General features: G+C 30.8%; 48 protein-coding genes (1 of these 48 running past the window's edge). 42 read left to right on the forward strand and 6 right to left on the reverse strand.

Features of this window, described 5'->3' with window-relative positions; all coding sequences use genetic code 11:
• Positions 1–982 precede the first annotated feature (982 nt).
• The 8 genes from HMPREF9709_RS09405 (at position 983) to HMPREF9709_RS00145 (ending at position 6,233) form a co-directional block, all read left to right on the forward strand.
• Positions 983–1,492, forward strand: coding sequence for a hypothetical protein (locus HMPREF9709_RS09405; RefSeq protein WP_005396784.1), 510 nt, complete (start codon positions 983–985; stop codon positions 1,490–1,492).
• A gap of 30 nt (positions 1,493–1,522) precedes the next feature.
• Positions 1,523–1,891, forward strand: coding sequence for a Fic family protein (locus HMPREF9709_RS10380; RefSeq protein ID WP_425357310.1), 369 nt, complete (start codon positions 1,523–1,525; stop codon positions 1,889–1,891).
• Positions 1,892–2,035: 144 nt separating this feature from the next.
• A complete protein-coding gene (locus HMPREF9709_RS00120) occupies positions 2,036–2,920 on the forward strand; it encodes an undecaprenyl-diphosphate phosphatase (RefSeq protein ID WP_005396786.1) in 885 nt (294 codons plus the stop codon).
• A gap of 22 nt (positions 2,921–2,942) precedes the next feature.
• Positions 2,943–3,974, forward strand: coding sequence for a hypothetical protein (locus HMPREF9709_RS00125; protein WP_005396794.1), 1,032 nt, complete (start codon positions 2,943–2,945; stop codon positions 3,972–3,974).
• Positions 3,975–3,986: 12 nt separating this feature from the next.
• A complete protein-coding gene (locus tag HMPREF9709_RS00130; protein ID WP_005396795.1) occupies positions 3,987–4,787 on the forward strand; it encodes a mechanosensitive ion channel family protein in 801 nt (266 codons plus the stop codon).
• Between the two features lie 2 nt (positions 4,788–4,789).
• Positions 4,790–5,011: a DUF951 domain-containing protein gene (locus HMPREF9709_RS00135; protein ID WP_005396796.1), complete on the forward strand. Its 222-nt coding sequence runs from the start codon at positions 4,790–4,792 to the stop codon at positions 5,009–5,011.
• 223 nt (positions 5,012–5,234) lie between these two features.
• Positions 5,235–5,696, forward strand: coding sequence for a membrane lipoprotein lipid attachment site-containing protein (locus tag HMPREF9709_RS00140; protein WP_005396797.1), 462 nt, complete (start codon positions 5,235–5,237; stop codon positions 5,694–5,696).
• Positions 5,697–5,774: 78 nt separating this feature from the next.
• The gene (locus tag HMPREF9709_RS00145) at positions 5,775–6,233 is read left to right on the forward strand and encodes a membrane lipoprotein lipid attachment site-containing protein (protein ID WP_005396798.1); all 459 of its coding nucleotides are present in this window, start codon (positions 5,775–5,777) and stop codon (positions 6,231–6,233) included.
• A gap of 821 nt (positions 6,234–7,054) precedes the next feature.
• Here the strand turns inward: HMPREF9709_RS00145 and HMPREF9709_RS00150 are convergent.
• Positions 7,055–7,981: a 1-phosphofructokinase family hexose kinase gene (locus HMPREF9709_RS00150; RefSeq protein ID WP_005396802.1), complete on the reverse strand. Its 927-nt coding sequence runs from the start codon at positions 7,979–7,981 to the stop codon at positions 7,055–7,057.
• 9 nt (positions 7,982–7,990) lie between these two features.
• The gene (locus HMPREF9709_RS00155) at positions 7,991–9,442 is read right to left on the reverse strand and encodes a nicotinate phosphoribosyltransferase (RefSeq protein ID WP_005396803.1); all 1,452 of its coding nucleotides are present in this window, start codon (positions 9,440–9,442) and stop codon (positions 7,991–7,993) included.
• Positions 9,443–9,534: 92 nt separating this feature from the next.
• On the opposite strand from HMPREF9709_RS00155, the gene HMPREF9709_RS00160 reads away from it, so the two are divergent.
• The 15 genes from HMPREF9709_RS00160 (at position 9,535) to HMPREF9709_RS00230 (ending at position 29,783) form a co-directional block, all read left to right on the forward strand.
• Positions 9,535–10,263: a TrmH family RNA methyltransferase gene (locus HMPREF9709_RS00160; RefSeq protein WP_005396804.1), complete on the forward strand. Its 729-nt coding sequence runs from the start codon at positions 9,535–9,537 to the stop codon at positions 10,261–10,263.
• A complete protein-coding gene (locus HMPREF9709_RS00165) occupies positions 10,244–10,921 on the forward strand; it encodes an HAD family hydrolase (RefSeq protein ID WP_005396805.1) in 678 nt (225 codons plus the stop codon). Before HMPREF9709_RS00160 ends, HMPREF9709_RS00165 begins: the two co-directional genes overlap by 20 nt.
• Positions 10,921–11,901 carry a cation diffusion facilitator family transporter gene (locus HMPREF9709_RS00170; protein ID WP_005396806.1) on the forward strand — a complete coding sequence of 327 codons (981 nt, stop codon included), beginning with the start codon at positions 10,921–10,923 and terminating at the stop codon, positions 11,899–11,901. The genes HMPREF9709_RS00165 and HMPREF9709_RS00170 overlap by 1 nt, the downstream gene beginning before the upstream one ends.
• A gap of 20 nt (positions 11,902–11,921) precedes the next feature.
• A complete protein-coding gene (locus HMPREF9709_RS00175; RefSeq protein ID WP_005396807.1) occupies positions 11,922–12,956 on the forward strand; it encodes an L-threonylcarbamoyladenylate synthase in 1,035 nt (344 codons plus the stop codon).
• The gene (gene rpiB / locus HMPREF9709_RS00180) at positions 12,956–13,384 is read left to right on the forward strand and encodes a ribose 5-phosphate isomerase B (protein ID WP_005396808.1); all 429 of its coding nucleotides are present in this window, start codon (positions 12,956–12,958) and stop codon (positions 13,382–13,384) included. The genes HMPREF9709_RS00175 and rpiB overlap by 1 nt, the downstream gene beginning before the upstream one ends.
• Positions 13,385–13,403: 19 nt before the next feature.
• On the forward strand, positions 13,404–14,033 hold the full coding sequence (gene upp / locus HMPREF9709_RS00185) for a uracil phosphoribosyltransferase (protein ID WP_005396809.1): 630 nt from the start codon (positions 13,404–13,406) through the stop codon (positions 14,031–14,033).
• 374 nt (positions 14,034–14,407) lie between these two features.
• Positions 14,408–20,545, forward strand: a complete 6,138-nt coding sequence (locus HMPREF9709_RS00190; protein ID WP_005396810.1) for a SpaA isopeptide-forming pilin-related protein — start codon at positions 14,408–14,410, stop codon at positions 20,543–20,545.
• 93 nt (positions 20,546–20,638) lie between these two features.
• Positions 20,639–22,570: an isopeptide-forming domain-containing fimbrial protein gene (locus tag HMPREF9709_RS00195; protein WP_005396811.1), complete on the forward strand. Its 1,932-nt coding sequence runs from the start codon at positions 20,639–20,641 to the stop codon at positions 22,568–22,570.
• 71 nt (positions 22,571–22,641) lie between these two features.
• A complete protein-coding gene (locus HMPREF9709_RS00200) occupies positions 22,642–23,844 on the forward strand; it encodes an MSCRAMM family protein (protein ID WP_005396812.1) in 1,203 nt (400 codons plus the stop codon).
• Between the two features lie 226 nt (positions 23,845–24,070).
• The gene (locus HMPREF9709_RS00205) at positions 24,071–25,633 is read left to right on the forward strand and encodes an alpha-glucoside-specific PTS transporter subunit IIBC (protein WP_005396813.1); all 1,563 of its coding nucleotides are present in this window, start codon (positions 24,071–24,073) and stop codon (positions 25,631–25,633) included.
• Positions 25,634–25,648: 15 nt separating this feature from the next.
• Positions 25,649–26,983: a 6-phospho-alpha-glucosidase gene (locus HMPREF9709_RS00210; protein WP_005396814.1), complete on the forward strand. Its 1,335-nt coding sequence runs from the start codon at positions 25,649–25,651 to the stop codon at positions 26,981–26,983.
• Between the two features lie 8 nt (positions 26,984–26,991).
• Complete coding sequence (locus HMPREF9709_RS00215) at positions 26,992–27,450, forward strand: hypothetical protein (RefSeq protein WP_005396815.1); 459 nt, start codon at positions 26,992–26,994, stop codon at positions 27,448–27,450.
• Between the two features lie 53 nt (positions 27,451–27,503).
• Positions 27,504–28,232, forward strand: coding sequence for a MurR/RpiR family transcriptional regulator (locus HMPREF9709_RS09415; protein ID WP_005396816.1), 729 nt, complete (start codon positions 27,504–27,506; stop codon positions 28,230–28,232).
• Positions 28,229–28,978, forward strand: a complete 750-nt coding sequence (locus tag HMPREF9709_RS00225) for an SIS domain-containing protein (RefSeq protein ID WP_005396817.1) — start codon at positions 28,229–28,231, stop codon at positions 28,976–28,978. The genes HMPREF9709_RS09415 and HMPREF9709_RS00225 overlap by 4 nt, the downstream gene beginning before the upstream one ends.
• 55 nt (positions 28,979–29,033) lie before the next feature.
• The gene (locus tag HMPREF9709_RS00230) at positions 29,034–29,783 is read left to right on the forward strand and encodes a nitroreductase family protein (RefSeq protein ID WP_005396821.1); all 750 of its coding nucleotides are present in this window, start codon (positions 29,034–29,036) and stop codon (positions 29,781–29,783) included.
• A gap of 1,023 nt (positions 29,784–30,806) precedes the next feature.
• Here HMPREF9709_RS00230 and HMPREF9709_RS00235 read toward each other — a convergent pair.
• Entirely contained in the window at positions 30,807–32,765 is a 1,959-nt protein-coding gene (locus HMPREF9709_RS00235) for a flavocytochrome c (RefSeq protein WP_005396823.1), read from the reverse strand.
• A gap of 155 nt (positions 32,766–32,920) precedes the next feature.
• The gene (locus tag HMPREF9709_RS00240; protein WP_005396824.1) at positions 32,921–35,785 is read right to left on the reverse strand and encodes an insulinase family protein; all 2,865 of its coding nucleotides are present in this window, start codon (positions 35,783–35,785) and stop codon (positions 32,921–32,923) included.
• Positions 35,786–35,926: 141 nt separating this feature from the next.
• Here HMPREF9709_RS00240 and HMPREF9709_RS00245 point away from each other — a divergent pair, with 141 nt between their 5' ends.
• The 9 genes from HMPREF9709_RS00245 (at position 35,927) to HMPREF9709_RS00285 (ending at position 43,788) form a co-directional block, all read left to right on the forward strand.
• A complete protein-coding gene (locus tag HMPREF9709_RS00245; protein ID WP_005396825.1) occupies positions 35,927–36,757 on the forward strand; it encodes a hypothetical protein in 831 nt (276 codons plus the stop codon).
• Positions 36,758–36,852: 95 nt separating this feature from the next.
• On the forward strand, positions 36,853–37,137 hold the full coding sequence (gene rpsF, locus HMPREF9709_RS00250; RefSeq protein ID WP_005396826.1) for a 30S ribosomal protein S6: 285 nt from the start codon (positions 36,853–36,855) through the stop codon (positions 37,135–37,137).
• Positions 37,138–37,153: 16 nt separating this feature from the next.
• Positions 37,154–37,636, forward strand: a complete 483-nt coding sequence (locus tag HMPREF9709_RS00255; RefSeq protein WP_005396828.1) for a single-stranded DNA-binding protein — start codon at positions 37,154–37,156, stop codon at positions 37,634–37,636.
• A 54-nt stretch (positions 37,637–37,690) separates the two neighbouring features.
• A complete protein-coding gene (gene rpsR, locus HMPREF9709_RS00260; protein WP_005396830.1) occupies positions 37,691–37,909 on the forward strand; it encodes a 30S ribosomal protein S18 in 219 nt (72 codons plus the stop codon).
• 800 nt (positions 37,910–38,709) lie between these two features.
• Complete coding sequence (dnaX, locus tag HMPREF9709_RS00265; protein ID WP_005396832.1) at positions 38,710–40,371, forward strand: DNA polymerase III subunit gamma/tau; 1,662 nt, start codon at positions 38,710–38,712, stop codon at positions 40,369–40,371.
• 10 nt (positions 40,372–40,381) lie between these two features.
• Complete coding sequence (locus HMPREF9709_RS00270; RefSeq protein ID WP_005396834.1) at positions 40,382–40,720, forward strand: YbaB/EbfC family nucleoid-associated protein; 339 nt, start codon at positions 40,382–40,384, stop codon at positions 40,718–40,720.
• Between the two features lie 17 nt (positions 40,721–40,737).
• The gene (recR, locus tag HMPREF9709_RS00275) at positions 40,738–41,340 is read left to right on the forward strand and encodes a recombination mediator RecR (RefSeq protein ID WP_005396835.1); all 603 of its coding nucleotides are present in this window, start codon (positions 40,738–40,740) and stop codon (positions 41,338–41,340) included.
• 85 nt (positions 41,341–41,425) lie between these two features.
• On the forward strand, positions 41,426–42,616 hold the full coding sequence (locus HMPREF9709_RS00280; protein ID WP_005396836.1) for a hypothetical protein: 1,191 nt from the start codon (positions 41,426–41,428) through the stop codon (positions 42,614–42,616).
• 122 nt (positions 42,617–42,738) lie between these two features.
• Entirely contained in the window at positions 42,739–43,788 is a 1,050-nt protein-coding gene (locus HMPREF9709_RS00285) for an FAD:protein FMN transferase (protein WP_040463733.1), read from the forward strand.
• Between the two features lie 75 nt (positions 43,789–43,863).
• Here the strand turns inward: HMPREF9709_RS00285 and cbpB are convergent, their stop codons facing one another.
• Positions 43,864–44,316 carry a cyclic-di-AMP-binding protein CbpB gene (gene cbpB, locus HMPREF9709_RS00290; protein ID WP_005396840.1) on the reverse strand — a complete coding sequence of 151 codons (453 nt, stop codon included), beginning with the start codon at positions 44,314–44,316 and terminating at the stop codon, positions 43,864–43,866.
• A gap of 161 nt (positions 44,317–44,477) precedes the next feature.
• On the opposite strand from cbpB, the gene HMPREF9709_RS00295 reads away from it, so the two are divergent.
• A complete protein-coding gene (locus HMPREF9709_RS00295; protein ID WP_005396842.1) occupies positions 44,478–46,238 on the forward strand; it encodes an N-acetylmuramoyl-L-alanine amidase family protein in 1,761 nt (586 codons plus the stop codon).
• Between the two features lie 719 nt (positions 46,239–46,957).
• Positions 46,958–48,832 carry a molecular chaperone HtpG gene (gene htpG / locus HMPREF9709_RS00300; RefSeq protein ID WP_005396844.1) on the forward strand — a complete coding sequence of 625 codons (1,875 nt, stop codon included), beginning with the start codon at positions 46,958–46,960 and terminating at the stop codon, positions 48,830–48,832.
• 194 nt (positions 48,833–49,026) lie between these two features.
• Here htpG and HMPREF9709_RS00305 read toward each other — a convergent pair whose 3' ends face one another.
• Complete coding sequence (locus tag HMPREF9709_RS00305; RefSeq protein ID WP_005396845.1) at positions 49,027–51,042, reverse strand: alpha-amylase family glycosyl hydrolase; 2,016 nt, start codon at positions 51,040–51,042, stop codon at positions 49,027–49,029.
• 183 nt (positions 51,043–51,225) lie between these two features.
• Here HMPREF9709_RS00305 and tmk point away from each other — a divergent pair, with 183 nt between their 5' ends.
• The 8 genes from tmk to HMPREF9709_RS00340 form a co-directional block, all read left to right on the forward strand.
• Positions 51,226–51,849, forward strand: a complete 624-nt coding sequence (tmk, locus tag HMPREF9709_RS00310; RefSeq protein WP_005396846.1) for a dTMP kinase — start codon at positions 51,226–51,228, stop codon at positions 51,847–51,849.
• A complete protein-coding gene (locus HMPREF9709_RS00315) occupies positions 51,846–52,169 on the forward strand; it encodes a cyclic-di-AMP receptor (RefSeq protein WP_005396847.1) in 324 nt (107 codons plus the stop codon). The genes tmk and HMPREF9709_RS00315 overlap by 4 nt, the downstream gene beginning before the upstream one ends.
• A complete protein-coding gene (locus HMPREF9709_RS00320; RefSeq protein WP_005396854.1) occupies positions 52,169–52,966 on the forward strand; it encodes a hypothetical protein in 798 nt (265 codons plus the stop codon). Before HMPREF9709_RS00315 ends, HMPREF9709_RS00320 begins: the two co-directional genes overlap by 1 nt.
• Positions 52,947–54,320 (forward strand): hypothetical protein, encoded by a 1,374-nt coding sequence (locus tag HMPREF9709_RS00325; RefSeq protein WP_005396855.1) that lies wholly within the window; start codon positions 52,947–52,949, stop codon positions 54,318–54,320. Before HMPREF9709_RS00320 ends, HMPREF9709_RS00325 begins: the two co-directional genes overlap by 20 nt.
• A complete protein-coding gene (gene rsmI, locus HMPREF9709_RS00330) occupies positions 54,310–55,128 on the forward strand; it encodes a 16S rRNA (cytidine(1402)-2'-O)-methyltransferase (RefSeq protein WP_050855435.1) in 819 nt (272 codons plus the stop codon). The genes HMPREF9709_RS00325 and rsmI overlap by 11 nt, the downstream gene beginning before the upstream one ends.
• 315 nt (positions 55,129–55,443) lie before the next feature.
• Positions 55,444–55,629: a transposase gene (locus tag HMPREF9709_RS10385; protein ID WP_040463735.1), complete on the forward strand. Its 186-nt coding sequence runs from the start codon at positions 55,444–55,446 to the stop codon at positions 55,627–55,629.
• A 597-nt stretch (positions 55,630–56,226) separates the two neighbouring features.
• Positions 56,227–56,505, forward strand: a complete 279-nt coding sequence (locus HMPREF9709_RS10390; RefSeq protein WP_083831334.1) for a transposase — start codon at positions 56,227–56,229, stop codon at positions 56,503–56,505.
• Between the two features lie 301 nt (positions 56,506–56,806).
• Positions 56,807–57,671, forward strand: partial view of an ABC transporter permease gene (locus tag HMPREF9709_RS00340; protein ID WP_005396857.1) — the 5' portion only. Its footprint extends 410 nt past the window's final position; the window shows 865 of its 1,275 coding nt (coding positions 1–865); its start codon is at positions 56,807–56,809; its stop codon lies beyond the right edge, outside the window.

A 57,671-nucleotide genomic window follows, 5' to 3' on the forward strand; every position in this document is an offset into this window, starting at 1 on the left:
TTTCTGCTCCGGTTCGCGCTTCGCGCGAAATTCCTCGCGATGAAAGACTTTCAGAAAAATCGATAAGGGTGTGTGGGTTTGAGTTTGGTTTGCTCGGGCTTGTGCCCTCGAAAGGGGATGTGTCTGGATGACACTTTGAGTGGTATAAGAATTGGTGTGATTCGGGCTGGTGAGTTAGAATATTATAAAAAATTTTGATGGGACGATGATAAATGCGAAAGGCAAAAATATCATCGTATAAAAATGAGTGATCGGACGAGGATAATCGTAAAATACGAAAATATCCTCGTATAAAAAAGAGTAAATGGACGATGATAAATGCGAAAAACAAAAATATCATCGTATAGAATTGAGTGCGTGAACGATGATAATCGTGAGAATCGAAAAAATCCTCGTTCAAAAGCTAAAAAAACTACGAAGATAATTGCGAAAAACGAAAAAATCCTCGTTCAAAAGCTAAAAAAACTACGATGATAAATGCGAAAAAAAATCCTCGTCCGAAAGCAAAAATCCTACGAGGATAATTGTAAAAATGAAGAAAATCCTCGTTCAAACTCCAATAATTCTAATATCACCAGCAGGAAAGCAAAGAAAATTCTTGTAATTTCAAAATTTATTAGGAATTTCCAAAAAAATTTACAATTTTTCTAATAAAAGGTAAAACTTCAACCGCTTCCATTATTACTCATGCTATTTTCCACAAATAATATTCCCATAATCTCGCATTACTACAATTCGAAACACAATCTATTCCTTAAAAATAACTATTCATTCCTAAATCCATAAATTATTAAATAAAATTTTATTAATGGAATCAAAATTAATAATATATTTTGTATGGATGAAATTTAAATTATATTCAATATTGCAAATTCAAATCATATATTTTTAATCCTATTTTAAAAAATAGGTTATTTTTTAAAATAGATATATGATAAAATGGGTTAAATCTAAAATATGGTCAAGATGTGGAGGTTGGGTGATGATTAATAAACATTATTTATTGTCTAAGTTTAGATATGTTGCTAAAGACAAGGAAAGATTTAAAGGTTTAAGTCATGAAGAGATTATTGAATATGAGTACAAAAATAGGATAGAGTCATCTTCTGCCATTATAATTAATTTTAATATTCATCCTTTTTCAAAAACTAAACAAATTCGTCTATTGGATGAAAAATATCCTTTATTTTTTATGTTGTTACCTGAACATTTAGCTATGATTCAGGAAATTAATAATAAGTCAAAACAGATAGCGGAAAGGTTAGATTTATTACCTGCGGCTGCGAAGGAAAAAATTAGTTTTTCTCATTTAGTTACAGAGATAAAAAGTAGTAATGATATTGAAGGGGTTAAATCGACAAGGAAAGAGTTAGAGGACGCGATTAATGCTAGAAATACTAGTAAGGATTTAAGATTTAAAAGTACTATCAAACAATATTTGAGAACTTTGTATTCTGAAAAACCATATATTTATGATTTGAAGGAAATTTGAAAGTTATACGATAATATTGTATTAGAGGAAATTGAAAAAGAGAATTATCCTGATGGTAGATTATTTAGAAAAAATGAAGTTTCTATATCGAATTTATTATATGGAGAAAAGGTTCATGTAGGGGATAGTAATGAGGAAGAGATTACTGAAGATTTAACTAAGCTTTTATCTTATATGAATGAAGAGGATGAGTCTTATATTATTAAGGCGATTGTTTCTCATTATATTTTTGAGTATATTCATCCTTTTTATGATGGGAATGGAAGACTGGGGAGATATTTATTAAGTTCATACTTGGCATATAAGCTTGATCCATTTTCTGCATTGTCTATTTCTGAGGCGATAAAAAATAATAAGAATAAGTATGGTGATATTTTTTCTGAAGTTACCTATTTTTGATTAAGGATTTTGTGAAATAGATGCGAGAATAAAATTGACGATAAGCTGTTTTATAATTTTTGGTTTCAAGTTAATCTTCAATGTTGTACAATAAATAATAGTCTATAATATATTTATAGACAAATAATAATTAAGGAAGAAAATATGTTAGATATAATAAAAGTAATTATACTTAGTATAATTGAAGGAATTACAGAGTTTTTGCCGGTTTCATCAACTGGTCATATGATTTTAGCGAATGAATTTGTGAATTTGGAGCCAAAGGCTTTTTCTGATACATTTATGGTCATTATTCAATTAGGAGCTATATTGGCGGTAATTGCAATTTATTTTAATAGGTTAAGTCCTTTTGGAAAAGATAAATTGGATGGAGGGGCATATCCTCAAAAAGTAGAGCAAATGTCAGGGTGGACAAAGTTTGTCAATAAGCTTTATTATTGGTTTAATCACAATGAAACAGTAGAGTTGTGGAAAAAGGTAATTGTAGCAGTGATACCAGCAGCGGTGTTAGGTGTGCTATTTGACGATAAGATTGAAGGATTGCTATTTTTCCCAATCCCTGTGGCGATTGCGTTGATATTTTATGGTATCGTGATTATATTTTTAGAAGAAAGAAATAAGAGCAAGGCAAATTATAAATTTACTGATGTTATGCAATTGAGCTATAAGACAGCACTTCTAATCGGACTATTTCAAGTGCTTGCGATGTGGCCAGGGACATCTAGATCAGCCGCAACCATTATAGGTGGTATGATTTTAGGATTAAATAGGAAAACAGCGGCAGACTTTTCATTCTTCTTAGCCATTCCTACTATGCTTGGTGCAACTTTGTTGAAAGTTGTGAAGGCTGGGGCAATGACAGGTGCACAATGGGGGCTAATCGCTTTAGGATTTGTGTTGTCATTTATTGTGGCTTATGTCGTTATTAAGAAATTCTTGGCATACATTCAAAAGAATGATTTCAAGGTGTTTGGTTACTATAGAATAGTTTTAGGGATTTTAGTTTTACTTTATTTCTTAGTGTTCTAAAATAAATTTAGGTGGAGTTGACATGGATAGAAGAAGAACCATCAAAAGACGTAAAAGAAAGATAAATCTTAATGCTTTTAGGATTCTGTTGATCGCTATTTTGGCGCTTGTACTGTTTTTTGTTATTAAAATTTATCAATTTAATAATTTAGATTCTAAAGTGGAAACTTTCAATGTGGACTTCACTAAAGAAACAAATAATATTGGTGTGCTAAACAATAAATACTATAAGATTGATAATGGCGTGTTTAGTGCAAATACTGAGAATGGTGAACAGTTTAAAATAAATGTGTTGGATATCAATAAAGTGATTTATGATAAATATATTTATTTAGTGGAAAATTCTGGTCGTATCCGATTACTTAACCGAAATGATGGTAAAGAGTTAAAGAAGGTTAAGCTTGATAAAAGTATTGAGAGTATCGAGAAAAATGGTGATAATTTAATTGTTTATCATCCAGACAAAGTGAGCGTTTTAAGTGATAAGCTTGAAAAAGTGAATGAAGTTTCAGATTTGAGAAATCCAATAAAGTACGATTTTACAGATACGAAGGAAGCCATTCTTGAGATGGATTTGAGTGATGGTGTAGTGTCTTCCATTTTTACTGTAAAGAATAATGACAATACGCAGTTTTCCATTTCAAGTTCAAATGAAGTATTTCTTTTTACAAAAATTATTGATGATAATACTATTATGGTTTCAAATAGCTACATTTACTTAATTAATGGAAATAGTGTTGTAAAGAAAATATTATTAAAAGATATTTCGGCGATTGATTTTAATTATGAACAATTGGCTGTTGTAGACGATAAACAGCTAATAATATTTGATAAGAATTTGGAAGAGATTGATAAAAAGACAATAGGAGTGGATGCTGACAAGTTGTCCATTCGTAAAAACTCGATAGTAGCGATTGGAAATGAAAAATTGTTTGTATATGAAAATGGAAATGTTATTGATGCTGATATAGGCGGAGTTGTAAATTGGTTTGAGAATGATCAAGTCTTTTATACGATATTCCTTGATAAAATTGTTAAGGTAAATGCATATTAAAGGAGGAATGGCATGGATGAAATACAAGGTTTTATAAATGGTCAAAATTTACTATCGAAATTAATTAAGGTTCTTATCATACTTGTAGTCTTTGTTTTAATAAAGAGAATTATTCAAAATGTGTTTGATACAAGGATTGAATCAAAACTAGAAAATGGTAAAAATAATGAAAAGAAAAAGACAGTTTTTTCATTAGTCAAGAGTATAATAAATTTTGTTTTGTATTTTATCGCAATCACCTATATATTGAATGTGTTTAATATAAATACCTCTTCAATCATTGCGGTTGCTGGGGTTGGTGGTATGGCTATAGCATTCGCATCAAAATCACTAATCGAAGATGTGATTTCTGGTGCTATCATAATCATGGAAAATCAATTCAATATTGGAGATTTGGTTACAATTAAAGATACAACAGCGACCGTGAAAAATGTTGGCTTGAGAGTGACAAAACTTGAAGATATTGATGGCAGAGAGATAATCATTCCAAATGGAGAAATCAATAAAGTAATAAATTATTCTATTAATGACATGAGGGCTACGGTTACAGTATACATTTCAGACAATAAGCCTTACGAATATGTTGAAAAAGCCTTAGATAGAGCTTGCGAAACGGTCTATTCTCAAAATAACAACATTACAAAACCTGAAATTTGGGGCATCGAAGAACTTGACTGTATGGGATATCAAGTCTTAATTGCTGCAAAAGTTCCAAATGGTAAGCAATGGGAAATTCAACGTGAGATTAGAAGAGAAATAGTCAGAGAATTACAAAATGCAAACATTTCATTTGCGAGATTGTTAAAGGATTAATAATGCAATATATTTTAGGCGACATAGTAAAATTAAAAAAAGGTCACGCCTGTGGAGAAAACAAATGGAGAGTACTCCGTACTGGTGTGGACTTCAAATTAGAATGTCTAGGCTGCAATAGAATCATCTGGATGAAACGAATAGATTTCAATAAAAGCGTGAGAAAAATTCTAGATGAAAATGGAAAATATGTTTCTGTCGTAAATTTTGAGAGGGAATTGTAGAGATGGACGGTGCTTGTAATCTAGCACTGTTTTGAGTATGGTAATAAGTTACATCAATATCTGTTAAAAGGTTCGTCCATATGTGTTTTAAGGAAACTTACATTACATATGGATGGGTCTTTTTTTATTTAAAGGTTACAAATTGTAATAAAGATATTAAAGTTTTGAAATACGTTTACTTATATTATTTTTATTTGTTAAAATGAAGATATAGGAGGAGCATATGAAAAAAATCATATTACTAATTTGTATGTTAATTTTTGTAACTGGTTGTACATCTGGAAATAAAGGCGTTGGCACAAAGGAAACAGGAAAAACAATTGAAATATTAGAGACGAAATCAGAAACTCCGGATATTGAATTAGAAGTTAAAGTGAAAGACTTTGCACTATTTGACACAACATTCAAAAATAATTCAAATAATAACTATTTAACTGGTTGGGGATGGGATTTCTTCTATAGAAAGAACAATAAAGACGAATGGAAAAATATTACTCCTGATAAATATGAAGTGACCGATGAAGGTGTAAATATTACAAAAGATAAAGATTTGAAACAAGAAATTAATTTCTCAGAAACTTTTAATAAAAAGGAATTCGATGCAGGTGAATACAAGCTTGTAAAAACTATTATGAATGACAAAAATGAAGATAAACAAGTATATTTTACATTTTTAGTTAAATAACAACCTCTAGATATTTCTGAAATTCATTTTGAACCTATGTTCATGACATATCGGGTAAAAATAACATAGGAGGTAAAAATGAAGAAAATAATATTATTAATTTGTATGTTAATATTTGTAACTGGCTGCTCGTCGGGCGGCAAAGAAGACGGTACGAAAGAAACAGGAAAAACAATTGAAATATTAGAGACGAAATCAGAAACTCCGGACGTTGAACTAAAAGCAGAAAGCAAGGAATTTGCTTTAATCAATATTACTTATGCTAACAAATCAGAGAAAGATTATTACACTGGTAAAGGTTGGAAGTACTATTACAGAAAAGATGATAAGTCAGAATGGGAAGAACTAGTCCCTGAAAATTACAAAGTTACACAAGAAGGACTTGCTATCAAGGCAGGCAAAGATTTTAATCAAGAATTAAATCTTACAGAAATATTTAAAGGAAAAGAGTTAGAAAAAGGTGAATATAAAGCTGAAAACATAGTATCAGCCAAAGAAGAACAGAAGAAAGTAGAATTTACATTCAAAATACAATAATTGAAAAATGTAGACCATTGCAATTTTGCAATGGTCTTTTTATGTGACAATTTAGCGTTTTGAGAAATGCTTGGTATGTAGATTTGTTAATAGCTAATACTTTATACACCTTTTGTCATAATATGCGATTTATGTATATATTCAAAAAAAATTTATCCATAAATTTCAATTTTCCTATTGTATGTATAAAATTTTTGAAAAATTTATCCATAATCTGTTAATTTTGGGTGGTATGTGTATAATTTCAGAAGCACTGTTATACACATCTCGTGTAATTTAGAGGATATATGTATAAAATTCGGAAAAATTTATACATAAATTAAAAAAAGATGATTTAATGTATATGATAAATTTTATTTTATACATACATTCCCAATAAGTGCAATTTATGTATAAAAGTTTGAAAAGACAACACATTTCACTGTTTTTATCTAAACTGTGTTGTCTTTTATAAGAAAAATTCAACACATCTTGGGGCTTTTTATTAAGTTGTGTTGTCTCGACTGTTGTATTTTCAGCACATTTAATAATTCTATCCAAACCGTGTTGTCTTTTTGTATGAAGAACTCAACACACTTCGTCAATCTTAAAGGGATGTGTGGTCTCTAGCAATGCGTGTTCAACACATTCTGCCAATATCTGCAAAATGTGTTGTTCCCCATAAGTTCAAATCTGAAAAAGCCTGCCCCTCACCACAAAATTCCAAGTCAAACTTCCGTAATATAAAAATCCAAACCTCATCCTCCCAACAAATTCCGACAACACAAACTCAACACTCCAAAAAAAAGTAGAATGCTACTTTGTAGCATTCCACTATATCTCTATAATTCTATTTCTTCGACAACTGTTTTTTCGTGAACTTCTTTTGTTAGTTCTATGTCGGCTAGGTCTTCGACGAAGGCTGTTGCGGATCCTGCGGCTGCTGCCATTTTGTAGGATTCGATGATGTCTTGTTTTCTCATGTAGATGCTTAGGAATCCGGCGATCATTGCCGGTCTTGAGTTAAAGGAGTTTATTTCTTTGCCTTCAACACCGTATGAACGGTAAGCTTCGCCTTTATCTGTAAATAGGTATGAGCCTTCGGCACCCACTGAAACGATGACATTTTTTGCTCCGGCTTCGATACTTTTCTTACCGTATTTTATGATGTCTGATTCTGTGTTGATTTTTTCTAGTCCGAACATTTTTGCAAGGTCTTCTATATTTGGTTTGATTAGAAGTGGTCTGTATTTTGCAAGGTCTAATAATCTTTCTGCTGGGACGTCTATTACAAATTCTGCTTTGTTGGCGTTGCAGATTTCAGCTATTCTTGTGTAGATGTCGTCATCGATGTTGTTTGGGATTGAGCCTCCCATTACTACTACGTCGCCTTCTTGTATTCTTGAAAGGAAAAATAGTAAGGCTTCTAATTTTTCATTTGGAATGGATGGATTTACTCCCACAAGTGTAAATTGCTTGTCATCTGTTCTTAATCTTGTGTTGATTCTTGAGCTATCTTCTACTTCGATGAAGAAATGATCTTCTTTGTTTTCTTCAAACCAATGTTTAATGAAGCTTCCTGGATAACCACCGATGAAACCTGTAGCATAACTTGGAATGCCTAGATTGTGTAGCATTCTGGAAATGTTTACGCCCTTACCACCAGCATATCTATGGGTGGAGTTGGAGATAGTATAGCCTGCTTCTTCAAATTTATCTGATGTGTAAATTATATCCAAAGAAGGATTTAATGTAACTGTGTAAATCATTGTCGCTCCTTAATTATTATTTTTTGCTTGGTTAAGCAGATTGTGTTTTAAGTCCCAAAGTTCTTGAGATAAATCGACTTTATAAAGTTGAGGTTGATCTAATCTCTTGTATTCTTCCCAAAGGGATTCAATTTCTTCTTTACAATATTCTTTGATTTCATTTAGACTTGGTCTGTCATAAACTAATTTACCCTTTTCATAAATTGGTACAAGAAGAGGTTTTGTGTAGAAATTGTTTATTGTTTTTCTCTTCCATGTGTAAAGAGGGTGGAATATTGTTAATGGTTCATCTTCATTTATAGTTTCATGTGACAATGTGATTAAGTCGGCTTTTGCTTTGTTTGTTTCTTGATCGTAAATTCTATAAACTTGTTTTATACCTGGGGTAGTAATTTTTTCAATATTTTCTGAAATTTTTATTCTTGGGATTACTTCTCCATCTCTTTCTATGGCAACTAATTTGTAGACACCACCAAATACTGGGTTTGATTCTGCGGTGATTAATTTTTCTCCAACACCGAAGGAATCAATTTTACCGCCTTGGTCAATGATGTCTTTAATTTTGAATTCATCTAATGAGCTGGATGCAACGATTGGGCAGTCTTCATAGCCTGCTTCATCAAGCATTATTCTCGCTTTTTTAGATAAATATGCCAAGTCACCAGAGTCAAGTCTTACACCTTTAGGTCTTTTTCCTAATGGTTTTAATACTTCGTCAAAGCACTTGATTGCGTTAGGTAATCCATGTCTTAAAGTGTCATATGTATCAATTAATAACACTGTATTATCTGGATAAGTTTCTGCATAGACTTTGAAAGCTTCATATTCTGAATCAAATGATTGTACCCATGAGTGTGCCATGGTACCTAAAGCAGGTATACCATAAGCGTAGTCAGTTAAGGTATTTGCTGAACCTACAACTCCTGAGATGTATGCAGCTCTTGCGCCAAGATTTGCAGCATCTGGTCCATGCGCTCTTCTAGAACCAAATTCCATAATAGTTCTACCTTGTGAATATCTCACGATTCTATTCGCTTTTGTTGCAATCATTGTTTGGTGATTGATAATTAATAAAAGCATAGTTTCTAAAAGTAGAGCTTGTATGAATGGTCCTCTAACAGTTATAAGAGGTTCATTTGGAAATACTACAGAACCTTCCCTTATAGCTCTAACATCACATTCAAACTTAAAGTTTCTTAAATATTCTAAAAATTCTTCACAGAAAATATTTTTCTTTCTTAGAAATTCTATTTCTTCATCAGAAAAATGTAAATTTTCTATATATTCAATTGCAGTGTCTAAACCAGTAGCAATTGCAAATACAGCATCATCTGGAGCTTTTCTAAAATATAAGTCAAAATGCGCTATTGTATCTTGTTGTCCATTCTTAAAAAAGGCGTTAGCCATTGTTAATTCGTAGTAGTCCATCAATAGACTAAGATTTCTTTCTTTATTTATCATTTACTCCTCCGTTAACCTTTAAATAATTATATAATAAAATGTCGCAATTGACTAAATTTATTTATATAATATATATTATATGGGGAGATATTATGAGTAAATATAAAAAATATGCAAAAAATGAAAAATATTCTTACACATTGGGACCATTCCCAACATGGGAGCTTATAGACAACAATAGTGAAAATATTGTTGCGATTTTTATCGATGATAGATTCAATGATAAAGAAAAATTAATAAATGAATTAGAAAAGAAAAAAATCTATTATGAAATTGCTCCTTCAGCGATTAGAAGAATTGCTGAAAAAGATAATACTTATGTTGTGGGTGTCTTTAATAAAACAAATGAAGAGATTATTTCAGAAAATAATCATGTCGTACTTCACAATATTTCTGATATGGGAAATTTGGGGACGATAATTAGGTCAATGGCAGCTTTTAATGTTTTTGACTTAGCTTTGGTTGGAAATACTTGCGATATTTACAATCCAAAAGTTATAAGAGCGTCAATGGGATCATATTTTAAGATAAGAGTTTCATTTTTTGATACAATGGAAGAGTACATTGAAAAGCATAAGAATAATTTATATCTTTTTATGCTTTCAAATGATGAAAAAGACAGTATTTATAATACGAAAGTAGTTTCGCCATACAGTTTGGTTATGGGAAATGAGGGAGCTGGATTGCCTGATAGTTTTGAAAAATTTGGGCGAAAAGTATTCATTCCTCAGAGTAAAGAGGTGGATAGTTTAAATCTGCCTATAGCTACTTCAATAGGATTATATGAATTTAGGAGACAAGATGAAATTAATAGCATTTGATGTAGACGGCACAATTTTGGATACTTTAGATACAATAATGTATCATGTAAATGAGACCTTAAACGAAAATGGTTTTTATAAAGTTGAAGATAAACAATATATGAGAAAGATTTTAGGATATGGATCAGAATATCTAATTGAAAAATCCTTAGACTCTGAATACAATCAAGTTTATGATAAAAATATTACTAAGGATATATTAGATAAATACACTGATAGATACAATGCAGATCCAACATATTTGACAAAACCATATGAAAAAATAAAAGATTTATTAGAAGTTCTAAAAAGCGAAAATTATTTATTAGCAGCTTATTCCAATAAGCCGGATGTAGTTTTACAACCATTGATTGTTTCACTTTTTGGAGAAAATCTATTTGATATAGTTTTAGGTTTTCAGCCAAATTCACCATCAAAACCGGACCCAACAGTGCTTAATAAGATTATTGCAAAATTGGGCGTAGAAAAAGAAAATGCTATTTATATCGGAGATAGCGAAGTAGATGTAAAGACAGGGAAAAACACAGGATTAAAGACTATCGCGGTGACATGGGGATTTAGAGATAGAGATTTTCTAGAAGAAACAGAAGCTGACTATATCGTAGATAGAGTTGAAGAGTTAAAAGAAAAGATAGATTTAATTTTTGAAGGTGAATAATGCTAGATAAATTAATCGATAAATTTATTGATTCAAGAGATTTTAATAAAAAAACAAATAGAGATAAGCTCATTAGACTAACAGGTATAATGGGCTTATTTATAAATTTATTACTATTTAGTATGAAGATATTGATTGGTATATTTTCCAACTCTATATCGATCATAAGTGATTCGCTTAATAATTTATCGGATTGTTTAACTAGCGTTGTAACTATTTATGGCTCGAAATTATCAGAAAAGCCAGCAGATGACAATCATCCTTTCGGTCATGGAAGATCAGAATATATCGCAACTTTTGTTGTAGGTTTATTTATCACTTTAGTGGGTTTTCAACTTTTTAAGAGTTCAATAGAAGGTATTATAAGTCCTAAAGTCATAACAAGTTCATGGATTTCAACGATAATATTGATATTTTCGATTTTACTTAAGTTTTACATGTACTCTTACAATATAAAAACTGCGAAAATGGCAGACAGTGCATTAAATAAAGGGGTTGCGACCGATTCGATAAATGATGTCATGGCGACTTCATTTGTATTAATTTCTGTTTTGATATTTAGATATTTGAAAGTAAATATCGATGGTTATGTAGGTTTGATGATTTCAATACTTGTAATTAAATCGGGTATCGAGATATTTCTTGAAATGGGTAATGTACTAATTGGTAGACAAATTTCAGAAGATAAATTGAAGAAATTGGAAAAGATAGTTTTACAAGGTAAATATGTGAAAGGTGTGCACAATATACAGGTTCATGAATATGGAAAAGGTCAATTGAGCGGTTCTTGCCATGTCGAAGTGCCTGCAAATATTGATGTGTATTCTATGCATAAAATAATTAATGATATTGAGCAACAAGTACAGGAAGAGACGGACATTTATCTAAATATTCATATGGACCCTAGTTATTTACTAAATAAAGACCATTTTAAGAAAGTGGAAGACGAAAGTGCTTTTGATGAAATTGATTTAGAATAAGTTAAAAGATTTGAGGAATTATGAAAACAAAAATCTATAATTTTAAAAATATAATTGAATACAAAGATTTAGAAGAGGCTTCTTCAATCATAAAAAATGGCGGATTGGTAGCCATTCCGACTGAAACGGTATATGGTTTAGCGGCAGACGGACTAAATCCTGAGGCGCTAGAGAAAATATTTATTGCAAAAAATAGACCTATGGATAATCCCTTAATTTTGCATATATCGGATATTTTTCAAGTTTATGAGTTGACTAAAGATGTGAAGGAAACAGATATTGAGATTTTGAAAAAATTGTGGCCGGGTCCACTTACTGTGATACTAAATAGAAGTGATATAGTGCCGGATGAGGTAACTGCAGGGCTAGATACGGTTGCGATAAGGATGCCTGACAATAAAATTACTAGAAGTTTTATTAAAATCTGTGATACTCCATTAGCAGCTCCATCCGCAAATCTATCTACTAAGCCATCTCCAACAACAGCAGATGCGGTTTATGAAGATATGAATGGTAGAATTGATGCAATAATTGATGGTGGTCCATGTACAATTGGCATTGAATCAACAGTGCTTGATTTGACAGAGGAAGCTCCTAAAATATTAAGACCTGGATATTATACAAAAGAAATGCTTGAAAAATATTGGGAGATAGTTTATATTGATTTAGGTTTAAATGATAAAAATATAACACCAAAATCACCAGGACAAAAATATAAACATTATGCACCAAATGCTGAAGTTTTAGTATTAATCGGAGATGATGACTCATTTAGAAAAGAAGTAAATAAATTATTATTAGAAAATGAGAGTAAAAAAATTGGCTTGATGGTTTTCGATAACGATAAAAAGTTATATAATAATAAAGATGTGATCTATATGGGAGAAAAAGAAGATTTATCCTATATGGGCAAGATACTATTTGATTCATTGAGAAAAATGGATGAGAATGGTGTAGAATTAATAATAGTAAGAGGTGTTGAAGAGGATGGCTACGGATTAAGTATTATGAATAGACTTAAAAAGGCAGCTTCTCAAAACGTAAGGAGGATTTAATGAAATTAGGCATTGCTTCTGATCATGCTGGTTATGATATGAAAGAAATGTTAATAGAATACTTAATAAGTCAAGGGCATGAAGTTATTGACTTTGGTCCATCAAATACAGATTCAGTGGATTATCCAGATTATGCTAAAAAGCTTACAAAAAGCGTAGTTGAAGGCGAATCAGAATTAGGAATAGGTATTTGTGGTACAGGTATTGGTATGAGTATTGCTTGCAACAAGCAAAAGGGTATTAGGGCAGCACTTTGCTCCGATTCTTTGAGTGCATCTTTGACAAGACAACATAACAATGCAAACATATTAAACTTAGGTGCAAGAATAATAGGTGATGAATTAGCTAAAGACATTGTCGATAAATTCTTAAATGCTGAATTTGAAGCAGGTAGACACCAAAAAAGAATTGATAAATTAGAAAAATAATTAAAAAAGGAGTGAAAATATGAGTAAAGTAACTGTTTTAGAACACCCACTAATTAAACATAAATTAAGCATTATAAGAGATAAAAACACTGGAACAAATGAATTTAGAAGAGTTGTTACAGAAATTTCTCAATTGATGTGTTACGAAGTTTGTAGAGATTTACAATTGGAAGAATTTGAATTAGAAACTCCTTTAGAAAAAACAACTGGTTATAGATTAACAGGTAAAAAATTAGGATTAGTACCTATTTTAAGAGCTGGCTTAGGAATGGTTGACGGTATGTTAAGTTTGCTTCCATCCGCAAAAGTTGGTCATATTGGTATGTATAGAGATCATGATACATTAAAACCAGTACCATATTATTCAAAATTACCAGAAGATGTGGATGATAGAGATATCTTTGTATTAGATCCAATGTTAGCAACAGGCGGATCAGCAGATGATGCTATACAAGAATTAAAGAAACAAGGTTGTAAATCAATTAGATTAATCTGTATCGTAGCAGCACCAGAGGGTATACAATACATTCAAGATAGACATCCTGATGTAGATATCTATGTTGCAGCTAAAGATAGAGAATTAAGTGATACAGCATACATTTTACCAGGACTTGGTGATGCTGGGGATAGATTATTCGGCACAAAATAAGAAAGATAAAACAGACAAAATTATTGAGATTAAATACACTAAAAAAATATAAAAAAAGCTTTATTAATAGTTCATCAATATCTGTTATGAGAAATCTAACAGTAATTGATGAACTTTTTTATCATGAAATGATAGTAATAATATCAAATTGAACATTTCTATTACATTTTGTAAACAAATATATCCTCTAAATTTACAAAAAAAAATTTTAACTGAGTATATAAAAATATTAATAAATAAAAAAATATATTGACAAAAATAATATAAAGATATAATATATGATAGATTATAAAAGTATTATTATATGTATTAAGTTGTGTAAGTTTATATAGCTTTTTATAATTTAAATTCTATATTTTTGAAAAGGAGGTTAAATGCAAAAAATAAAAAAGAAAATATTTATTTTTCTTTCTATTTTGATTTTGGTAAGTAGTATGCCGATGAAATCATTTGCGGAAGGTTTTGAAAAGATTAAAGAAAGCAATTTCGAAAATGAAGCTGAAGTAATTAAGAAAAAAACGATTGAAGATGTAAATGAATCGACTGGTGAAAAAACTACTATAGAAGTGAACAAAAATCAAGAAAATTCAAAAAACATTAAAAATCAATTAAATTTTGATTCTAAAATTGATTTAAGGTTAGAGTATAAAAATATTGTTGAAAATCTTGAAATTACAAGTAATCAAGAGATTAACACGAAAATTTTAGAAAAAACATATGAAGATTATAAGTATATTACGAGAAGTAATTATAAATCTAAGGATGATATAATCAATGAATCTCCAATAAAATTATCATTAAATAAATCTAAAGATAATCTATACGTTGATGAAAATAAAATCTTTGTAAATGCAAATCTAGACTTAAATAAAGTTGCTGATGAAGAGATAGATAGTTATACCTTGGTGTTACAAAAATCAATAAAATTAAATGGAAAAGTTTATAGAAACGATGATTTATCTAAGATAAAATTCATATTAAGTTCTTTAGATGCTTTAGAGTCTAAAATTAACGAAAATTCGTTAGATGAGAGTAAGCTTAATGAACAAAAATTGAAGTTTGCTAAATTGATAGAAGATTTAAGAAAAATTAAACCGATTTATAACCTTTTAGACTATGGATTAAAAATTGATGAAAACTATGTAGAAGAACAAAAAAAATATATAGAAAAACATAAAAGCAATCCTGAAAAATTTCCTTTAAAATATAATGAAAACTATTATGCTATAAAACTAGTAAAAGATAAAAATTTTTTTGGGAAAATACCATCAGATATAAAATTTGCTTTTAGTTTTAATGATAATCAAATATTTCATGGCGATTTATTGGCATTGGAATTTACTGCGGATTTAAAAAGTAAATTGAATATAAAAAAAGATATCAATTTTATATCGTTACTAGGTTCTGATCTATTGACAGATCCAATAGGAAAAATTCAAAAAAGAATTAATGATGAAAAAATAGAGTTAGAAAAGGTAAAAAAATTAATAGATTTTGAGACACATCAAGATAGTTTAAAAAAATCAACTTTTAACATTGATTATGATAACAATGTAAATAAAACTGATAATATAAAATCTCTTAGTTTTGAAAATAAAGAGGTAGAAAGTCAAATTTTATCAGGTGGTTTATTAAAAGATGATATTAGTATAAAATCATCTTCAGTTAAGTATATGGATAATATACAATTAAATACAGAAAAAGCTCAAGATATAAACTATAAAGATATTGAAAATAGTGTAAATATATTTGCTTCAAGTATTACTCCTAGAAGCTTCTATTACTTAAATAATAATGTATTACCAGTGCGAACGATAGCTTCTGATACTACGAAGTTGACGGTTAATAAAAAAGATGAAAACGGTTCACCTTTGAAGAATGCTAAATTTAAGCTAAGTGGTACGAAATTAGATGGTACACAATACAGTGTAGAAAAAATAAGTGAAGATACAGGAGTAGCAAGTTTTGATGGTTTACAACCAGGAAACTATATCCTTGAAGAAGTTTTACCACCTGAAAACTACAAAAAGATAAGCACTCAATGGTCAGTATATGTAAGTCCAAATGGGGCAATATTTGTAAATGAAAAAAGAGACAATGTCATAATAGTGCCTTCAGAAGGTCAGGATGTAAGCAAAAAAATTTCTGGTAATATATCTATTAATTCACCAGATTCTATAACAATAGGAGATGGTAAAACAATAAGTGTAACAGCAAACTTAAATGTAAATGGCGTAAAAGAAAATGATTATTTTGATGTAAAGTTTTCACCTAATATCCATTATAATATGTTGCAGTACGATAAACCAAATCAACCAACAATTGTGGATAGTAGTGGTAAAGTGATAGCTAGACCAAAACTAATAAAAACATCTTTGGGAGGAGAAAAGATAATCAGATACACTTTTACTGGTTATGTAAATGATATTGTTGGAGATTTAGATTTTGATATACAATTTGGTGGGTATAGTATAGACTACTATAACGCACGAAATGCAGGAAATCAAAATATTACGGTTAACATAGGTTCTATAACCGGAAGCAAAAATGTAAATGTTTTATTCGATAGACCGAGTACGGTAAATAACAATCCAAGTAATCCTATAAATATTGACACTTCATTTTATTATACAAATGATCAAAATGGTAAATATACACAATTGGTTTATGTAAATCCGTTAAAAAATAATATTAACATTTCAACAAATTTGGAAATTACTCCATATATTAACCATCAAGGCGTTGACAAAAGCATAGATAATATTGTTGCAAATATTGATCCTATAAATACGACGATAAAAATATATAAGCTAAAAGATGTTAATGCTAAATTTGATCAAGCGGTAATTTTCGATGAGACTAAATTGATTGATGTAACAACTCAATTTAATGGAAAAATAAATATTATAAATGGAAAGGCAACTATTAGTTTTTCAAAGCCTATAAACTCAGAGTCTTATTTAGTAAAAATAGATAGTAACATGAAGTATCCTACTGGGGTAATACAAGGGACTTTTCTCGCTCAAACGGCAGTGTTAAGAAGTAGCAATGCTTATGTTTCTAAAATATTAGCAATTGCTGTTAATAGTGGGGGTACTTATGGAAGTGGAACAAGCTATATTAGACGAAAGGCTTCATTAGACGTAACAAACTTAAAAGAAAAATCTAGTTTTGAAATTGAAAAGGTTGATAGTAAAAATAACGCAGTTAAATTAGAAAATGCAAAATTTAGTCTTACTAAATTAGCAGATAATGGAAGTAAAACAGAAATTATAAGAGAAAAATCAACAGGTTCAGATGGAAAACTTAAATTTGATAATTTAGAAAATGGTAGTTATCTTCTAGAAGAAACAAAAGCTCCAGATGGCTATAGAGAAACATTTACTCCAATAAAAATTTTGATTAGCGGAGGAAAAGTATATAAATATAAACAAAAGAAGGAATCACAATCTACAATCCCTGATGCATTAAAAACAGATAAATCATATAATGGTTTAGCAGGTATAACGGGTAAAATTGTTAGCGTTGATGAAAAAAATAATACTTTTATATATAGGTTATATGCGAATGATTGGACAGAAAGCAATAATCCAGTTTATTTTTATTACAATTATCAAAATCCAAAAGTGAATATTAAAACAAGTTCCAATGTAACAATTGAATCTGTAACTATGAGTAAAGTTCATGTTCAATATGCGATTTATGATAGTTATCTGCCTAAAGTGAATATTGAAAATTTTAACAGTGGATTATTTTATGATTTTCAACCGAATGCAAATATTAATTTTGAAAGCAATACAGCACAGATAGGATTTGGTAATGTAGTCAATAATGGATATCTTTATCAACTTTTAGAGGATGGGTCAGTAGCGGTAATTGATGTTAAAGGAAAATATACTGATCAATCAAAAATAGATGTAGAAGCTAGTTTTTCATATAATTCTAAAGATTATGTTTTACAAAAAGCTACTATAAATAATTCTTATATGGAAGCAAAGGAGGATAATCGTCAAGAGTTGCAAGAAATTACTCAAGACAAGCCTTTAACTATTACCAATGATAAAGAATTATTAGTATTTGAGAAAGTAGATTCAGAAAATAATGATATAAAATTAAATGGAGTAAAATTTGAGCTTAGAAAAAAATCGGGTGAGATTATTAAAGAATATTACTCTAATATAGATGGTAAAGTATCAATTGACACTTCAGAATTGCGGTCTGGGGATTACGAACTACATGAAATAAAGGCGTTAGAAGGATATAAACTCCCTGATAATTCTGAAGTAGGTAAATTTACTATAGATAACTCAGGGAAGATAATAAATATATCTCCGCAAGATAAAGTTATTACTAACATACCATTAGGAGAAAACAAGGTTACTGTTAAAAAGAAGGATGAAAAAGATATTGCGATGTCCAATGTCCAGTTTAAGTTAGTGGATTCGAGAGGTCATACTGTAGCTATTAAAACCACAAATTCAATAGGTGAAGTTGAATTTGATAAATTACCTTTTGGGGAATATTCTCTAGTAGAGTTAAAATCAAAAGAAGGATATATACTTGATAGTAAACCTAAAAAGATTTTGATAGGAAAAGACTTTGAAATACCTAATGTTGTAGGTAACGATGTTTCAGATAGAGTTTCGTCGACAAATAGTGAGTTTATAGTAGATGGAAAAAGGCAAACTTTAATAAAACCTCTTAATGCTGAGCAAATTATAGTAAGAAATACTTTCCAATTTGGACCAGGCATAAAACCAGGAGATTATTTTATTGTCGATTACTCTGAAAATGTAGATGTGGGTGGTTTATCACCAAATCAATATGTGGATTTAAATATTGTTGGTACAGCAGGTTTACTTGCTAAAGGAAAATGGATACAAGGCACGCATTCTATTAAATATACTTTTACAGAATATATATCTAACTATAGAGTTAATGAAGCTAAGTTGACAACATATATATATATTGATTTTGATACTGTTAAATCTTCAGGAAATCAATGGATAACACAAAAAATTGGCTCTAAAATTATAATGTCTAAACAATTAATGGTTGATTATAGCAATTTAGCTCTTTATGACAATGTTTCAGGATTAGGTTCAACTATAACGGAATATGATGGTTCAAAATCTTACTATAAACATGTTGTGTATCTAAATCCATATGGAAGTAGAATGTATTACGGTGATAGAACTGTATTATCGTATATATTTGATACAAATGGAGATAAAAATAGTTCTGCTATAGTAAATAATACTACAAAGATGGATTTATATTTAGTTAATAATCTATCTGATTTTGCTGAAAGTTATTCATTTGATACAAATGGAAAATATAAGCTAAGAGAAGGTGTAGACTATATAAGACAAAATTATAACGGAACAGTTGAAATCAACTTTATAAATTATAAACCTATAGATGGATATAAAATAGCATTAGTAGTTGATGGTAAGATGGATATGGATAGTGATAAACCACTAAATCCATCTGTAAAACTATATAATGCATGGATAGAGTATGATGTATACGGAAATCAAGTTGAGTATAATCATTGGCATATAGCAACAGCCTCTGTTACGAAACAGGCAAATATCAGTGAAACAGAAGGATATTTAGATATCACCTTAACTAATTATCCTAATGTAATTGAATTTACTAAAAAAGATATTAGTGATGATAAAAGAAAAGATTTTAGTGGAGTAAACTTTGAATTAAGATATTCATCTAATAAAGATGGAATTTATGAAAAAGTTAAAAATAGTGAAAAAACAACCACTAAAGATGGTAAAATATTTTATAGTAAATTGAAAACTGGATTTTATCAATTATTTGAAACAAAAACATGGCAAGGATATAAATTGCCAATTGAAGCTGTTGCGAAATTTGAAGTAAATATAGACGGTGAAATAATTAATATTACACCAGAAAACAAAATAATAGAAAATTCAAAATCTGAAACAGGAATTGAGTTTGTAAAAATCGATGGAAAAACTAGAAATGATGTAAATCCGAATTATTTAGAGGCGGAATTTACTTTATACAAATGGGATGATGCATCACAAAACGATGATAAGTTTATAGAATATAAAAAGAAAGATTCTAGTACGGGTAAACAAACAAATGAAAATTATACTGTTAAATCTGACAAATTAAATGGAATATTTAAATTTGACGGATTAGAAGATGGAAAATATGCAGTAAAAGAAACAAAAGCTCCTGTAAGTTCGGATGGTGTATCATATATTAACCCTAGTGGATACATTACGGAGTTTACAATTAAAGATTCCACAATTGTAGATATTGTATATAAAAATTCTACATTTGGAGAAGTCAAAAAAGTATCTGTGGATACTGGAGAAAAACAAATTAACTATGTTTACAACTATAAAGGTGAATATCCATCCACTGGTGGATTTGGAAGTAAAAAATACCATCAATTTGGGGGAGCTATGATGGTTATATCACTGTTATATATTTACTTAAAAAGAAAAAAGATGAATATAAACTAGCTAGATAAACAAACTAGTTTGTTTATATATGTCTAATATATTATTTAGAAAACTTAAACTTAAATCATATAATAAAAATAAAAAGGGGAAAAAATGAATAAAATTAATAAAACAAAAAGGATCTTATTGCTATTATTAGCATTTGTAATGTCGTTTGCAGTTATCGCACCAGTAACAAAAGCTGCATCACCAACGGAACGAAAGACAAATAAGGTAGTACTTCATAAGCTATTAATGTCAGAATCTGAATTATCCGATTGGGATCCAGAATCAATCACAGAAGAAAAGTATGATGGTACACAAACAATACAAGAATTAGCAAATAACACAGGAAAAGATCTAAAAGAAATCGCAGGCGTTTACTTTGCATTCCAAACAGAAGCAGGTAAATGGATAGATGCTGAAGGTAAAGAAGTAGACTCAGTAGATAAAGCTTTAGGTGGTTTAACTACAGCTACAGGATTAACATTAGATACTTCAAAATTACCAGAAGGTAAATATCAAATAGTAGAAGTTACAGAAAAATCAACATATGTTGGTGAAAACGGTGAAACATTAACAGGTCAAAAAGCAGTACCAGTTATGATTACTTTACCTATGTATAATAGCGATGGTTTAGTAGAAGTAGCTCAAGTATATCCAAAAAATACTGAACAAAAACCACAAGTTGACAAAGACTTTAAAGGTTTAGCAAATGCAGAAAACCCTGATGCTACAGTATCAGAAACAAGAAATTATACAATTGGTGAATCAGTTCCTTACGAAATCCAAACAATTATTCCTAAAGATGCAAAATATGCAACAGCAAGATGGTCAGACCAAATGACAGAAGGTCTAACATTTAATAATGATGTGAAAGTTACATTAAACGGAAAAGATTTAACTGTAAAAACAGACTATACTGTTACAAAATCTGGAAATGGATTTAAATTAGAATTAACAGCTGAAGGACTTAAGAAAGTTAATGGTCAAGAAACAGCTCAAACAATTCAAATTAACTACACTGCAACATTAAATTCAGCAACAATGGTAGAAGTCCCAGAATCAAACGACGTTATATTTAACTATGGTAACAACCCAGATCACGGAAATGCACCTATTCCTACAAAACCATCAAATGGTGAAATCACTGCTACAAAAACTTGGGCAGAAGGTGAAGCACCAGAAGGTGTAAAAGTAGAATTTGTATTATATAATGCACAAACTGGTAAAGAAGTTGCAAGATATACTTTACAAGATGGTGAAACATCACATAAATTTACTGGATTAGACAATGATACAGAATATAAAGTAGTAGAAACATTTAATGGATATTCAGCAGAATATTCTACAGAAGGTAATGGACAAATTGGGGTTAAAAACTGGAAAGATAATAACCCTAAACCAGTAAATCCAGAAGAACCAAAAGTTGAAACATTTGGTAAGAAATTTGTAAAAGCAAATGATTCAAATGAAAGATTACAAGGTGCACAATTCGTTGTACAAAATAAAGAAGACAATAAATTCTTAGCACCAAAGACATCAGAACAAACAACTCAAGAACAACAAGCATTAGCAACTGCAAAAACTAATTTAGACGAAGCTATAAAAGGTACAGATTTAGCAGTAATTGCAAACGCACAAGAAGAATACAATAAAGCATTCATCGCAGCAAAAACTTCATACGTTTGGGTTGATACTAAAGAAGAAGCTCTAATCATTACATCAAATGCACAAGGACAATTTGAAGTAACAGGACTAAAAGAAGGTGAATACCAACTAGTAGAAATCAAAGCTCCAGAAGGATATGCTAAATTACAAGGACCAGTAGCATTCTCAATTGCAAAAGGTTCATACGCACAAGGCGATATGGCATATGTAGACGGTTCAGGTAAAACTGATGCTCAAAAAGTAATCAATAAGAAAGTTACAATTCCACAAACTGGTGGCGTTGGTACATTAGTATTTACAATAATTGGTCTTGTAGTAATGACAGGAGCAGGCGTTGTATTAGTAAAGAACAATAAAAAAGATGAAATAGCATAATTGTAAAAACCTAATTAGTCAGATAAGCCTGAGTTACACAGGCTTTATGACTGTATTAGAAAGGGGCCGGTATGAAAAATAGAATAATATTAGCTTATGTTCTGGCTCTTGCTTTCTTTGTAAGTATATTTGGTGTAAAAGAGGTAGAAGCAACATCTGCTAATACTATAGAAATAAAATTATCAAATTTGACTGATGAACAAAAAGAAGAACTATCAGGCGCTAAATCAACAGTATTTACTTACTGGGATATAAGTAAAGACTATGAATATCATAAAGATTTTGAAAAAAGAGATGAGATTTCAAGAAAACTTTATGAGATGACTGATGAAGAACTTGGTAAAAAATATAACTCAAATAAAATTGAAACTACTTTTGATAAAGATAGTATCAAGCTTAAAGGAATTGAAGAAGGATTTTACTACTTTAGAAATATTGTTGAAGAAAAAAATACCAGATACATTTTTTCATTTATTGTAAAAATTCCACTTGATTCAGCTACAAATATCATTCTTATAGATAAAGTGAAAACTGAACCTTTAGAAAATGGTAGGGTGAAATTAATAAAGACAGATCAAAATACAAATCTACTAGAAAATGTAGGATTTGAACTCTATAACATTCAAAATGAAAGAGTACCATTAATTGGAACATATATTTACAACGAAAAAGGTGACAAAAACCAAATTTTATATACCGATAAAAATGGTGAAATAAATATCTCAAATCTTCCTTATGGAAAATATTATTTCAAAGAAGTAAAAGCGTTAGATGGCTATAAATTACTTAAAGAAAAAATAGAATTTGAGATAGTAGATAATAATCTAATAGAACTAAAAGTTGAAAATATAAAAGACGAAAAGGGTGGATTAAAGTTTTTAAAGATTGCAAATGATAAAAACAAAACACCTTTAGAAGGTGCAGAATTTAAGCTTACAAGAAAAGTAGATGGGAAAGATGAAGCTGTAAAAATAGATGGTAAAGAAGTTTATCTAAAATCAGATAAAGAAGGAAAATTTGAGATAAATGGATTAGACTATGGGAAATATCAATTATGGGAAGTAAAAGCTCCTAAAGGATATAAAAAACTAAGTAAAGCCATTGATTTTACAGTTAATGAAACAAGTCAAGAAAAAGTATTGATAATAAAAAATGATAAAGAACCAAAAATAAATGTGCCAAAGACGGGTGATTTGATGATACCATTACTATTGATATCATCAGTTGCATTATTTGGTGTAGGCTATAAGCTTGCAAAGAGCAAAGAAAAATAAAATAAACTTTAACATTAGATGCTGATTGAGTTCGGCATCTTTTTTTATGTATATTTACCTACGATATCACGCTAGACACATCATAAAGAACTGGAGTGTGAAAATTCACACTATTATACAATATAAAACTGGTTATTAGTGAATAATCCCTAAATTACCACGTTTATTGAAAGTCTTATTTATCGGTGATACTATAAAAATATCAAATAACAAGGAGGAAAAAATAATGATGAAGAAAATTCAAAAATTTGGTGGAGCTATGTTTACACCAGTTTTGTTGTTTTCTTTTGCTGGTATCATAATAGGTCTGGGGATTCTGTTTACTTCAGAAGTTATTATGGGATCTATTGCTAAAGAGGGAAGTTTATGGAGAAACTTTTGGGAATTGATATTGTCCGGTGGTTGGACGGTGTTTAATCAATTGCCACTGTTGTTTGTTGTGGGTCTTCCTATTGGATTAGCTAAAAAGCAAAATGCTAGGGCTGCTATGGAGGCATTGGTAGTATATTTAACTTTTAATTATTTCTTAAATTTCATTTTGTCTACATGGGGACCAAGCTTTGGTATTGATTTTAGTAAGGAAGTTGGCGGAGCGAGTGGTTTAGCAAATATTGCAAGTATAAAGACATTGGACATGGGGATGATTGGTGCGCTGATGATTTCTGGGATAACAGTGTATTTACATAATAAATTGTATGATACAGAATTGCCAGAATGGTTAGGTACTTTTTCAGGATCAACTTTTGTTTATATGATTTCATTTTTTGTAATGATTCCAGTGGCATTTTTATCAGCACTATTGTGGCCACAATTTCAAAAGGCAATATTATCATTCCAAACATTTATAAAAGGTGCGGGCGCAGTAGGAGTTTGGGTGTTCGTGTTCTTAGAAAGAATCTTAATTCCGTTCGGACTACATCATTTATTATATGCACCAATATTTTATGATAGCGTATTGGTTCCGGGAGGGATTTACGCGGAATGGTCAAGAAGATTGCCAGAGATTGCGAATAGTACAGCATCATTGAAATCATTAATGCCTGAAGCTGGATTTACATCTACAGGTTTCTCAAAGATTTTTGGGGCACCAGGGATTGCACTTGCGATGTATAAGACAGCAAGGGAAGATCAAAAAACAAAGATTAAGGCATTGCTGATACCAGTTACACTTACTGCGATTGTTGCAGGGGTAACTGAACCATTAGAATTTACATTCTTATTTATTGCACCAATGCTATTTGTTGTGCATGCTCTGTTGGCGGCAACATTATCAACTGTAATAAATCTATTTGGAATTACAGGGGTGTATTCTGGTGGATTAATTGAAATGGCATCATTTAATTTTATTCCATTATTTAGAAATCACTGGCAACAGTTCTTACTATTACTAGTTATTGGTTTAGTATTTACATTTGTTTGGTATTTCGTGTTCAAGACAATGATAGAAAAGATGGACTTGAAAACTCCTGGTAGGGGTATAGAGGCTAAATTAATTTCTAAGAAGGAATACAGAGAGGCGAAGGAAAAGGGCGGAAATGTTAGTGAAATGGATGTTTACGCTATGAATATAATCGATGGATTAGGTGGAAAAGACAATATCGATGAAATTTCTAATTGTATGACACGTCTTAGAGTAAATGTTAAGGATAGCTCAATCGTAAAAGATGATGATTACTTCAAGGCGATCGGATCACATGGTGCGATTGTAAGTGGTAATAATGTACAGGTAATTATTGGTATGAAAGTACCAAAAGTTAGAGAAAAAGTAGAAGAAAAAGTTAATAAATAATAAGGAGGAGTAAAGATGACAGAAAAGAAATATTCAATTGTAGTTGCAGGTGGAGGAAGTACTTTTACACCGGGTATAGTTTTAATGCTTTTAGATAACTTAGATAGGTTTCCAATCAGAAAGTTGAAGTTTTATGACAATTTAGCTTCAAGACAAGAGCCTATTGCAAAGGCATGTGAAATTATATTAAGAGAAAGAGCTCCAGAAATTGAATTTGCTTATACAACTGATCCAGAAGAAGGATTTACTGATGTGGATTTTGTGTTTGCTCACATTAGAGTTGGACTATATGCGATGAGAGAAAAAGATGAAAAGATTCCATTGAAATATGGGGTTGTAGGTCAAGAAACATGTGGACCTGGTGGAATTGCATATGGTATGAGATCAATTGGTGGAGTATTAGAAATACTTGATTATATGGAAAAATATAGTCCAGATGCATGGATGTTGAATTATTCAAATCCTGCGGCAATTGTTGCTGAAGCGACAAGAAGACTTAGACCAAATTCAAAGATTTTGAATATCTGTGATATGCCAATTGATTTAATGGAAAAAATGGCTAAAATGGTTGGTCTTAAGGATAGAAAAGAAATGCAAATTTCATATTATGGATTGAATCATTTTGGTTGGTGGACAGAAATTTACGATTCTGAAGGAAATGATTTAATGCCACAGCTTAGAAAAGAAGTTGGGGAAAATGGTTTTGCAGGTGCTTTATCAGACACAAATCAACATGTGGATCCAAGCTGGATAGAAACATTTAAGAAGGCGAGAGACATTCAACAATTAGATCCAGAAACCATTCCTAACACATACTTGAAATATTACTTCTTCCCTGATTACGTAGTTAGCCATTCCAACCCTGAACATACAAGAGCTAATGAAGTAATTGAAGGTAGAGAAAAGTTTGTATTTGGGGAATGTAGATCAATCGTTTCAAAGGGTACAGCTGTTGATACAAAATTAGAACTAGATGCGCACGCATCATATATTGTTGATTTGGCTTGTGCTTTAGCGGAAAATACACATGAAAGATTCTTATTGATAGTGCCAAATGAAGGAACTATAGAAAACTTTGACAGAACTGCGATGGTTGAAGTACCATGTATAGTGTCTAAAAAAGGTTATGAAAGAATAGTTCAAGGAAATATACCACAATTCCAAAAAGGTTTGATGGAACAACAAGTTAGTGTTGAAAAATTAGTTGTTGATGCTTGGATAGAAGGATCATATCAAAAACTATGGCAAGCATTAATACTTTCAAAAACTGTGCCAAGTGCAAGTGTTGCTAAACAAATCTTAGATGATTTATTAGAAGCAAATAAGGAATTTTGGCCTGAACTAAAATAGAGGAAAATATGAGTAGGATAAGAAAAGTATCGAATACAATCATTTTTATATATATTGCATCAATAATATTTCAGATGGCTTCATTAATTTTGATAAAAAAACCCGACCAATCATTTCAAGAATTACTGAAAAATAACTTGATGTATACAATAAGATTTATGAGTATATTTTTATTTATTATTTCATTTTTATTATTCTTTAAGATAAGGGAAAGATATAAAATGAAAATAGATAATGAGGCAATAGTGTTGACTGCTATGCTTTTAATCTCCAATGCTATTTTGCAACAATTAGCTCTTATTGTTGGCTTTATAATCCTGATGTACTTCATTATAAGAGATGAAAATATTAGTCTAAAAAATGTGTTTTCTAATATAAATTTGGGAAAGATAAAGCTAGAATTTATTTTATCGATACTTCTTATCCTTATTTCAATATTCGTACAATTTGCATATTTTAAAATTTAAGAATACAATTAAAGTAACAGAGATGTTACTTTTTTTGTTTTGTGAGGTGCTAATTGTTAGAGCTATTATTTATAAATAATATTGAAAAAATGACGGATACAGATATTTATATTTGGAAATATATTTCTAAAAATGTGGAAGAATCAAAAAAACTTACCATAAATGAATTAGGTGAAAAGTGCAATGTTTCTAGGACTACAATTTTAAGATTTTGTAAAAAGCTAGGGCTTAGTGGATACAAACCATTTAAGACATATTTGCAGACATTAAGCTCATATGACACTAAAAATCCAGTTCAAAAACTTTCCAAACTATATCAAGAAGTTATCTCAATTTTTTCTACAAAAGATATGAAGAATCTTTTTGAAGACATATACAATTCAAATAAAATATATATTTTATCCAATAAAGAATCATCTTCAATTAGAGAATCAATGAAGAATAAATTTTTCAAATATGGCAAATTTTTTGTAAACTTAAGTCACGAGTTAGAATCAAACACAGTCATCAATTCTGCAGATTCTAGAGATTTTTTTATTTTCATTTTAACTAGTGAATTAAGTGAAGGCAATATTGAATTGATAAAGAGATTAAACAATAAAAAAGTGAAAATCCTAATGCTTTCTGATGTCAATATCATAAGCGATGATATCTTAATAGACTATTACTACTATTTAAGTAAATTTTATCTTAACAATAGTCAAGGATTTTCAACAGCTTCCTATGAAATTGCAATCGAAATAATAGCTACAAGATATGGAATGTTTCTGGAGGAAAAATGATTGATAAATTAATTAACAATAATTTTGACAGATTAAACTCTGAAGATGTGAAATTGTTACTTTTCATAAAGACTAATATCAGCGAAATTATCAACATTTCAATAGATGATTTTGCTAGAATTTCAAATTTTCCGAAAGATAAAATCTATAAGACGCTTAATAAAATTGGCATTTCAAGCATTCAAGAGTTACAAAAAATAATTTCATTGGAAAGCTCTGAAAAAGAAATTGATATTGAGAAAATGTATTTTAACATAAATGACACAATACGTGATCTTAGAGCGAGAAAAGATGATAAGTTATTAGAGGATTTGATAAAGTCTAAGCGAATATTTCTCTATGGTACGGGTCACATTCAAAACATTGTCTGTCTGGAATTTATCCGCTCATTTATGTATTTGGATATACATATCATTCATATAGAAGGAGAAGAGCAAAGAAAAATAGTGGAAGAGATTATTGATGAAAATGACATGCTCATAGTCATATCCCTATCTGGAGAAAATGCTCAAGCAATCGAGCTTGTAAAGAAAGTAAGTGATAGAGCTAAAGTGTTATCCATTACGGAAAAAGGAATAAATACTTTAAGCAGAAAATCTGACTATTCATTGCACTATTCTACAGAAAACTTATATATAAACGAATATGGCGTGACAATCGCACCCCTAAATCAGATGTATCTTTTAGTCGATTATCTGTTTATCAAATTATATGACTATAAAACATATAAATTAGACAAAAACTAAGCTTGGGGTATCTATATCTTTGAAATGAAAAACATTTTATATTGGAGGTATTGTAATGTTAACAAATAAAACGATAGAAAACATGCTTAACCATAGAACCATTCGAAAATGGAAAAACAAAGAAATCCCAGAAGAAATCATTGAAACACTTTCAGAAGTCGCGATGCGAACTTCCACTTCAGAGGGAATGCAACTTGCCTCAATCATCAAAGTCAAGGATAAAGAAAAAAGAGAAAAGTTGAGAGAAGTCTCTACACAAAAATATCTAGTAGACGCCCCAGAACTATGGATATTTGTCGCTGACGGCTACAGAAATCACCGAATCTTCAGCGAACAAAGCTCCGAAAGAAACTATACCAACGATGCTGATAAATTCTTTCAATCATTTACCGATGCAGCCCTTATGGCGCAAAACGTTGCAACCGCTGCAGAATTACTAGGCTTAGGAATAGTATTCTTTGGATCTATTCTAAACGATCCTGAAAAAACCATCAACATTTTAGAATTACCAGAAAGAACAATGCCCGTTGTCGGCTTAGGAATAGGCTATCCAGACCAAAAGCCACAATTAAAACCACGAATGAACAAAAAATATAGAATCTTCACCGACAAATATAAGAAATTTGACAATTACCGTGAACAACTAAAGGACTATGATTTAGAAATGGCCAAATATTACGACTTAAGAAATGATAAAAAGCCATTAGATAAATTTACCGAACAAGTTTACGACAAGTATAAGAATCAAAGAATAAAAAGGTCTAAAATTATAAGAATTGCCGAAAAGCAGGGGTATGAGTTTTAGGAGATTGTTGGGAAGTGGGTCCGAGGATATGTATGGAAAGGGTAGTGAATAGTATTAGGGTTGGGATAGATATGGAGATGTATAATAAATATTGTTTTGGCTCTAGGATACGGATGGGTAGGGTAGTAAATAGTATTATGGGTTGAGGAAAAGTACAGGGATGTGTTATCTCTCGTAGTATGGTTCGAGGTGGGATAGTCCCTCGTATTATGGTCCGAGAATACCTATGTGGGCTAGTCTCTCGTATTATGGTCCGAGAATACCCCCAGGGGGTATAATAAAAGACCTTAGATATAAAATTTATGGTCTGAAAATACCCGTAGGGGGTATATAAAAGACCATAGAATTTAATGAATATCTGCTAAATACATAAATAATCTACCCAAAATGGTCCCAAAGATACCGGGGTAGGGTATTCAAGGACCATATCAAAAAATATATTTCTAAAATCTATGGTCCTAATGATACTCTGGGGGGTATAATTAGGACCATAAAAAATAGGCTATGGTCTGAAAATATACCTACGGGGGGTATATACGGACCATAAAATACAGAATAAGTAACGTTAATTATATATAAAAATACATAATCCGTAAAACTCATCAAAATTATGTAATTTCATCACTTAAATCATGCGATACTTATAATAAAAGTGTGATTTCTAAGGGATTTACTTATTAAATTAATAAATCATTTACTCTTTTTATAATTCGTAATAGCATGAATGGAACTAAAAAGCAAAAAACAAAATTTAGTACCAAAATTTTTTCTCAAAATTGGAACTAAAAAGCAAAATTCTAAATTAAGTACCAAAAATTTAAGAAAATTTTGGTACTAAAAAAGAAAAATTGAAATATAGTACCAAAATCACCAAATAAATTTGGTACTAAAAATGAAAAACCAAAATTTAGTACCAAACCGCCCCCTCCAATAAAAAAACAGAAGCACTTCGGAAAATTTCCGAAGTGCTTTCAACTTTATAGAACCAATAAAACATTCTACAAATCTGTATTTTACAAAAATCTATTCACCTTTGGCTGCGGTTTCGCCGGCTATTTTACCAAATACTACTACATCAGTAATAGCGTTACCGCCAAGTCTGTTGGCGCCGTGGATGTCACCAGTGACTTCGCCGGCAGCGAATAGTCCAGATATTGGCTTGCTGTTTTTGTCTAAAACTCTACCTGATGTGTCAATTTTTAGTCCACCCATTGTGTGGTGCACGGTTGGAAGTCTTTTAGCAGCATAGAATGGTGCTTTTCCTAGTTTTTTGTCATAGGATTGAAGTCCTAATGGATCTTTTTCACCATCTACAATTTTATTGTATTGTTCGATGGATTGTTTTAGATTTTCTACTGGAACTTCCATTTTTTCTGCTAATTCTTCAATAGTGTTTGCTTTGAATGTTTTACCTGTTTCAACATCGTTTGCTATTTTTTCGTCACCTTCAGGATATCTTGTGCCATCAGCGACAATCCACATAACTCCTTCTGGTTGTTTATAGATAGATTCTACTAAAACATCACGTCTTTGATCTTCAGCGACGAATCTCTTACCTTCTGTGTTGACAAATATTCTGTTTAAGCCTGAAGTGTGAGGTTGTCCCATCATCATTCCTGTGCCAGGTTGACCATTTGGGTGAAGTTGGATTAATCCCATATCGATTAATTCTGCGCCAACTTTTTCCGCCATGACAATACCATCACCTTGGGCTGCAACGGCTGAATTTGAACAACCGATTTGTTTTCCTAAATCATCCCATTGTTCATTGTATTTTTGTCTCATTTCAACATTTGCACCAAAGCCACCAGTGGCAATGATTACGCCTTTAGAAGCTTTGTACTCGTATTCTTTTCCATCTCTTTCAACAACTACACCAACGATTCTGTCTTTTTCTTTAATAAGTTTAGTTGCCTTACTATTTAGATGAAGTTGAATATTGTCGGATTTTTCAATTTTGTCCGCATATGTATTGATTAAATAAGTACCGTTTGGAAAATCCTTTGTACCGTAATGGCTTCGTTGCCACAATGAACCAGTTGCGGAACCAAGTTCATCATCGATTTTTGCACCATTTTTAATTAGCCAATCTACAGCATTTGGAGCTTCCTTGGTTAGTGTGTCGATTAAATCAGAATTTCCTTCATAATCTCCACCATTGTATGTTTGTAATGCGTGGAATGCTACAGAGTCAAACATTCCCTTGGAGCCGTCCTTCTTGAATTTGTCATAATCTACTTTTAATTGATTTTGAAGTTTTGCTTCATACTCATCTTTTGGTTCGCGACTAATTGCTTCTTCAATTGTTTTGATATTTAAGTCTGTCATTTTTAGTGATTTTGCTCTTTCAGTGTCGGCTGCATTTAATGCACCACCGGCGAAGACTGTAGAACCACCAACTTGACCTAATTTTTCAACGACAATTACTTTAGCACCATTTTCTTCCGCGCTGATTGCTGCAGAAAGTCCTGAACCTCCGCCACCGATTACGATGACATCTGTTTCGAATGGTCCTTCATATTTTGTAGGGAATGCAACTTTTTCAGAATAGTCGTCTTCATTAGCTCCCGCTTGGACTAAACAATCTTTCGTCGCTCTGGTAATTGCGTTACTTGCGAATGTTGCACCGGAAACAACGTCCACATTATATGACTGAGCTTCTTTTATTCTCTCTGGAATGATTTCCAATGCTTTGGCAACTCCAGGAGATTCGGATGTTTTTGTGATTTTTACATCAGCGATTTTTCCATCTGAAATGGAAACTTCTACTTCAACAGGACCTTGATGTCCTTCAGTTTTTCCGGTATATGTACCATCCTTAAGTGAAGCTTCTTCTTTATCTGTATTTTCTTCTGTTTCAACACTATCTTTTGTATCGATAGTTTCTTTCTTTGTCTTATCATCTGTGTTGTTTGCATTTCCACAAGCAACCAAAGATAATGTTAGAAAAAGTGTTAATAATAAAACTTTGAGTTTTTTCATTTTGCCTCCTCGCACAATAGTATTTACATCATCATAGTATCACAGAGATAGACTATGTCAAATTTTTATCATAATAGAAAATAGACGATAAATATAAAAAATACTTGGTAAAATAGAAAAATCTATAATACCAAGTAATATAAAATTGCTAAATGTTAAAGTTCAATTATTCTATCAAATATATCTTTTTTGTCATTAATCAATTGGCTATTTCCTAAAACTGCAAGAGAAGCTGTTTCAATAGCTTCTTTTAGAATTGTTGCCTTTGATTTTAGGGTTTCAATATCTGATTCTAAGGCGTTTTTGATTAAATCGTCGATTTCTTCGTATTCACGATGACCTATATAGAAGGATAAATCAAATGCTGCCTTGGCTCTTTCTGTTTTTGGTGGATCTAGCTTTCCAACTGCTCCAATGATTAGTGGAAGCAAGTCCTCATCAGTGATTTGTGTCTCTTCTAAGAAGTTTGGAATGCCATTGTATGTTTGTAAAGTTTTTTCCAAGTTTGGATCTCTATAGGAATAGGTTGCAAAGCTTCCAACTTGATTTGTTGTCATACCCGCACCGTAAGCGCCACCTTTTGCCCTGATTTCTCTATATAAGAATTCGTTTGAAACTAGGTTGTTCAGTACAATGTATTTTCCAGTAAATTCCTCACTTAATTTATTTCCGTAAGAAACGTAGTTTACATCAGCTGTTGTTGCAAAACCTTCCTTTATAGCTTCAGGTGTGAATTCAAAAGGAGATTCCTCATAAACTGTGTCATCCAAAGTTGAAACTAAGTGGTCAATAGAATTTTCTAAAACCTTCTTATTTTCAAAAGTTGAAGCAAGATCGACGATTAATTTATTGCTTGAAAATGCTTTATGAAATATTTCTTCAAGTTTAGTTAAAATGTCGTCTGGCATGTTTTCATTAAGCTCTTTGACAAATAGATAAAAATCTATCCCTTTAACTAATTCATTGTATTTTAGGTATTCAATATGATTTGAAGCTGCTCTATTCATCATGTAAACATGACCCATGTGAAGCAGATTCATTTCATTGCCTGCATTAATCATGGAAATTATTTCTTTAATTCTCTTTTTATTTTCGAAAATAGTATTGTGAATGATTTCAGCTAAAATATCAGTTGCATTTGAAATGTTTTCTGAGAAAGTCTTTGTTGTAACCATTAGTTTTCTATAAATTTTATCTGCCTTATCATCTCTATATTGTGCGATACTAAATGAGATACCATCCGTATTTAAGTAGATATATTTATTTAAGTCGGAGTAATGGTAATTTTTTGTATCAATCATTGTTAAGATAGAGCATAGCAATGAAAGATATTTAATATCTTCTGGTGAAGAGATGTGATCAATATTAAATGCAAGAGAAATGTAGTCAATACCTGAAGTTGGTAGATTATGTTTTAGAAGTGTATAGTTATCTCTGTCTTCAACTTCTCTGTCAATTCTCTCGATTTGTGTATTTACATCTTCTTTACTCAACATTGGAATGGTTGCTTTTTCTTCTTCCGTATTTTTCCTATTTTGGAATGTTTCCATTTCTATTCTAAAGTTTTCTAAATCTTTTTTCTCTTCTTCTGAAAGAGATGCTAATTTTTCATCTAAAGATTGTTGTAACTGTGCATCTTTTTCTTCATTTAAGCCTTTTTGAGGAATGTGAGTAACGATGGATTTATTTTTGCTTGCAAGTATTCTTTCTTCAATGAATTTCTCAAAAATACCATTCTCAATATTATCTTCTATAAATTGTAAATCGTCATTTATATCGATAGCTTCGATTGGAGATTTATCATAAAGCCAAGAATCAAGCGCATTTGTAAAGTAGACCATTCCCTTGGTTGCGGAGTTTCCTTTTTCTCTAAGATCATATTTATATGCGTTTAGTTCTGTTAAGATTAAGTCTTTATCAATGCCCACTTTTGAGATATTGTACAATTCTTCTTCAATTAATTGCACAAATACATCTTTATCTTTTGGATTAATATTTTTAGCAATAATGGAGAATGTCGCTTCTAGATTTGTTGTACTTGCTGAAAATACCACGTCTAACATTCCAGAGGAAAGCAATTTTTGTCTTAATGAAGAGCTTTCGTTATCAATCAACGCTGAAGATAAAATATTTGAAATGATTCTGTCTTTTGAATCGTTTCCTTTCCCGATAATTGCAGAATATGATACAAATGCTTCATTTGGTTTGGTTTCTCTAGCGGTATTGATATATTTAACATTATCCTTCACGGCATCAAAATGTTTTTGATAATGTAATGTGGAATTAACATATCTAAACTTATAGTTTGAAAGGTATTCTTTATCGATGTACTCTAGATATGCTTCGTGGTCCATATTTCCATAAAGGAAAATATAGGAGTTTGAAGGGTGGTAAAATTCGCTATAATATTCTTTAAATTGTTCATAAGTCAACTCTGGAATGACATATGGGTCCCCACCAGAATTTAGTCCATAAATAGTGTCTGGGAATAATTCAGCATTAGTATTTTTGAAAACTTGGGTTTCTTGAGAAGACATGGAGCCTCTCATTTCGTTGTAAACAACCCCTTTATATGTCAATTTACCATCTTCTAAATTGTATCTCCAGCCTTCTTGTCTAAAGATTTTTTCCTCTTCCAAAACTCTTGGATTAAATACGGCGTCAAGGTATAAATCGGTTAGATTCTTAAAGTCTTTATCATTTCTTGATGCTACTGGATAAATGGTTTTATCTGGATATGTCATCGCATTTAAGAATGTGTACAATGAGCCCTTTATCATATCCATAAATGGTTCTTTTGTCCTATATTTTTTAGAACCATTCAACACGCAATGTTCGATTATATGACAAACACCATCACTTTTTTTAGGCGGTGTCCTAAACCCGATACCAAAAACTTTGTTTTCATCGTCGTTTTTCATTACAAAAATTTGCGCTTTAGTTTTTTTATGTTGATATACTAAGGCATCGCTTTGTTCGTTATCTAAGTATTTTTCTTCGATAAGCTTATAATTTTTCATATTTCCTCCACATAATAGAATTAATCTGTTAGTTATAATTTTATAGAAAACACAATATAATTACAAATTTTTAAATTTATTTAACAATAATGACACTTTTAATATGATATAATTTAGTAGAATAATATTAGGGGTGAGAACATGAATAAACAAAACAAGAAAAAAGTATCAATTATAGAAAGATTAAGAAATAAAGGAAGATTAAGGACTATTCACACTGAAACTCATGGTGACCATTATATTGCAGAATACGATATAGACAATGTTGGAAATATTGGGGCGAATGAAGAGTTATCAAAGGGTTCAGCATTTTCAACTCCTAAAATACACAATCAATTAAAAAAGAGGATGGTTGTTGTACCGGAAGTGATTTCTCAAGCAACGGGCATTACCATTTTGGAAAGAAATATTAAATCATTAATTTTTACAACTGATATCACAATAATTCTTAATTCCAATGCGGATGCCGTTATGGCGGTCTATCCATTCACACCACAACTAAACATAACTCAGGCAATACTTCAAATAGCAAATATACCTGTTTTTGTAGGAATAGGTGGTGGAGTGACTTCTGGCGAGAGATCAAAAAACATCGGACTGCAAGCAGAATTGATGGGAGCGTACGGAGTTGTGGTAAATGCGCCAATGAAGCCGGATAATATCAAAAACATAGAGGGGATTTTGGACATCCCAATCATTTCAACGGTCGTTTCTGAAAATGATGATTATATGAGTAAAATTGAAGCGGGCGTGCAGATACTTAATGTATCGGCGGGAGCAAATACGGCTAAAGTTGTAAGAGAAATTAGAAACCGTGTCGGTAAAAGTTTCCCAATTATAGCGACTGGTGGACCAAATGATAAGACGATTTTGGAAACGATTGAAGCGGGAGCAAATGCGATAACTTACACTCCACCTTCAACTTCTGAAATATTTGAAAGTATCATGAAAGATTATAGGGAAAATGCTTGATATCTGGATAATAATTTGGTATACTACAATAGCTATAAAAGGCAAATCTCTACTCCGTTAAAGAGCGGGGTTACAAACCGAAGGGAGGAAATAATATGAATCAATACGAAATGATTGTTATTTTAAAGCCTAATTTAGAAGATGACGTGAAATCAACAGTTTTACAAAGAATGTACGATACAATTAATGAAAATGGTACATTAGGTGAAGTTGATGACTGGGGTATCAAAAAATTAGCTTACGAAATTGACAAGTTTTCAGAAGGTAATTATGTTCTAATTAATTTTGAAGCTGATCCTTCACTAATTAAAGAATTAGAAAGAAGAGCTCAAATCGCAGATCCAATTATCAAATATTTAGTAGTGAATAAAGAGTCCTAATATTAAGGAGGATTTAATGAACAACGTGGTACTAATGGGTAGATTAACAAGAGATCCAGAATTGAGATATTTACAAGGGGCAAACAATACAGCAGTTTGTAGATTTAATCTTGCTGTAGATAAAAACCTTTCAAGAGAAAAAAGACAAGAGATGGAATCTAAAAATCAACCAACAGCAGATTTTATAAATATTGTTGCTTGGGGTAGACTTGGGGAAAATGTTGCTAAATATACTGGTAAAGGATTAAGAGTATTAGTTACAGGTAGGATACAAACAGGATCTTACGAAAAAGATGGACAAAGAATTTATACAACAGATGTTCAAGCAGCAAATGTTGAGTTCTTAGATTGGAAAGATGGAAACTCATCAAGCAATAACTATTCAAACAATTCAAATAGCTCAAATGCACAAAATGATAGTTTCACTGCTCCAATTGATGATGACTTCGAATACTCAGCCGACTTTGACCCAACAGAAGATAAAAGAATTCCATTCTAAAGATACAATCATCTATAAGAGATAAATAGATGAAATAATTCGGAGGAGGAATAAATGGCTAGAAAATTTAGACAAAGAAAAAAAGTCTTAGATCAAGAAAAAGTTAAAAGAATTGATTATAAAGACGCAAATTCATTAAAATCATTCATCAGCGAAAGAGGTAAAATCTTACCAAGAAGAGTAACTGGTGCAAATGCAGAACAACAAAGAATTATAGCTAAAAATGTTAAGAGAGCTAGACAAATAGCGATTTTACCATACCAAGTAAATTAATTTATGTAATTAAAAGACTGTTATAAGATAACGAAGAGTTATTTTGTAACAGTCTTTTTTGATTTGCTTTGGGTATATGAGAGGGGGATAGAAATTCCCGGTTATAAGAACAACACAACTTGAAGATATTAGCTAAATGTGTTGAATGTGAGGAAGACCGGACAACACATTTACGTATTATTGACAAAATGTGTTGAAAAATAATCGCATAAGGACAACACATTCACACGTGAATGGCGGAATGTGTTGAAATTACAATGTTTGAGACAACACATCTTAATATAAATTATCGATATGTGTTGAATTTCTCTTATAAAGAACAACACATTTTTATTGAAAGGGCCAAATGTGTTGAATTCCATTCCGTCAAGACTACACAGCTCCAGAAAATCACCAGAATGTGTTGTCCTTTCAATCTTTTATACATAAATTCCATAATTTAACAATATATGTATAAAATTAAATTCCTCTTATACATAAAGTCTGCTTTTTAAAAATCTATGTATAAAATTTTTCCGAATTTTATACATGGTTCCTACAATTTGACCAATATATGTATAAATGAAGTTTTTGGTTTATACATATATGGGCTGATAGCATCGAAAGATGTATAAATTTTTCGAAAATTTTATACATAAAAATGAGAATTTAAAATCTATGTATAAAAGTTTTTTTAGTATATACATAAATTCCCTAATCAAGTAATATGTGTATAAAAAATATCTCGCAACAGCTCCTATTAAATTTAATACTGTCTGAAATCAGAAAAATATTATGCTATAATATTTTATGAGGTGAATATGAGACAAGCGTTGTATAGAAAATATCGTCCACAGACTTTTTCTGAGGTTTTTGGACAGGATAATATAGTCAATATACTGAAAAATCAAATAAAACATAATCAAATTTCTCATGCGTATATATTTTCAGGTACGAGAGGTACTGGGAAGACTTCAACTGCGAAGATTTTTGCAAAAGCGATTAACTGCTTAAATCCTATTGATGGCAATCCTTGCAATGAATGTGCAAATTGTAGGTCTATAATTTCTGAGGAAAATATGGATATTATTGAAATGGATGCGGCTTCTAATAGGGGGATTGATGATATCAGACAGTTGAGGGATCAGGTAATTTATCCACCTTCAACTTTGAAATATAAAGTGTATATTATCGATGAAGCTCATATGATTACGAGGGAAGCGTTTAATGCTTTGCTGAAAATTATGGAAGAGCCACCAAAACATTTGGTGTTTATTTTGGCTACTACTGAGTTGGAAAAGATTCCGGATACAATTTTGTCAAGAACTCAACGATTTGAGTTTAAGTCTTTATCTGAGGAAGATATACAAAATCAAATTAGATTTATTCTTGATAAGGAGAATATTTCTATGGAAGATAGGGCGATTGAGATAATTGCTAGTGTTGCTTCCGGAGCGATGAGGGATGCTTTATCAATTTTAGATCAAGTTATTTCGATTGGGAAAGAATCAATTACTACAAGTGAAGTGACAGATTTATTAGGAATATTTAGTGATGAAGTTAAAATAAATTATGCTAGGGCTATTTTTAATAAAGATATCAAATTGCTGATTGAAACAATTGATAATGAGCTTGATAAAGGAAAGGATCCGCATAATTTCATTAAAGATATTATCACATTTTTCAAAGATTTGATTTATATAAAGGTAGGCATTAAGAAGGACGTTTTTAATGGGATTTCTGATGAGAACAGTTTAGATCAATTGATAAATACGGTAGATTTACTTTTAGAATATGAAGAATTGATGAAAAAATCAGATAGTGCTGCGATTCTATTTAGATTATCAAGTATAAAAATTATTGATTATATGCCTAGAAAGCAACTAGAAGCCAAGATTATTAATCTTGAGGAAAGGTTACAATTTCTTGAAAAAAATGGAGTTAAAAATCCTGGTGTAAGGCAAAAAGAAAGAAGTAGCATTCCTACGAAAAAAAAGATAGATATAAATGTTGAAAAATCTGATAATTTTTTAGATAATGAAGAAGTTGTAGAAAAAGAATCTGAAGAATCTTTAGAAGCTGAGCAACATGAAATGGGTAACAATCATCTTGAAGAAAATTCGCTTGAAGAAGATAATCATGCTGAAAATGAAGAAACCAATCATGTGGATATGTTGATGTCTATTTTAGATGAGAGATATCCTGCGACAAATATCATGTTTGAGGGATTGGTTGATACTCGTCTGAAGGGAAATAATATAATTTTTACTCTTGATGAAGAGCATATGCCGATGAGTGTAAGCATGAATTATTTCGTAAATAAGGCGCTTAAGGATTTGGAAGAAAAGACTGATAAAGCGTATTCTGTAAAATTTGTACCTTCCACAAATCAAGAAGAAGTGGAGGAGGAGAATGAGGATACGATTGAAAAATTAAAAGAATTATTCCCTGATGGGAAATTGAATATTAGAGAGAAAAAATAAGGAGAATTTTATGGCAAGAAGAGGCGGATTTGGCGGCGGAAACAATATGGGCCAAATGATGAAACAAGTACAACAAATGCAAAAGAGAATGGAAGATGCTCAAAAAGAAATTGAGGAATCAACAGTAACTGCTACATCAGGCGGTGGAATGGTTGAGGTTGAAGCTAATGGTAAGAAACAAATCATTTCCATTAAAATTGATCCAGAAGCAGTAGATCCAGAAGATGTTGAAATTTTGCAAGATATGGTGCTTACAGCTGTGAATGACGCGATTTCACAAGTTGAGAAGTTATCAGAAGAAAAATTAGGTAAAATTACAGGTGGAATGAACTTACCTGGAATTTTCTAATCTAAAGAAAGAATATTATGTTTGAATATCCAGAATCAATCGAAGAATTAATTGAAAATCTTAGAAAGTTGCCATCAATAGGGCGCAAGTCCGCCCAAAGGATGGCTCTTCATATTGTTGGAATGGAGGACGAAAGTCTTGATGCATTGATACAATCCCTGAAAGATGTGAAGAACAAAATTCACAAATGTGAAATATGTTCAAACCTTACAGAAGATAGAATTTGTAGTATTTGCAGCAATCCAAATAGAGAAGATGATGTCATCTGTGTTGTTGAGGATGTAACAAATTTACTGACAATAGAAAATACAAATTCATTTAAGGGGAAATATCACGTCTTAAACGGCTTGTTAAACCCAAATTCTTTTATTAATCCTGAAAGCATTGGTGTAGATAAGCTTTTAGAGAGAATAAATAAAGGAAATGTTAAAGAAATTATCTTTGCAATCTCTCCAACAGTTGAAGGTGAAACAACAATGCTTTTCATTAAAGAATTGTTGGCGAATAAAAAAATTGAAATTACTAGAATCGCTAGCGGTATCCCTGTAGGTGGCAATTTAGAATACTTTGACGAAATCACATTAAGCAAAGCTTTACAGGACAGAAGAAAGTTGCTTTAAAATATTGATATTTGTTTGACAACGATACCCTAATAGGGTATATTATTATTGTGTCAATATAATAACAATATGGGAGGAAAGAATAATGAAAAAAATTACAAGTTTATTATTAGCACTATTGCTAGTTTTTTCTTTAACAGCTTGTGGCGAAAAGAAAAATCCAGCTGATACAAAAGAAGAAACAACAAAAGAATCTATGGATGAATCCAAAGAAGAAACTAAAGAAGAAACAAAAGAAGAATCCAAAGATGAAACAGAAGAAGAATCAAAGGATGAATCTCAAAATGAAGCAGCTAAAGAATTTGATAGAAAAGTTGCAACTGGCGAAGGTACAATTGAAAAAATTGGTTTAGGTATGTCAGTTGGTTTAGATGCTAAAGAATTAAAAGAAGGAAAAGGTGAAACTACTTCTAACGTTACTATCGCTGGATTAGCATTCGACAAAGATGGAAAAATTGTAAAAGCGTACATAGACGTTGCTCAAAGCAAGTTTCCAGTTAAAGATGATGGTACATTTGAAACTGAACCTGACAATGCAACATTCAAAACAAAACAAGAATTAGGCGATGAATACGGAATGAAAAAAACTTCCGCTAAAATCGGAATCGGTAAAGAATACTTTGAACAAGCTAATGCATTTGCAGAATACATAATTGGTAAAACAGCTGAAGAAGTTGCTGCAATTCCAACAGCTAAAAAAGATGATCATCACTTAAACGTACCAAAAGACGCAGACTTATTAGCATCAGTTACTATTGATATTGGAGCATACCAAAAAGCAGTTTTAGATGCTTGGGAAAATGCTATCGAAGCTAAAGGTGCAGAAAAATTAGGTTTATCAATTTCAACTAAATTAGGACACGCTACAGCTGCAGCAAAAGATGATAAAGGTGCAGAAGTACAATTTGAAACATCAGCAGTTTTAGCAGGTGTTGATAAAGATAGTAAAGTTGTAAACTCATCAATCAATACAGCACAAAATTCAATTGCATTCAAAAAAGATGGTACAGTTGAAACAGATTTAACACAACCAGGAACTACAAAGAGAGATTTAGGCGACAAATATGACATGAAGAAAGCTTCAAAGATTGGTAAAGAATGGTTTGAACAAATTGATGGCTTACAAGCATTCTCAGTTGGTAAAACAGCTGACGATATCTCAGGCTTAGAACTTGACAAGGGTAAAGCTAAAGATGCTGACTTATTAGCAACTACAACAATTACTATTACAGAATATGTAGAAAACCTTGCAAAAGCTATTCAAACAGCAAAATAATTTAAAATAAATTTAGAAGGGGTGCGAAAATGCACCCTTTTTTATTTAGATTTTCAATCAATTTATTATATTCCCTCAAATGTAGTATAATGGTTTTATTAAGAAAAAATTGGGGAGTTAAGATGAAAAAGAAATTTTTAATAATCCTTGCGTTAGTATTGTTTTTAGTTGGTTGTGGACAAAAACCAAAAGAAAAGTATTCTAAAATGTTTTATGATACTTTTGATACACAAATCCAGTATTTAGAATATGCGGAGTCTGAAGATAAATTTAATGAAAACTTTAAATTTGTTAAAGAAGAATTTACTAGACTGCATAAGTTGTATGACAATTATAAGAACTATGAAGGAATAAATAACGTAAAAACAATTAATGATAATGCTGGGAAAGAGCCGGTAAAGGTTGATAAGGATCTATTTGATTTAATTAAGTTTTCTAAAGAGAATTATGAAAAAACTTTAGGAAAAGTGAATATTGCTATGGGTTCAGTGCTTAGGATTTGGCATGATGTGAGGGAAAATAATGAAGGTGTGGAAGAGAGTAAAACCATTATTCCTACACAAAAAGAATTGGAAGAAGCAAATAAGCATACTGATATAAACGCGATTGAATTAAATGAAAAAGATATGAGTGTGTTTATCAAGGACCCAGAGGTGAGCATTGATTTAGGTTCTACAGCGAAAGGTTATGCGGTAGAGTTTATTTCCAAAAAACTTGAGGATAAAAAGATTGAGAGTGCTTCAATTAATGCTGGTGGGAATGTGAAGACTATCGGCAAGAAACCAGATGGAAAGCCTTGGAAAATTGCTCTGCAAAATCCAGATTTAGAAAGTACAGAATATTTAGATATCTTGGATTTGGATGGGACTATGTCTGTTGTAACAAGTGGAGATTATCAACGATTCTTTATGCATAAAGGTAAGAGATATCACCATTTAATTGATCCGAAAACATTACAACCGGCATTGATTTATAGATCCGTTTCCATTGTTACGGAAGATTCAGGTTTGGCCGATTTGTTATCAACCGCGCTATATTTATCTGACCAAGATGAAGCGAAAAAAATTCTTGAAAATTATAAAGAAAAAATAAATGTATTGTGGGCGACCGACACTGAAAAATGGAACACAGAAGGTCTTGACAATATTTTAGAATTCAAAAACAAAAATTAATCAAAAAGTTGGTGGGATGCTATTCCAAAGAGATAGCATCCCACCACCATTTTACAGAAAGGATCGCATGAAGCTTTAATAAAGTATTTTGTCGATATTGTGTGATAAATGATTCATCTTCTTTAACACTGAACTTCTAGTTATCATGCCTACAAGTTTACCATCGTCAGATACGACATTGATAAAGTTGTAATTAATCAATAAATTTAAAACATCTTCTAATTTAAAATCTTCTTTTACAATTGCGTTGTGAGTATCGATAAAATCCTTAACATAATAGTTGTCGAAATTATCAAAATTATCAAATAGCTTTTCCCCCAATTTTTTATAAATATGGTGGAATGAAATCAAACCTGTAAACTTTTTGTCATAATTTAAAACGGGAATTTGAGTATAATTTGATTCTTTTAATATCAACATTGCGTGTGCAAGATTATTTTCCTCAAACACCATAGATATGTTTGACACAGGGGTGACTATACTAGATGTATCATCATTTATGTATTTTTCAATTTTTTCATTAATCATTATTTTTACCTCAAACATATTATAACGTAAAAATTACCATTTTCAAAATAGAAAAAGTGGAATAATTGTAACTAAAATGTTACCTTTTCGACAATTCTATGCTATAATTTTGTTATCAAATTATTAGAGGAAAAGAAGAATTTTGCTACATGGGAGGGGACATGAAAACAAAGACTATTAGTAAAAAAATTATAGTTTCGGTTTTGATATTAGCATTCATCTTGCCGTTTATATTTACGGGCATTTATTCAGAAGCATCCGAAACTAAAGCGAGTCTACAACAAAATATGAACACTTATGGATTTAATGTAGACCTTAGCAATATGAAAATTGAAATCACAAAATCTGTTACAAGATATGGGAATGCTGCAGATGCAAACAATAAAGCACATGGATTAAAACCTTATACTGCAGGTACATATTATGTATATAAATCAGTTAATGGTGCGATTAACATTTCCAAACAAACAAATTCACCAGGATCTTGGATAAATGCTAGAGATTTAGCTGGCAAGACCAAATCAAACAATAAGGTGAATACAGGGAATGTGAGCAATATCAACGCTGCAACAGTTAAATTAAACAAGGGTACAAAAGTGTATGTTTCAGCGGAAGAAGCGGTGAATGGTGTAAATTCAAAAGCTTCTTACAGTGCTGACACATATTATGTATACAAATCAACAAAATCAGCCATTAATATTACAAAAGTTAAAGGCCAACCAGGAGCGTGGGTGCCAAAGTCAGCACTATCAAATGCTACCCCAACAGAAATCGAAAAACCAGATTCAAGTAAAGTGGTAAACAAACCTTCAAAGAATGCTCCAACAAATATTACATCTTCAAATGGTAAGGTTGTTATTTCAGGCAGAATCAATATCTATATGACTGCTGCTGATGCTCTTAATGGCACAAACTCAAGAGGTTCATGGTCAGCAGGCACATACGACATATATAAATCATATGGAAAAGCAATAAACATCACTACTCAACCAGGTCAACCAGGTTCATGGATTGATGGTAGCAAATTAAACACAAACAACAAAAAAGACACAAATAAACCAGCACCTGTTCAAAACATAAACGACACAGTTTTATTAAATACAGATGTTAAGGTTTATGGGAATGCTTACGATGCGATAAGTGGTACAAATCCTGCAGCAACATTCTCAAAAGGAACATACTACATTTACAAAACATATGGAAACACAATCAACATCAGCGCACAAAAAGGTCAACCTGGCGGTTGGATCATAGCCGATGTAAAATCCATTCCAGCATCAGGTGTAAAAACAGATTCAAACACAATAAAAACTGGAAAACAATTTGTTTTAGTTCTTGACCCAGGCCATGGCGAAGGTATCGCTCACAATAGAGGTGGACTACTATTTAATGAAGGTGATCAAAACTATAAGTTCACTCAATCAATCATAAATGAAGCCTCAAAATATTCCAATATTATTGTGAAAACAACAAGAACATATAACTCAGAAGATCCTTCTTTTGAAGATAGAGCAAAAGCTGGCAATGGTGCCGATTTATTCGTATCCATTCACTCAAACGCTGCAAAAGCAAATGTTAGAGGAGTGGAAGCGTGGGGTTCACAAAAAAACTCCAAAACAGGCCAAAACTTCGCGAACGACCTAACAAAAACTTGGTCAGAAGTCATGTCCACACCAAACAGAGGAGTAATGTACGACTACAAAGACGCAAGAGGAAACTCTCATGTCGCACTATCCCCAGATAGCTCAAAAGACGACACATGGTTTGTATTCAAAGGAAACAGCGCGAAAGAAAAAGTGCTATTAGAATCCGTATTCCACACAAACCTACAAGATTCACAAGTCTACCTAAATAACCAAGAAAGACTAGCTAGAGAATTTATGAACCTAGTAGCCAAAAACTTTGGAATAATTTCAAGATAATTAAATAAGCATCGATATTATCGGATGAAGAAGAATGCTTCACGCGATATTGAATGCGAATTATAGGTAGAAATTTTAACAGATATAAAAAGGTAACCCCCTGAATCGTTGGATTCAGGGGGTTTTTGGAACTAAATATTAAAATTTCGATTTAAGTACCATTCTCACTCGAAATTTTTGGAACTAAATTTTAAAATATAAATTTAAGTATCATTTTAATTAATTATTTAATGTGAACTAGCACCAAATATTAAATTAGTAGAAATGGTGCTAGAATTTTTTAGTAGAATTAGCACCTTTTTGAGAATTGGCCAATTTTGTGCTAATTTCATTAAAATATCTAGGGAACGATTATTGTCTAGCTTCCTCGTTACTCTTCATACCAACAACGGTCACCGTGTAGACCAACCCGCCATTCCCGCAACTCCATCTATCACAACGCCGCACTCCCTAAACGCCCCATTCTCAGAATTCAATCCATCACAACGCCGCACTCCCCAAACACCCCATTCGCACATCTCGCCACACATAGCCGCCATCCCAAAATACCTTCCACACCACAATCTCCGCTTCCTCTAACAAAACAACCCCCCACACTCCAAACTCCACTTCCTCCAAAGTCACCACAAACACTCCCAACCCATTCTCCCTATCACTCGACTACACAGAGTGATAACAATGTGCTATAATAATATGTGTAAATAAATTGGGAGGTAAGTATGAAAAAACAATTTGAGACTGAATCTAAGAGAATTTTAGATTTGATGATTAATTCTATTTATACTAATAAGGAAATTTTCTTGAGGGAGCTAATTTCAAATGCATCTGATGCGTTGGATAAGAGATATTTTGATATTATGCATGCGAAAAAGGCTTTTGATAAGAAGGATTTAGAGATAAGGATTGATGTTGATAAGGATGAGAGAAGTTTAACTGTTAGCGATAATGGGATTGGTATGTCTAAAGAGGATTTAGAGAGTAATTTGGGGACAATTGCTAAGAGTGGTTCTTTAGATTTTAAGAATTTAAATAAGGATGATGAGATTTCCATTATTGGTCAATTTGGTGTTGGGTTTTATTCTTCATTTATGGTGGCGGATAAGATTGTAGTGAGCACTAAAAAAGAGGGCGAGAATGGATATATGTGGAGCAGCGAGGGTGCTGACGGATATGAGATTGAAGAAATAGATAAGGAAGAGATTGGTACCGAGATTAAGTTGTATTTGAAGGAAAATACGGACGATGATGATTTTGATGAGTACTTAAATCAAGGGTTTATTAAGTATTTGGTTAAGAAATATTCTAATTATATTAAGTATCCAATTAAGATGGATGTAGTGAAGTCTAGACCGGTGCCAGATAAAGAGGGCGAAACTGAAGAATACAATGAGATTGAGACATTAAACTCAATGGTTCCAATTTGGAAGAAAAATAAGAGTGAGTTAAAGGATGAGGATTATGTTAATTTTTATCATGCTCAAAGATATGGCTTTGATGATCCTTTAGCTTGGATTCACTTGCATGCAGAGGGAATGATAAATTATAATGCGATTTTATATATTCCTTCTCAAAAACCTATGGAGTATTATACAAGTAATTATTCTGGTGGTTTGGAGCTTTATTCTAATGGTGTAATGATAATGGAAAAGAATGAGGATTTACTTCCAGATTATTTATCATTTGTAAAGGGAATTGTTGATAGTGAAGATTTATCATTAAATATTTCAAGAGAAATACTTCAAAATGATAGAAGATTGATGAGTATTTCAAAAAATCTTGAAAAGAAAGTTTTATCTGAATTGAAGAGTTTGATTTCTAGTGATAGGGAAAAATATGAAAAATTCTTTAAGGAATTTGGTCTTAGTTTGAAGGCTGGTATTTATGAAAGTCAAGGGGCTAAGAAGAAGGATATAGAAGATTTACTACTTTTCTCAACTTCAAAATCAAAAGATGTGAAGACTTTAGAAGAATATTTAGATGATAAAAAAGAAGATCAAGAGTTTATTTATTATGCTACAGGTGAGTCATACGAAAATATTGACAGTATGCCTGCATTGCAAATTTTCAAGAATAAAGAAATCGAAGTTTTATACTTGGAAGAACATCTAGATGAGTTTGTAATAAAATTGATGTCTGATTATAGAGATGTTAAGTTTAAGTCTGCTTTTGATGAAGAATTGGAGCTTGATAAAGAAGAAGACGAAAAAGATAAAGATGAAGCAGAACAAAAAAATCAAGATGAGCTATTTAAAAAGATGAAAGATATTTTAGATGGCGAAGTTGTTGATGTGAAAGCAAGTAAGAGACTTGTTGATGATGTGGCATTTTTATCTGCAAAAGGAGAAGTTTCAATTGAAATGGAAAAAACACTTTCAATGCAAGAAACTCCATTCCCAATTAAGGCTGAAAAGGTGTTAGAAATAAATCCAAATCATAAAATATATGCAAGATTAATGGATTTATTATCTAAGAATGATGAAGAGGAAATTAAAACTATTACAAATGTGTTATATAATCAAGCTAGGTTGATTGCTGGTCTTAAAGTGGATGACATTGTAGGATTTACAAGGGATGTTAATAATTTAATAAAATAAGTATTTAAATTTTAATAAATTTATGTTAATATAATATTGCACCTATTGTTATTCCCTTCTATTTAAAAAACTAATAAACTCACTTGGATTTAGCGATAGGTGCTTTATACATTAATGACTGTTTCGGATTTCTCCTTCAGTTATTGGTAGTAAAAATAAATGAGGCAACTGATGTTGCCTCGTTTATTTTTAAATTATTTTAATTTCTTTAATATCATCATTGTTCTACTTGGTGAGTAGATTCTGATGCTTGCTGGATAGTCGTATCCAAATATTTTTTCTGAAGTATAGATATATTCTTTGTCTATTCTGTCATTTCCTCCATAGATACTGTCATCACTATTAAAGATTACTTGATAATTTCCATTGCTTAATACCGGGATTACTAGTCCTTCGTAGGATCTAGTTGGATGGAAATTATAAATAAAGATTAGTCCATTTCTTTCAAATACCAACAATTTGAAGTCATTGTGAATCATTAGAAGATGTGGATTGTAGGATAATAGGTCGTGGTCTTGTGAAAATTTAATGCTATCCTCGTTAAATTTATTTAACCATTTATATTTAAGATTTTCATTATCTACTAAGCTCCACTGTCTTTTAGCGTATTTGTATGACCAATTGTTTTGTGCAGATGGAAAGTCTATCCATTCTGGATGACCAAATTCATTTCCCATAAAGTTTAGATATCCATCTGAAGCGGTGTTTAGTGTAACGCTGGTGATTAGCTTGTGTAGAGCAATAGCTCTATTTATAATGTGACTGCTATTTTCAATATCCATATTCCAATACATTTCCGCATCAGAAAGTTTAAATATTATTGTTTTATCGCCGACAAGTGCTTGATCGTGACTTTCTGCGTAGGAGATTGTCTTTTCATCTTCTCTTTTTGTGGTTAGCTCGTGCCACATTTTATTCATATTCCAGTCGTGGTCATCTAAATCTAGCTCTTTTGCCCAATGCTCGGCAATACCCATACTAAATCTGTAGTCAAAACCAACGCCCCCTTCTTTAATTGGAAGGCATAATGCTGGCATACCGCTGACATCTTCTGCGATAGTGATTGCATATGGCTTAACTTCTTTTACCAATTCATTTGCAAGTGTTAGATAAGTTAAGGCGTCGATGTCGGTGTTCATTGAGAAATAGTCGTTATATGAAACGAAAGCTTGACCGATCCCGTGATTGTGATAAATCATGGAAGTAACACCATCGAATCTAAATCCGTCAAAATTGTATTCTTCTAAATAGTATTTTAGATTGGATAGTAAAAATCTAATGGTATTTTCTTTTTCGTAGTCAAATAGTTTGGAGTCCCATAATTCGTGATTTCCTCTTTCGCCGGAATGGAAAATTTGATAATCAGTCGTATCATAAAGATTAATACCGTCATAAACATTTTTTGAAGCGTGGCTGTGAACTATGTCCATAAATACCGCGATATCTAATTTATGAGCTTCATCTACTAAACGTTTTAAGTCTTCAACATCACCAAACCAATGAGATGCAGCGAAATAATTAGTTACATGATATCCAAAAGAACCATAGTATGCATGAGATGCAACTGCCATAATTTGAATTGCGTTATAACCAAGTTTTTTAATCCTTGGAAGTATTTTAATAAATTCTTTATAAGTGCCAATGCCTTCTTTTTCTTGTGCAATACCAATATGTACTTCATAGATATATGGTTTGAAATCTTTCTTTATTTTAAAATCATTTTTAAATTTGTATCTTCTTCTAGGATTGTTCATAAGTCCAAAGAAATCAAGTCTGCCATGTTCGTATTGAACTTGCTCAACTTTATTTATGAACATTGGAATTTTATAGTGATCAATACCATTTTTACGAATAATCGTCTTAATTTTTGAGTTATGAGGAATGCTTGTGATACCTTTAATTTTGATTTCCCAAGTATTTTCATCTATTCTATCAAGTTTATGACTTCTGCTATCCCAATTGTTGAAATCACCTGTTAGGTAGACTTCGTCAGCAGCTGGAGCCCAATCTCTGTAAATCCAGCCAGTCCTTGTTTTATGGAAACCATAGTATTCGTGAAAATTGGCAATAGATGATAATTTACCTTTTTTCCCTACTAATTGAGTTCTTTTTGCGTTGTAGCTGTCTATTCTTAATTGAATGTCATTCTTAAAATTTTCTAAATAAGGATCGTGTTCAAACATTTTTAAATTATCAATATTTTTTGCCATAGTTCCTCCCGATTCATTTTCTGTATTTAACATAAGTATACACTATCATTACAAAATTATAAAGAAAAGAATTAAATATATTTACAAATTGAAAACGCGTGATTAATGAAATCAACAATGGAAAAAAATGTAAAATCATTATATAATTAATAGACAGTATATAACTTACTAATAGGGGGGAAGATGAGAGGCAAGTTTATAGCGTTTGAAGGATCAGATGGTTCTGGCAAGTCCACGGTACTGTCAAAGGTTAGAGAGTATTTAGAGGAAAATAATATATCATATATCATAACTAGAGAGCCGGGTGGCACTAAAATCGGAGAACAGATACGTGATATATTGATTAACAATGATAACACCGAAATGGATGACAAGACGGAAGCATTGCTCTTTGCAGCTGCAAGAGCGCAAAGTGTTGAAGAAAAACTAAAAAAGGAATTAGGACAAAAAGAATTAGTTATTTCTGATAGATATGTGCTTTCATCACTTGCTTATCAAGGATATGCGAGAGGTTTGGGAGTTGATGGAGTTAGATCAATTAACGACTTTGCAACAAGTAGTCTTAAACCAGATTATACTTTCTTTTTAGATGTAGATCCAATCACGGTTTTGGAAAGAAAAAAATCACAAGTTGAAGCGGATCGTTTAGAAGAAGAAGGAAATAATTTTCATGAAAAAGTTTATATTGGGTATAAAAAACTTATCGAAAATGAAAAAAATTTAATTGTTATTGACGCTTCAAAACCAATAGAAGAAGTTGTAGATCAGACAATTAAAAATATTAAAAAAATATTGGAGGAAAAATGAAACTTTTAGTCGTAATAGTACAAGATAATGATGTTAATTTATTGATGGATGATTTAGTTGAAAACAAATATTCAGTAACAAAATTAGCTACAACAGGTGGTTTTCTAAAAGAAGGAAACACTACACTTTTAATCGGGGTTGATGAGAAAAAAGTGCAAGATTGTATCTCTTTAATTGATAGAAATTGCAAAAAGAGAAGATCAACAACTTTTATTAATCCATCAACACAAGGAGTTGTTATGCAATCCATTCCTATAGAAGTTGAAGTTGGTGGCGCTACAGTATTTGTATTAGATGTAGATCAGTTCTTAAAATTATAATGCTAAATAATATATTACAAAGGCAAATTGAAAATAATAATATTTTCCATTCTTACATAATTGAAGGAAATAGGCAAGACGCCGAAGAACAGTACATTGAGTTTTCAAAAAAAGCTTTGACGGATAATGTAGATATAAATAATTTAATCCAAGTGATAAGTCCTGAAAACAACAATATTACAATCGACCAAATTAGAAAGATAACTAAGGCAATATATAAAAAGCCTGTTAAATATGATTATAATATTTTTGTAATTGAGGATGCACATTTCATGAGAGCGGAGGCGCAAAATGCTCTGCTTAAAACACTTGAAGAGATGCCAAATTATTCCATTGTTTTTATGACAACAAATAATAGATTTAAGTTATTGGATACCATCATTTCAAGGAGTCAGGTTATTTGTATCAATTCGGGAGATGGGATAGATTTTGAAGCTCAAAATACGAAAAATATTTTCAGTTTGATTAATAAAGTTTTAGAAGGAAACTATTATATTATTAATAAAGAGAGAAATTTGATTAAGGAATTATCTGAATATAAGCATGAGACACTATTTGTTTTAACAAAGATATTTTCAGATGCGCTATTAAAAAATAGTTCAGATAATATTAAATATCAAAGTATTTTGGAAAAGATTTCTAAATTTTCGACTACATCAATTGAAGAGATTATCATAAAGATAGAAAATATTAAGGAAATGTTAAAAGTTAATCTTAATTTTCAAATTGCTATGGAAGATTTAATTTTTACAATCATAGAGAAAATGAGTAAGAGTAATGGATATAAAACAAGATAAATTAATAAGGATAATTTTAATATTTTTACTATGCTTATTTATGCCGGTGGCGGATGTCTTTGCTGATGATACATATAAGGTCAATGAAGAGATAGAATTTGGCAGGACTTACGAGTTTGACGAGCCTGTAAATGGTAGTGTCATTGTGAGTGGTGCGGCAGACAAGGTAGAAAAAGTGGGCGATGTAAAAGAGTCCAAATTTGTACAGTCCGTGCCTGTAAAGGTGAAGTTTTTGCCAAAGAAATTGGGATTATATAAATTAGACATAGAGGTAAATGTATCTACTAAAGAAGGTACAGATTTAAGTCGTGTGGATACTGTTTATTTTCTTGTTACAGAAAATGGACAAAAAATGAATTCTGATGAGATTGAAGAGTATTTAAAAATAAAGCTTAAAACAAGCAATAAGGATTTGATTAATGAATATACTAAACGTCCATATATTGCTAAATTAGAAGTGACAAATGCGAAAATCGTTGAAAAATTAGATAAAAACAGGACTCAATATACCTTAAAAATTAATGATAATGCGCAAAAGATAGAGTTTAAGGCTCAAGCTGATAGTAAAGATACAAAGATTAATGGAACACTTTCATTAAACCCAAATTCACAGACAATGAATTTGCTTTCTGTTTCTAATAAGGATACGGAAGTGATTTATACATTTAAATGGGAAAAGCCAAAAGTTAAGGTTTTTAAATATAAGAATGGGGAAAGTGAAGAAAAATTAGTTTATGATCCTTATAATAGGCAAGAGTTTGAAAATTTACCAACTCAGAAAATTAAAATTCAAGGTGATGAATTTGAAGTTTATGAAGATGAATTTGGTAATTTGCTTATACCATTAAAACATCAAAATAAGGATGAATTACCAGAGTTGTACACTTTTTCAACTGAGGGAGAGATATTTACTAAGTTTGAAAATTTTGTAAATATCAACGGTCAGACATTCCGACAAGAAAAATTTAACGAGATATTTAATGAAGATTTGGTATTGTTTAATTTGGAAAGTGTTCAAATACAAGACTTAAATTATGCTAAAGGATATAGTATAAATAGAGTTGGTTTTGAGAAGCAATATTTGGTTAATTTGACTAGACCGGATGGATTTCAAGCGTGGTATCAATTTGATGATAGAGATGGCATTAGGCAATTGATTCTTTTAGATTTACCTGAGTTTATTACGGAAAATGAATTGGCAAAATATTTTGGGGTAGAGTTAGATACGGATTATAGTGCATTTCAGTATTCTAAATTTGATATTATACTTGTGATAATTGCAATTATCTCATTGATAATAATTATAGTGACAAATATTGTTATTAAAATAAAGAAAAGAAAGCATGGTAAATAGGATGATATATTTTGTACCAACACCAATAGGCAATTTAGAAGATATTAGCTTAAGATCGCTTAGAGTGCTTCAAGAGTCCGATATAATTGCTTGTGAAGATACGAGAACTACAAAAAAGCTATTAGATCATTATGATATAAAGGCACAATTAATTTCATATCATAAATTTAATGAATTTAGTAGAATAGAGGAAATTATTTCCTTAAGTAATGAGGAAAAGCAGATTTCTGTGGTATCAGATGCTGGTATGCCGGGGATATCAGATCCAGGAAATATTTTAATCAATGCTTTGATTGAAAATAATATAAAATATACCGTTTTACCTGGTGCAAGTGCATTTACTACAGCGCTTGTTTTGAGTGGCTTTGATAATACACAATTTACTTTTTTGGGGTTTATCCCATCTAAATCAGGAGAAAGAAATAGATTTATAGATTCAATAAAAAATCGAAATGAAACATTAATTTTTTATGAAACTCCTCATAGATTAGTAAAAACACTTGAGCAATTTGCTAAAGTCATTCCTAATCGTAGGATTGCAGTTGTCAGAGAAATTTCAAAAATTTATGAAGAGATTCTTATTTTTGAGGCATCTGATTATGAAAATGTGGATATTAAAGAAAAGGGTGAGTTTGTCATTTTAGTAGATAAGAATGAGGAAATTATTGAAATAACGGACGAATACATTCTTGAAAAATTAAAAGAAGAAATTCAAAATGGAAAAACTAAAAAGACAGCAGTAAAAGAAATTTCCAAAGAATTAGATATAAGTAAAAATAGAGTATATAATTTATCTATTGAAATATAATGATTTATTGACAATTTAATACTATAAAGTGTAAAAATATATTATATTTTTTATGGGGCTGTTGCAAAATAGCCTCTTTAAATTAAAATAATTTAGTAAATATAATGAAAAAGCCCTGAATTCTAAGCGTTCAGGGCTTTTTGTGATAAAATAGTTTTATGACATACAATACTTTATCTGTGTTTAATTCTAACCTAAATCATTGAGAAATTCATTTAAAAATGGAGTTTAATCTAGATAATGTTGTTGAAAATGATTTAAAGCTCTTGGTTTTGCAAAAATTTGTTGAGGAGATGGTCTTAAGTTTCATAGTAGATGCATACTCCGTTAAGGAGGGCATTAGTTGATCCAAATACTATGTTTAAGATTTTAATCTACTGTTACTCAGAAGAAGTTAGAATTTCTAGAGAAATAGAGAAAATATGTAAATATGACTTAAGAATTTTGTATCTTATTGAAGGGAAAAAATCACCGGATCATTCGACAATAAATAGATTTTGAAATAAATTAGCACTTTTCGTTGAGAAAATACTTTATTTAAATAATCAGTATTTGTTAGAAAATGACTTTCTAGATGCTTCAAGCATATACATTGAAGGTGCTAAAATTGAAGTCAATGCCAATAAATATACTTTTGTTTGAAAATAATCAGTCATAAAATTTAAGAATAACTTACTTGAAAAGATAGTTAAATATTTTGAACATTATTATTGATTTTTCGGATGAAAAGTCAATAATAATGGCATTAAAAGAGGAAAAACAAGAGCTTAGGGACATTATCAAATCTCAAAAAATTTAATTTGTTTTTGTTGAAGGGAAGAGAAAATCCAAAAAGATTATGAATTTGTAGAATATTCAATAAATAAAATAGAAGAATACAATAAAGAGACAGACAGTTACGAAAGTAAAGATGGTGATTTTTTTGTAAGAATAAAAGCTAAAAAAAGAGTAAAGAAAAGCGGCTATATTTCAACATCTAAAGTATACAAATGTTTTGATTGTGACAAAGATGGATTTAAGAAAAAATCTCTATATTTTACAGAAATATTTGAGAAATACAGGTTAAATTCTTTAGAAAACATAATTTTATAAGAAGGTATAAATGAGAGGATAAACAGGTCTATACAAGCTGAAGGTGCGTTTTCGAAATTAAAAGAAGCCTTGGTTTACAAAAGGTTTAATCATAAAGGATTAACAAATGTAGTAATCGAGATAAATATAATGGCAATAGCTATGAATCTAAACACCTTAACAAATAAAATATTTAATAAAGATTATGCTCCAACAAGATATCAAATATCGGAAAATAATAGCGTAAATTCAGAAAAAACATTAAAGAACATATCTTCATTTCTTGCACTCATTTTTCCATTGTAGTCTAAAAAATCAAAAATTTTTTATAATCTAAAATCTTAATCTAACTAAGTAATATCAATATCTACAGAAAAAAAGAAAAAGGACTATTACATAGTGATTTTTATGTCATTATACGACAGTCCCATATTTTTATTTTAATTTTTTTTATTTTATCACTTTAAATTTAGATTATTTGTTTTACATTTCATAAAGATTTCATAAATATCTCGTAATATAAAACTTGTAAATAGAGAATGTAAAAAATTAAAGCCTTTATTTAATTATATTTGGTTTAATGAAGTAAAAAAGGGGGAGAGAAAATATGATAAATAATGCTATAGCATATATAACAAGAAAAAAAAATAGAACCTTTATTGTGTTTATTATATTAACTATGGTTCTTTCATGTCTATACTCATGTTTAAGTGTAATAAAATCAAGTGATGGTTTAGAAAAATCTCTATATAAGTCTTCAAATTCATCATTATCTATAACAAAAAAAGATAATAGTTATTTTAATATAAAAGAATTTAAGGATATAAAAAAATTTAAAGAAATTGAAGAGATTATTTATTATTATACTGGATTAGCAAGGCCTAAAAAAACTAAAGTTGTAGAAGGTAAGCAAAGGATTGAAATGGACAATTTGTCAAATAATCTGAAAAACATTGTTTCAATAGAGTCTACAAGTAATACAAATAAAAATACTCTTTTTACTAGTGGTGTTTTTATACTTAAGGAAGGAAAACATATAAATAAAAATGATAGAAATAAGATTCTTATCCATGAAGAATATGCGAAAAAAAATGGCTTAAAATTAAAAGATAAGATTCATTTAGAATTATTTCAAACTGATAATTCAAGTAGTGGAAAACAATCTGAATTTGAGATTGTTGGGATTTTCTCAGGCAAAAAGCAAGAAACATATACAGGGTTATCATCTGATTTTTCAGAAAATATGATGTTTACAGATTATGAATCGACTCAAAAAGCTCTAGGCAAAGAAAATGATAATATTTCTAATAAGATTGTTATTTATTCAAATAGTCCTGAATCAGCGAAAGAAACTTTAACAAAATTAAAAGAATTGAATTTTGATTGGTCTAAATACGATCTTGAAAAAGATAGTAAAGCTTTCGATGAAACTTTAGAGTCCTTAGGAGGTATTAAAAAAATTATCAAAATGA

Origin of the sequence: Helcococcus kunzii ATCC 51366 (assembly GCF_000245755.1) — a bacterium.
GTDB lineage: Bacteria > Bacillota > Clostridia > Tissierellales > Peptoniphilaceae > Helcococcus > Helcococcus kunzii.

Excerpts from the sequence above, each read along its gene's own strand:
- HMPREF9709_RS00190 (WP_005396810.1), top strand. The coding sequence starts at position 14,408 with ATGCAAAAAATAAAAAAGAAAATATTTATTTTTCTTTCTATTTTGATT.
- HMPREF9709_RS00210 (WP_005396814.1), top strand. The coding sequence starts at position 25,649 with ATGACAGAAAAGAAATATTCAATTGTAGTTGCAGGTGGAGGAAGTACT.
- HMPREF9709_RS00245 (WP_005396825.1), top strand. The coding sequence starts at position 35,927 with ATGAATAAACAAAACAAGAAAAAAGTATCAATTATAGAAAGATTAAGA.
- HMPREF9709_RS00225 (WP_005396817.1), top strand. The coding sequence starts at position 28,229 with ATGATTGATAAATTAATTAACAATAATTTTGACAGATTAAACTCTGAA.
- HMPREF9709_RS00255 (WP_005396828.1), top strand. The coding sequence starts at position 37,154 with ATGAACAACGTGGTACTAATGGGTAGATTAACAAGAGATCCAGAATTG.
- upp (WP_005396809.1), top strand. The coding sequence starts at position 13,404 with ATGAGTAAAGTAACTGTTTTAGAACACCCACTAATTAAACATAAATTA.
- cbpB (WP_005396840.1), bottom strand. The coding sequence starts at position 44,316 with ATGATTAATGAAAAAATTGAAAAATACATAAATGATGATACATCTAGT.
- tmk (WP_005396846.1), top strand. The coding sequence starts at position 51,226 with ATGAGAGGCAAGTTTATAGCGTTTGAAGGATCAGATGGTTCTGGCAAG.
- HMPREF9709_RS00170 (WP_005396806.1), top strand. The coding sequence starts at position 10,921 with ATGCTAGATAAATTAATCGATAAATTTATTGATTCAAGAGATTTTAAT.
- rpiB (WP_005396808.1), top strand. The coding sequence starts at position 12,956 with ATGAAATTAGGCATTGCTTCTGATCATGCTGGTTATGATATGAAAGAA.
- HMPREF9709_RS00135 (WP_005396796.1), top strand. The coding sequence starts at position 4,790 with ATGCAATATATTTTAGGCGACATAGTAAAATTAAAAAAAGGTCACGCC.
- HMPREF9709_RS00130 (WP_005396795.1), top strand. The coding sequence starts at position 3,987 with ATGGATGAAATACAAGGTTTTATAAATGGTCAAAATTTACTATCGAAA.
- HMPREF9709_RS00230 (WP_005396821.1), top strand. The coding sequence starts at position 29,034 with ATGTTAACAAATAAAACGATAGAAAACATGCTTAACCATAGAACCATT.
- rsmI (WP_050855435.1), top strand. The coding sequence starts at position 54,310 with ATGGTAAATAGGATGATATATTTTGTACCAACACCAATAGGCAATTTA.
- htpG (WP_005396844.1), top strand. The coding sequence starts at position 46,958 with ATGAAAAAACAATTTGAGACTGAATCTAAGAGAATTTTAGATTTGATG.
- HMPREF9709_RS00205 (WP_005396813.1), top strand. The coding sequence starts at position 24,071 with ATGATGAAGAAAATTCAAAAATTTGGTGGAGCTATGTTTACACCAGTT.
- HMPREF9709_RS00325 (WP_005396855.1), top strand. The coding sequence starts at position 52,947 with ATGGATATAAAACAAGATAAATTAATAAGGATAATTTTAATATTTTTA.
- HMPREF9709_RS00175 (WP_005396807.1), top strand. The coding sequence starts at position 11,922 with ATGAAAACAAAAATCTATAATTTTAAAAATATAATTGAATACAAAGAT.
- HMPREF9709_RS00295 (WP_005396842.1), top strand. The coding sequence starts at position 44,478 with ATGAAAACAAAGACTATTAGTAAAAAAATTATAGTTTCGGTTTTGATA.
- HMPREF9709_RS00165 (WP_005396805.1), top strand. The coding sequence starts at position 10,244 with ATGAAATTAATAGCATTTGATGTAGACGGCACAATTTTGGATACTTTA.
- HMPREF9709_RS09405 (WP_005396784.1), top strand. The coding sequence starts at position 983 with ATGATTAATAAACATTATTTATTGTCTAAGTTTAGATATGTTGCTAAA.
- dnaX (WP_005396832.1), top strand. The coding sequence starts at position 38,710 with ATGAGACAAGCGTTGTATAGAAAATATCGTCCACAGACTTTTTCTGAG.
- HMPREF9709_RS00140 (WP_005396797.1), top strand. The coding sequence starts at position 5,235 with ATGAAAAAAATCATATTACTAATTTGTATGTTAATTTTTGTAACTGGT.
- HMPREF9709_RS10385 (WP_040463735.1), top strand. The coding sequence starts at position 55,444 with ATGCATACTCCGTTAAGGAGGGCATTAGTTGATCCAAATACTATGTTT.
- HMPREF9709_RS00240 (WP_005396824.1), bottom strand. The coding sequence starts at position 35,785 with ATGAAAAATTATAAGCTTATCGAAGAAAAATACTTAGATAACGAACAA.
- rpsR (WP_005396830.1), top strand. The coding sequence starts at position 37,691 with ATGGCTAGAAAATTTAGACAAAGAAAAAAAGTCTTAGATCAAGAAAAA.
- HMPREF9709_RS00120 (WP_005396786.1), top strand. The coding sequence starts at position 2,036 with ATGTTAGATATAATAAAAGTAATTATACTTAGTATAATTGAAGGAATT.
- HMPREF9709_RS00150 (WP_005396802.1), bottom strand. The coding sequence starts at position 7,981 with ATGATTTACACAGTTACATTAAATCCTTCTTTGGATATAATTTACACA.
- HMPREF9709_RS00305 (WP_005396845.1), bottom strand. The coding sequence starts at position 51,042 with ATGGCAAAAAATATTGATAATTTAAAAATGTTTGAACACGATCCTTAT.
- HMPREF9709_RS00195 (WP_005396811.1), top strand. The coding sequence starts at position 20,639 with ATGAATAAAATTAATAAAACAAAAAGGATCTTATTGCTATTATTAGCA.
- HMPREF9709_RS00315 (WP_005396847.1), top strand. The coding sequence starts at position 51,846 with ATGAAACTTTTAGTCGTAATAGTACAAGATAATGATGTTAATTTATTG.
- HMPREF9709_RS00235 (WP_005396823.1), bottom strand. The coding sequence starts at position 32,765 with ATGAAAAAACTCAAAGTTTTATTATTAACACTTTTTCTAACATTATCT.
- HMPREF9709_RS00280 (WP_005396836.1), top strand. The coding sequence starts at position 41,426 with ATGAAAAAAATTACAAGTTTATTATTAGCACTATTGCTAGTTTTTTCT.
- rpsF (WP_005396826.1), top strand. The coding sequence starts at position 36,853 with ATGAATCAATACGAAATGATTGTTATTTTAAAGCCTAATTTAGAAGAT.
- HMPREF9709_RS00145 (WP_005396798.1), top strand. The coding sequence starts at position 5,775 with ATGAAGAAAATAATATTATTAATTTGTATGTTAATATTTGTAACTGGC.
- HMPREF9709_RS00160 (WP_005396804.1), top strand. The coding sequence starts at position 9,535 with ATGAGTAAATATAAAAAATATGCAAAAAATGAAAAATATTCTTACACA.
- recR (WP_005396835.1), top strand. The coding sequence starts at position 40,738 with ATGTTTGAATATCCAGAATCAATCGAAGAATTAATTGAAAATCTTAGA.
- HMPREF9709_RS00215 (WP_005396815.1), top strand. The coding sequence starts at position 26,992 with ATGAGTAGGATAAGAAAAGTATCGAATACAATCATTTTTATATATATT.
- HMPREF9709_RS00285 (WP_040463733.1), top strand. The coding sequence starts at position 42,739 with ATGAAAAAGAAATTTTTAATAATCCTTGCGTTAGTATTGTTTTTAGTT.
- HMPREF9709_RS00270 (WP_005396834.1), top strand. The coding sequence starts at position 40,382 with ATGGCAAGAAGAGGCGGATTTGGCGGCGGAAACAATATGGGCCAAATG.
- HMPREF9709_RS00125 (WP_005396794.1), top strand. The coding sequence starts at position 2,943 with ATGGATAGAAGAAGAACCATCAAAAGACGTAAAAGAAAGATAAATCTT.
- HMPREF9709_RS00200 (WP_005396812.1), top strand. The coding sequence starts at position 22,642 with ATGAAAAATAGAATAATATTAGCTTATGTTCTGGCTCTTGCTTTCTTT.
- HMPREF9709_RS00320 (WP_005396854.1), top strand. The coding sequence starts at position 52,169 with ATGCTAAATAATATATTACAAAGGCAAATTGAAAATAATAATATTTTC.
- HMPREF9709_RS00155 (WP_005396803.1), bottom strand. The coding sequence starts at position 9,442 with ATGATAAATAAAGAAAGAAATCTTAGTCTATTGATGGACTACTACGAA.